Origin of the sequence: Sphingobacterium sp. B29, from assembly GCF_001952815.1 — a bacterium.
Taxonomy (GTDB): Bacteria; Bacteroidota; Bacteroidia; order Sphingobacteriales; family Sphingobacteriaceae; genus Sphingobacterium; species Sphingobacterium siyangense.
The window spans coordinates 5,478,788-5,536,458 of sequence record NZ_CP019158.1; the positions used below are offsets into that span (position 1 = coordinate 5,478,788).

Sequence of the window (57,671 nt, forward strand, 5' to 3'; positions counted from 1 at the left end):
TGAAAAAGAAATATACGGCAATTTAACAGGCTGGCAGAACGTTCAAATGTCACGCCATCCGGATCGCCCTCAGACTTATGATTATATAGAAGCTATCTGCGACGAATTTATCGAGTTGCATGGTGACAGAACCGTTAAGGATGATAAAGCGATTGTCGGTGGTATGGCTTCTATTGATGGTAATGCCGTTATGATCATCGGTCATCAAAAAGGTAAAAACACCAAAGAGCGTCAATACCACAACTTCGGAATGGCCAATCCTGAAGGCTACCGAAAGGCACTACGTTTAATGAAAATGGCTGAAAAGTTCAACAAACCTGTGATCACTTTAATTGATACGATGGGTGCTTATCCAGGACTTGAAGCTGAAGAACGCGGACAGGGTGAAGCGATTGCACGTAACCTCATGGAGATGGCTGTATTGAAAGTTCCAATCATTTGCGTTGTTATTGGTGAAGGAGCTTCAGGTGGAGCTTTGGGTATTGGCGTTGGAAACAGAGTCTACATGATGGAACATACCTGGTATTCGGTCATATCGCCTGAATCTTGTTCTTCTATCCTATGGAGAAGCTGGGATCATAAAGAAAAAGCCGCTGAGGCATTAAAATTGACTTCAGAAGACATGTTGGGCAACGGCTTGATTGATGGTATTATCCCTGAACCGCTAGGTGGTGCTCACCAAGATCCCGCGGCAGCAGCGGCTAATCTAAAAAGCCAGCTGTTGAAAGATCTTGCTGAATTGACGGCTAAAGATAGCGATACATTAGTTACTGAAAGAATTGATAAGTTTAGCAAAATGGGTGTGGTAACTGAATAATGTTAGCAATACAACCCTAAAAAATAAAAAAGTCAGCAATTAGCTGACTTTTTTTATGGCTATCCTGCATTAAAAATACACCTCCTCGTTCCAACGAACAGCCTCCATACAAATCAATCCTATCCACAAGTTTCTAAAAGGCTTTTTTAATAAAAAATAATTCGGTAATTTTTAAATAGTTACAACTTTAATCAATAAAAAAGACAAAAACATTTTGCGCAAATAACTTATTTTTCTACCTTTGCATCACTTTCAAAAACAGAAAGGATTCCGTAGCTCAGCTGGTAGAGCAATACACTTTTAATGTATGGGTCCTGGGTTCGAATCCCAGCGGGATCACAAAAGAAAAGCTAATCTTACGATTAGCTTTTTTTGCTTTATCGGTATTTGAACCCGAAAGAAGTGTAGACAGGGTTTGATCGGAACATGTTAATCTACATCCCAAAATGTTCTATTACCCCACAATAACGATCGTTTTGTTATCTAAGCGTAGTCCTTTTCTTTTTTAATTTTTAGCTGCACAAATTAGGATCAAGTAGGGACAAAATTCGCTTTTATTACAGTGCTTGTTCAGTGCTCGTTCAGTGTTTGTTCAGTGATTACTCAGTGATGGTTCAGTATAGACTGAATAATCACTGAGCAATCACTGTCTAAAAATTGATTGAAAATTGTTATTAGGTATAAGTTGGTATGCGAGACCTCCAAGAAGATACCGTTGGTAAAAGAATAGAAAAGCCAGAATTTCCTTGAAATAATAATCATTACCTTAAGTGAATGTTTCATCATTAGGCTCGGTATATGATTAAACTTGGTTATTTGATCGCTATGGAGCTGATCACCTTAACTACAATGGCTTCACAATCGTTACCAAAGTGCTGCCCTCCGGGCAAGATTCCTACAAGTTCCTGTATTTCTAAACTTCGCGAATGGATTATGAAAGATATTTCTACGGTATTTTACCTTAAAAGCTATCTGAGCACATAGCACCAACCTGGATCATGTAGGCGATCAGATTATAAAGCGGGGATTACAATAGACTAGATTAGAGCTGCTGCAAGGCTTGTTTCACCATGTTTCTGTTGGGCTTAGAAATAGGTATTTTTTCACCAGACATTAAGAGTAAAATACCACCGTCTTCTTTTAACCAGCTTTTCACGTATTTTGGATTTACCAGATGGCTTTGATGAGTTCTTACAAATCCGTTGGGATGCAGTAGATCCGCATATTCTTTAAGCGATTTAGAAACCAAAATTTTTTCACCATTCGCAAGGATAAAGTGCGTGTAAGTATTATCTGCTTCACAACGTATGATTTCGGATAAAGTAACATACCTGATTTCGCTTTGCATCTGTAGAGCAATCTTGCCCACGTTCTTTTTGGGTTTCTTTAGTTGCTGTAGTAAAAATTCGAGCTGTGAATTTTGTTTCTGCGTAGCCAATTTATATTCAGCTTTATTTACCGCATCCATTAATTCTTCAATATCTATAGGTTTTAAAAGATAATCTAATGCCGCAAATTTTACAGCTTGTATTCCATATTGGTCGTAAGCGGTAACAAAAACAACTTCAAAATCACGCCATGGCAGCAGTTTTAACAGATCAAAGCCTGTCTTATCGCCCATTTGAATATCAAGAAACACTAGATTAGGCAAATATTTTCCAATAACATCAACAGCATCTCTCACGCTTTGCGCCATCGCAACTACACTTACCTGCGGACAGTGTTTTTCTAGCAAAGCCTGTAGGTTTTCTAAATTGGAGATTTCGTCGTCTACTAAAACTGCTCTCATCATATTATAGCCAATCCGTTAATGTTAAACATATTTTAGTGCCATTAATGCTTGATTGTATAACTAAGATAAAACGATTTTCTTTATAAACTCTATTTAAAAGTGCTACTCTACTGTCACTTAATTGAAGGCCCAAACCAGTGTACTTTCTTTCCGTGTCAAATCCAGTTCCATTATCGGTAACCGTTAGGACCAAGTTATCTGCTTGCTTCATAAATTCAATCATAATTTTGCCAGAAGTAGTTTTTTGCTCCATCCCATGTTTCACTGCATTTTCTACAAAAGGCTGAAGTAACATGCTTGGTATTTCTATGTTTGCCAAATCTAAGTCTCCAGAATGATTGATGGTGTACTGAAAGCCAAATCGCAATTGCTCCATTTGTAGGTAATCATCCAATAGAGATTTTTCTTGTAATAAACTAATCCGCTCATTATCCTTAAGCACGTTACGCGTTAAGCGAGCGAATTTAGAAAGGTATTTATTCGCACTGTCTATTTCATTCTTGTTTATCAGATTTTGGATACCAGAAAGTGCATTAAACAAAAAATGAGGATTTAATTGGGAACGAATGGAGTTAAGCTGTAGCTTTATCATGCTTCCTTCCTGTTCTTTTTCTGCCAGCTTTTTTTTGTTACTTTTTTTTGAGAGATAGAGGATAACAAGAAACACGAATCCAATGGAAGATGTTCCAATTGCCGCATAAGTAAAAAGCTCTAATTTGGTATAACTTTCTTCATCTATCGTTATAGAAAGCGTATGCCGGGTCACATATTTTTCTATTTCTTCTGATGAAATATCAAAATCCGAGTATCTATCCCATTTGATCAATGGCTGAATGATAATTTCATAATCTCCCGATTTTTTGAAAATGCTTTTATCAATCTTTATATAAGGTGAAAGTTTATAGGCTTCATCAAGGTAGCCCCCATATTGCCAAGCTGTTGATTCGAAGATGATCTTATTTGATTTTTTATCTTTTATGGAGGTATAGTAGAGATAATCAATATCCAACCTGTCTTTTACGATCGTTAATTCATCGTCCTTGCGGGTAAAAATAATGCTTGTCTTTTCTTTCGGATCTGTGATATAGCTGTAATCAATACCTTCTTTAGTAGCGAAGCGTTTTGCAAAAGTTTTAATTTTCGCTTTCGGAATTGGTCTACCGTAAAACACATTTTTGTAAACATCTTGCGGTCTTTGGATGTCATAGGTGAGTATTGTAATGATTTTATCTTTTATAGAGAAGGTACCTAACGTAGCAGAGCGTCGTATTTCCCCCTCCCCTCTATCAATATTTTTCAGCCGTGCAGTGTCGATCAACTTATTTATCGCTAAAGGTTTGTTATCCACCAAGATTGTATACCGATAATCCTGTACACGTTCTGTCTTTCTAAAATAGATTTGGACACTTATATCGTTAATTCCTTGTAAATAATTAAAAGAGGTCTGCGGTTGATTTGGAAATATATTTCCATAATAAACGTTTTTGGCTGCACTATCAACAAACATAGCTAATCTTCCGCCAGCAGCGTACGAGCGATAAAAGTTAATGCCATTTTGTGCATTTGCAGCAGATAGCATAATAACGACGTTTAGCAATGCAAGGATTATCTTTTTCATTTTGTCTGGTTTAATTTTCATCAAACTTGCCACAATGATAGCAAAACTAAAACCATAAAATAGTAAAGGTAATGTTTGAATTAGTAAATGTATAGTTCTGCACAGTATTTGAATGTTCTCAAAAAAGTTACTTTTAATCATTAAATCAGACACAGCATTAGTCCATAACAAGTGAAAAATTTATATCGTTTTTTTTGATTCGAATTTCGTACCAGTCAACACAAGAACAGCTAATCTTTCGACTAGCTGTTCTTGGTATTAAACCTAGATAGATTTAAACAAAGGATCGACAGATGCTCACTAAGCTCAATACAAATTATTCGGGCAGCAATATGACTTCCAAAAACTTCACCATTTCTGCCCCCGCTATAGTATGGGCATGTAATTCAATAACTTGCTTGCCCTTTGGTAATAGCACCGTACCCAATTCCAGTTGATTGTCATGCAAACTGACAGAAGACGACGGATCTATTGTAAAATCCATATTCTTCCCCCCTAAATTTAAGCCGAGCTTCCCTCCCGTACCTGCAACATCTTTCACATACCGTATAGCCACCTTGAAGCGTCCACCATTTAACACATTCGTTTCCCATCTCAAACCTTGACTTAAACTAGTCCACCCCGTCACATAGTAGCGATTCCTTTTACCATCCCCAAACTTCATCGGACTACCTATCTGTTTTGCATAAAAGGTCAGTAGCCGATTTTTATTGATATTATGATCCACATACATTAAATCAGGATTTATTGGATTAGCTATCGTATCCTTCAATTGCACCACCACAACCAGGTCATCCTTCTGAGACGTAATTTGATCTATAGGAAAATGCAGTCCATCTTTTTCGGATCTATATTTTCTGATCGTTTCTCCCGACAATAACGAAACAGAATTAACCTTAGCAATCAGTCCGCCGACAATAAGATCATTCCGTAGAGGGCGTTCGAAAATATGTAAATACAGGGTATTTTTGCGCTGTGTAATGACTCCCCAGGGCTGACGAGGTAAACGAGATGGTCCAACAGCAATGACACTTTCACTATTCCCCCGCATCCACTGTCCTAAGCCCTTTAAAATTTCCACGTCAGCACTGTCGATGCTTCCGTCACCTTTTGGGCCAACATTCATTAGAATATTCCCACCCATGGCCCTAGCCTTCGCTAAGAGTTTGATAAAATGAGCGGTCGGTTTATGGCTCTTATCGGTCGACGAATAGCCATAAGATTCATTTGTAGTTGGTATGGCCTCCCAATAAGCGCCAGAAGCAACTGGATAATACTCCTCAGGTCGATCTGCCGTATTCAGATAATCGCCATAATTCTTTTCCTCTGTACGGGCCAATCGACCATTGACTATGATATTCGGATCTGCTGTTCGAATAGCCTTTAAAATTCTCAGGTTTTCAGATAGCGGCAACTTATGAGGTGTATCAAACCACAACAAATCCGGATGATAGCGCTGAATAAGCTCCTCAATCTGTGGAATCGCCTTTTGATCTACATAATGCCTGGCCTTTGTCAACCATTCTGGATGTTTGTCAAACCAATTTGTACCACCCAACAATTTATCCCCACCTGGATTACTGTAATCCCAGTCATTGCCCGGAGCATCCGGATGCTCCCAATCAAAAGCATGTGAGTAATAGAATCCAAACAAAAGCCCATGTTTATGGCAGGCTACTGCTAATTCCGCCAATGGGTCCCTTTTAAATGCGGTGCTTGACAATGAATAATCACTTGAAAATGCGGAAGGGTACATCGCAAAGCCATCATGATGCTTAGCCGTGATGATAAAATATCTCATCCCTGCATTTTTTGCCAACAATACCCATTCCTCTGCATCAAACTTTAAAGGATTAAATCTACGTGCAGAATCAAGGTATTCAGTACGTGGGATTTTCATCACACGCATCAGATGCTCCGCATAGCCCCCTCCCGGCCTCCCCTCCCAAATATTTCCATATTGAGAATAAACACCCCAATGAACAAACATCCCAAATGAGGCTACCTTCCATTTTTCTAGGCGTTGTTCACGAGTTAATGCAGCTTGTTTCCACCAACCAGTTTCTGCTTCAACAATCGCATTTTTATCACGTGCTGTCGCATCATTAAACATATTTGAAGCCTCATTGCCCTCATTTACATTTTTAATCTGTGCGCTCGAAAACAATATTCCCGAAGAAAGTATAAGAAGAAAAAAACACTTGATTTTAAACATAACTTGGTTTTATGAAGATGGCAAATCCAACCTGAAGGATTTCAGGCAGACACCCTTTCTAAATTTATTGAATTATCGTTCCTGGTGACCTAATGGAAGGAATACAGGATCGATTTTAACTATAATCAAAAATAATCTAAAACTACATTTTATTAGTGTACAATTCGTTCGTTTTAGGGGAAATATTGATCCGAGTCCCAAAAAAGAAAACCTATTCTTTAATAGGATGTTTATATCGTATATACATCTTAAAATAAATAAACAGTGATCTAAGCAATAGATTGCCCCCATGGTCACCAAAAGATCTTTAAATATTTTTAACATAATCAGATACAAGCTATCTGTATTTATTGAATATTTGTCTAAAACTTTAAATTAATATGGAAAAACTAACCGCCAAAGCCAGCATCCAAATTCAGAAACCAATCAACGAAGTTTTTGAGGCCATTGTAGATCCTAATAAAATGAATCACTATTTTATAAAATCTTCAACTGGACGTCTAGAGACAGATAAAACGGTAGAATGGACATTTCCAGAATTTCCCGACAGTTTTCCCGTGACAGGAAAAACCATCAGCCCCAATTCTTATATCTCTTTTGACTGGAGTGGAGGACTTCCCAATCAACTGGTAGAAATCACACTATCCACATTCGGAGAAAACGCGACGGTCATAAAGATTACAGAACACGAAATGAACAACGATGCAGATGGAATTCTGATTATGATGCGACAAACAGAAGGTTGGGCCAACTTTTTAGCGTGTATGAAAGCCTATCTAGAATATGATATCAATCTGAGAACTGGAGCTTTCGATTTTATGTTCCAAAAATAGTGCTATCTAAAAATAGCTGCTCATCGAATTACTTCAAACACAATATATTCCAATTAAAGTTATCCGAATATCCGGCAAAGACTTCAACTATACATGGCAAAAAATAAAACGGCATATACCGAAGCATCTGTCCAAGACTTTATAAAAACAGTTGACGACCCACAAAAACAAATCGATAGTGCAACACTGATACAACTTATGGAAGCCACAACGGGTGAGCCGGCTAAAATGTACGGACCAACTATCATCGGATTTGGAAACTATCATTATACCTATGAAAGTGGGCATGAAGGCTATGCTCCTTTGATCGGATTTAGTCCCCGAAAATCAGCAATCTCCCTTTATGTATTTACCGGTGCCGATGAGCACCGACATTTGGTCGATCAGCTCGGGAAATTCAAAATAGGCAAAGCCTGCATATACATCAAGAAATTAAGTGACATCAATATAGAGATACTCCATCAGCTTATGTCCGAAACGATACAGTTTATTGAAAATAAGTATACGAGAATCAAAGAATAACACAAATTATGGCAACGAGCATCGCAACAATAGACGAATATATCAATCAATTTGAAGAGGAGAAAAAAGAATATCTGATCAAGGTGAGACAGCTTATTGCTGGCTTAGTCCCTCCTTCTGCAGATGAAACGATCTCTTATCAAATGCCGACCTTCAGATACAAGGGTAATATCATCCATTTTGCGATGAACAAAAACCATTTGGGCCTCTATCCAGGACCAGCTGCTATTGCGTACTTCGCTACAGAACTCAAAAATTTTAAGACCACAAAAGGTGCGATACAAATCCCCTTGGATCAACCGATTCCAACACAAATAATTACCGATATTGTCAATTTTAATATTGATAAGCTTAAAGACAAACAAGGCCCTAATTGGTACCAAAGCCGAGGGAACTGGCAGGAGGCCGAAGAACTCATGCAGCAAATCATCCGGCAAACTTCCTTAAAAAAGGAATTCAAATGGGGGAGTTACATCTATACTCATAAAGGAAAAAATGTCATCGGTTGGGGCGGCTTTAAAAATTTCTTTTCCCTCTGGTTTTATAATGGTGTATTCTTAGCCGATCCGGATAAACATCTCATCAGTGCCTCCGAAGGAAAAACGAAAGCATTACGACAATGGCGCTTTGAAGACGTTATGGATATGGATGTCGAAAAAATAGCCGCCTATATCCAAGAATCCATCCAAACCATTGACGAGGGAAAAGAGCTCAAACCAACGAAATCTCCAACGAAGGCCCCCACTGGCCTATTATTAGAAGCACTACAGGCAGATCCGACCTTCGGGGAAAGTTTCCGGGCTTTAACACCAGGAAAACAGAAAGAATACATCGCGTACATCGATGAGGCCAAGCAAGAAAAAACGAAACAATCCCGTCTTGAAAAAATTAAGCCGTTGGTCCTCGCTAAAAAGGGATTGAACGACAAATACAAATAGGTGAACGCTAAAACAAAAAGAAAATGATGAATAATTCAATTATCCCATCCATTTGGTTTGATCAAAACGCGCAGGAAGCCTTTGATCTTTACTGTCGCATCTTCCCCGAAAGCCATATTGGCAATAGCTCTCCCATCGTTGTTGAAGCTGTCCTAAACGGTGTAAAATTTATTGGAATAAATGGAGGCCCCATATTCAAACCCAACCCCTCCATATCATTTATGGCCATTTGCGAAAGCAAAGAGGAAATTGATCGTATCTGGAATTCACTTTCTGAGGGCGGCAATACCTTAATGCCACTAAACTCCTACCCTTGGAGCCCTTACTACGGCTGGCTGGCCGACAAGTTTGGTGTCAATTGGCAATTATACCTCGGTAAACTAAGCGACACCAACCAACAGGCAATTGTACCAACCTTAATGTATTGCGGAGAGCAACAGGGAAATTGTGAACAGGCTTTAGCATTTTATGCAGAATTATTTCATGATTTTCGAAGCAATGGGATCATGAAATACACAGCAGGTGAATATATCGGATCAATCCAACATACCCAATTTTTAGTCCGGGATTTTACGCTCATGGCAATGGATAGCGGAGTTCCTCAAACTTTCACGTTTAACGAAGGTATTTCACTCACAATCCTCTGTAAAGATCAGCAGGAAATTGATTATTTCTGGAATAATATCACGAAGAAAGGTAAAGAGAGCATGTGTGGCTGGTGTAAAGACGAATTCGGCGTAAGCTGGCAGATCGTACCCGAACAAATTGCAACATTACTACAGCGACCGGGGGCGAATGAAGCGCTCATGAAAATGAAAAAAATCATTATCCAGGAGCTCATAGGATAATTTCAAGAGAGACCTCAAGCTCAGGATAAGAGCTATGTAAAATAGTATTAAAAAAAGGGGATGAATAATCCCCTTTTAAGCTTTCACTTGCAATGCCAATGCGTACAATTTCATCTGTTTAATCATGGATAGCAAGCCATTTGCCCTTGTCGGTGACAAATGTTCTTTTAACCCTATTTTATCTACAAAATATAAATCGGCATCAACGATCTCCTTGGCGCTGTGTCCAGATAGCACTTTGACCATTAAACTCACCAAGCCTTTTGTGATAATCGCATCGCTATCTGCCGTAAAATACACTTTCCCATCTTTTATTTCCGGGAAAAGCCATACTTTGGACTGACATCCTTTGATGATATATTCATCTGTTTTGTATTGTTCATCAATTAGAGGCACTTCTTTTCCCAGCTGGATGATGTACTCATATTTTTCCATCCAATCCGTAAAGAAAGCAAAATCCTCAATTAATTCATCCTGTATTTCATTAATGGTCATACCTATTTTTTATTAAACCAACATATTGACCGCGCGTTGGATACCAGCGACCAAAATATCTATTTCCTCTTTTGTATTATATACGGCTAAAGAAGCACGAATAGTTCCCGGGATGCCGAACCTATCCATGACAGGTTGGGCACAATGGTGGCCTGTACGCACAGCGATTCCTAATTTATCCAAGATCACACCAACGTCATAAGGATGCGTGCCGTCGATTACAAATGAAATAACGGAACATTTCTTCTCGGCCGTTCCAATAAACCGCATACCTGGAATTTCAGCCAATTTCTCCGTAGCGTACTGCAACAAATCGTGTTCGTAGGCCTCGATATTTTCCAGACCTATAGAATTGATATAATCGATAGCCTCGTTCAGACAGATACCGGCTTCAATATTGGGCGTACCCGCCTCAAATTTAAAGGGCAGTTCGTTATAGGTCGTTTTTTCAAAAGTAACCTCTTTAATCATATCTCCACCACCTTGATAAGGCGGCATCGCGTTCAATAAGTCCTCTTTACCGTATAACACCCCAACTCCAGTAGGGCCGTACATTTTATGCCCGGAGAATACCAGAAAATCTACATCAAGCTTTTGAACATCAATCTGTATATGTTGAACCGCTTGTGCAGCATCAACTAACACAACAGCACCATGTCGGTGAGCAATTGAAATCATCTCACGCACAGGATTGATTGTCCCGAGGGAGTTTGAAACATAGGTTACTGCAACTAATTTGGTTTTCTCATTAAACAAATTGCGGTAGGCATCCATATCAAGCTCACCTTTATCATTCATCGGAATAACCCGAATTTTACAGCCCTTTTCATCACAAAGCATCTGCCAAGCACAATATTAGAATGGTGTTCCATCGCTGAGATAATAATCTCATCACCTTCGTGGATAAAAGCTCTGCCATAACAAGTTGCGATCAGATTAATTCCATCTGTTGTTCCTTTAGTGATAATGATTTCCTTATCTTCAGTAGCATTGATGAAAGCCTGAACTTTTTTCCGAGTCACCTCAAAAGCGTCCGTCGATATCTGACTAAGATAATGTACGCCCCGATGCACATTACTATTCATATCTGTATAATAATGTACAATCGAATTGATAACAGAACTCGGCTTCTGTGTTGTCGCGCCGTTATCCAAATAAACCAATGGTTTACCATTGACCTCTCTCTTCAGAATCGGAAAATCGGCACGTATTTTATCTATATTAAATTTTTCCAACGTCGTCTAAATAATTTATACAAAGTTAATAGTATTTTATCGAATACAGGCTGGCCAATCTGTTTTTTATGTCATTATCAATGTCGGTTTTCCAAGGTATCCTCAGCCAAAAAAGGATTTTCTGGCATTTTAAACAATTATAGTTCGCTTTTATAATTTATTGATGCTATTTAGTTACCTTTGTAATGATATGCAAGAATTACCTCTAAATTTACCAGAAGGCTCACGTAAAGAAGTGATGGCCTATTTGGAACCGTTCATGCTCAATGAGATGAGCGAATACCTGAAGCCTGTTGAAGACATGTGGCAACCTGCCGATTTTCTTCCAGATTCTTCTAGGGACACTTTTTTTGAGGAAGTAAAAGAGTTGCAGGAAAGTGCAAAAGAACTCTCTTATGATTTGGTCGCAGTATTAGTTGGAGACACCATCACCGAAGAGGCCCTTCCAACGTACGAATCATGGTTAACCATGGTAGAAGATGTTGACAAAAACGAGCAGGGTGGATGGATGAAATGGGTACGCGCTTGGACGGCTGAAGAAAACCGCCACGGTGACCTGTTGAACAAATACCTTTATTTGTCAGGCAGAATAGACATGCGCCAATTTGAAATGTCTACACAATATCTTATTCAAGACGGTTTTGATATCGGCACTGGTGCAGACCCTTACCGGAATTTTATTTATACTTCATTTCAGGAATTGGCAACCAACGTTTCCCACCGTCGTGTATCTGGGCTTTCTAAAAAAAGCGGTGATAAACTTTTGGCAAAAATGTGTGGTGTCATCGCATCTGATGAAGCACGCCATGCCAAAGCCTATATGTCTTTTATTTCAAAAGCAATCACAGTAGACCCGAGTGAAGTCATGATTGCATTTGAGGATATGATGCGTAAAAAAATCGTTATGCCAGCCCAGTTCTTAAGAGAAGCAGGCGAGCCCCAAGGAGAAGCATTTGCACATTTCTCGGACGCGGCCCAACGATTGGGAGTATATACTGCTTTGGACTACGTGGATATCTTGAAAGAGCTGAATAGTGAGTGGAAAATAGATCAAGTTACTGGCCTGAATGATAAAGGTGAGAAAGCGAGAGATTATCTACTGAAACTACCCGATCGTTTGGCTAGACTGGCTGATCGGATGAAGGTTCCAGAAAAAGATTATAAATTCAAATGGATTTATTGATATAAAAAAAAGCTTGATTTAATAATCAAGCTTTTTTTATGTTGAACGAATAACTTTACTGTGTCAAAATTATTAACGCTTATTTCACGTTACCCATCAATTTACGCACAACAGGCGACAAGGCTATAAGCACCACACCAGCAATCAGAGAATATAAGCCTAATTGTTTATAACTCTCCGTATAAGTCACCAGTTTATCCGCCAAGGAACTGCCTTCCTTAGCTTCGGCCATACTAGCACCGATCAAACCTGCTACATACTGACCGTAAGCACTCGCCAAGAACCACATTCCCATCATGATACCTTGCAATCTCGCCGGAGACAATTTCGTCATAATGGAAAGACCAATTGGTGATAGACAAAGCTCCCCAACGGTAATAACAAGCAGCGCAAGCGTAAAGACATCCAATGAGGTCATACCGTCGTGAGCGAATAAACGCGTAGCAAATAGAACATAATAACCTAATCCCAAGAAAACAAAACCAAGACCAAACTTAATAATGGTATTTGGCTCAAGTTTACGTTTGCCCAGCCAAATCCAAAAAAGGCCAAAAAGAGGTGCTAATGCAATAATAAATAACGCTCCACCTGAATTGTTAACACCATTTGGATCGAGCGTCATAACGCCCAATAAAGAATCATTCAAATGCTTAGCAGCAAAGATGCTTAAGGAACCGCCACTTTGCTCATATATTCCCCAAAAGATAATCGAGAAAAGAATAAACACCAGGGCAGCAATTAATTTCTTCCGCTCTTCAGCAGTCACTTTAGACATTTCATAGAAAAGATACAAAAGCGTCAATGGGCCAATTGTGTACATAAAATAGTCTGTATACTGCGTTTTTGACACCATGATCTGAATGATAGGGATAAAAATCAACGTGGCAATATATACAGCATATTCTACCCATTTTGGAAGTGCCTTTGTTTTTACAATCGCATCAGGGTTACCCGGCTGAAGTCCAATTGGCCCCAAATGTCTTTTAGTGAAATGAAAATTCACTAAACTAACCAACATTCCTACCGCCGCCAAGCCAAAAGCAACATTCCAACGATGTCCCTCAGAAATAATTGACGTCAGCATATATCCTTTACCGATCGCAACACAGATATATCCGCCTAAGAATGCACCTAAATTTATTCCCGCATAAAACAATGAAAAACCACCATCACGACGAACATCACCTTTTTTGTACAGCTCGCCTACCATCGTCGATATGTTGGGTTTAAAAAAACCGGTACCTATAATGATAAATGATAAACCAAAAAAGAAATACTTATGCGGATCTGCTGCAAGAAATAAGCTCCCTACGATCATCAATAAGCCACCCCAGAATAAAGACTTTCTAAAACCAAGAATTTTGTCTGCAAACAGCCCACCTATAAATGTAAACGCATAAACAAATGCCTGTGTCGCTCCATATTGTAAATTGGCATCCTTTTCAGCAAAGTTTAATTGTGTGATCATAAAGAACACCAACATACCGCGCATACCATAGAAACAGAACCTTTCCCACATCTCGGAAAAAAACAAACTCCAGATTTGCTTTGGGTACTTTCCGTCAAAATTTTGAATCTCTTCTAGCGATTCCCTTGTACTAACCTCCATACTAATTTATATTAATCAAAAAAGCTTCTTTCGTAAAAGAAGCTTATATATTTGTTATTTAATTCCGTGCATCAATCGTTTAATCAATGGATTAAACAGCATTACTAACAGGCCTGCTAAGGCAGGAATTGCTGTAAATAAAAAGAAGAAGTAACTCAAGGAGTGTTCCTCTTGAATGGTCTCGACTTGTCCCCCCAATGCTGCAGCAAGTTTCTGCGCAATAGCGATTGCCAAGTACCAGATGCCAAACATAAATGCAAGCATGCGCGCAGGCACCAATTTCGACACATAAGATAAACCTACAGGCGAAATAAATAATTCACCCAATGTATGGAACAAATAGGTCAGCACCAAAAATACCATCGAAATTTTTGTCCCCTGACTTATTCCTATTGATCCTAATCCAATAATCAAAAATCCTATCGCAACCAAGATCAGTCCAAAACCATATTTAAAGGCCGCCGATGGATTATACTTCGACTCCCAAATTTTGGATACCGAAGAGGCAAGTGCAATGATAAAAAATGAGTTTAGAATAGAGAACCAAGAAACTTTGATTTCTGATGCTTCTTTATTGAACTCATTGTACAACATCCAGATTACTGCTCCCCAAATCAACCCAAAACAGATAAACAATACGATATTTGAAATGGCAATTTTGTTCCAGGTTACTTTTGCCAATTTAATCAGAACCCAAGAGATAATTGAAAGCGGTACAATCGTCAATAAACCATTTACCACATTAAAGGTCGTCAATGCAGCACCAGTAAGTGATCTATCAATATTATCTCTAGCCACAAGAACTAATGAAGTTGCTCCCTGCTCAAAGCTCATAAAAAAGAAGACCAAGAAAAAAGCCAACAGCACAACTGCGAACATCCGATCCCGCACCACTTTGTCGTAACGCAATATCCGAGTAACAACAAGATAAATAAAGAGAATCAACGCCACAATGACCATTATATACTGCCCTCTTAGAAACGGCGTATCCAACGCAGCAAACACATCACGAATCCCATTTTTAGACAAGGGGTCATTAAAAGCGTATACAAAACCAATAATAGAAACGATCGCGATCAATACATAATCCCGTATGGTAAATGGATTTCTTGTATCCGTATCCTCAGCGATAACTTTATGCTCCCCAAAGGTGGATTTATTTAAAACACCAAGATTTCCCATGAGTGGTTTTGCGAAAACAAACTGCAGTGTTCCCAAAAGCATAAAGATACCAGCCAAACCGAATCCCCAATGCCAGCCATAAGTTTCGGCAATATATCCACATAGCATCATACCAAAGAAAGCACCGGCATTGACCCCCATATAAAATATGGTATAAGCGCCGTCTTTTTTTTTCTGGCAGATCTTTATACATCTCACCTAAGATAGATGGCATGTTAGGCTTGAAGAAACCCGTTCCGATAACTAGACACACTAAACCAAGGAAAAACATAATCGAAGTATCAAAGGCCATGGCAGCATGGCCAAGCGTCATAATCGCCGAACCGATGATCACAGCTTTACGTGATCCAATATATTTATCCGCTATAATCCCTCCTATAATAGGAGTTAAATAGAGCATCATGGCATAGGTCCCATAAAGTGCTCCAGCTTGTTGTGCAGTCCAGGACCATCCAGAGAAAGGACTACCTTGAATAACTGCAGCAGTTAAAAACTGCATTAAGAGTACACGCATCCCGTAGAACGAAAAACGTTCCCACATTTCAGTAAAGAAAAGGACAAAAAGCCCTGAACGCTGTCCCAATACATTTGACTTAAAAAAATCAGTCGACGGGCTAGTCGTAATATCCCCGTTTAATCTCCCCATAAATAATCAACCTTTATTTTTTTGATAAAATACTTACAAAGAAACAAAAACAAAATCACTTTTGACCAAAATAAAGTTGCATAAACAAAAAAAGGCAACCCTTTGGATTGCCTTTTCGGTAACAATTTTAATATGCCTTATCTTTTGTGCAATTGCTCATAAAGATCAATAACCTTTTTCTGCAATTCAATTACTTCGCTATCGCGTTGTTGTAATTTTTGCGTCAAAGCATTCACCTCATTTACATACTCTTTGTCTTCTTCAGAATCAGAGGTAGATAAAAGTTGAACAACTGTCAAATTGAATAATTTTGAGATTTGATTCAGGCGAGACAAATTCACATCTGTAATCCCTGTTTCAATTTTAGAAAATGCTGGGATTGAGATATCCAATCGTTTTGCAACATCCTCTTGACTCCACCCCTTTTGGTGTCTAAGTAATCTGATTTTTTTTCCTAATGCATTCATCTGGTAGATATTTTAAACAAAAATAATAAATTACAATTTAATTTACATTAAATTATAATTTTTTCTCTAAAAATCTCTAAAAAACCGATCAGCCAGCACGGACAAATTAACCCCATTATAATTATTTAAACTCATAAGAAGTAAATTGTAGCCCTTTGATTTGACACCATCTAAAAATGAATAGAGTCCGTCTAAACTTACAACAACCTCTAAATCAGGATTATTAAAATTATCTTTAATATTATTTGGGACACTTTCGATATCTTTATTAAGTTCTTTACAAGAATTTATATTCACGTAGACCACAGATACATCCGACTCTTTCATCGAGTTTGCATATTGTAACAAAAAGGAAGAATCTAAACTATCATACGAGTTTAATTCGATAATTGTGACCAATTTCTGATTAGGAAATTGCTCTTTCACGGCGTGAATACTTGACTTCACTTTATCCGCATTACAGGCATAATCCTGATAAACCACCGATCCTTCCGAGCTTGCAACAAATTCCAAATAACGAATCGAAGTATTAAAACTTTTTATAGCCTCAAAGAACTCCTTTTTTTTGATCCCCAACCATTCGCAGATCGTATAGGCCCCAGCAATATTAGATAGGTTGTGCTTGCCAAACACTTGCAAAGGAACATCTCCATCCGGTGTATTGATATAGGTTACCCCCTTATTAATTGTATAATCTGGAATCTTATAGCCATGTCTATTGATCTTACAATCTTTCGTATCTTGAAGAACCTTCTGTAAAACAACATCTTCCTTATTATAAATTAAGGTACCTTTAGGCGGAATTGAGTCAATAAAATCTTCAAATTGTTTAATATATTCCTCTTGTGATATCTTCGAGTTAAACTCATTCCATACAATACCCGAAATTAAGGCTATATTCGGTTTATAATACAAAAACTTTGACTTCGGATCAATCTTGGATGAAACATATTCATCTCCTTCGATAATAATAATCTTATTATGCTTAGTAATATCGACCAACTTATCAAAGCCTCTTAATTGAGCCCCTACCAAATAGTCAAATTCTTTTCCTAGAAATCGCATAACGTGCATCACCATGCTCGTTATGGTTGTCTTGCCGTAACTTCCAGCAATAACCACCCGGATTTTATCCTGTGAAAGCTCTTGTATAAATTCTGGAAAAGAATAAATTTTAAGACCTAATTCCTGTGCTCGCTTTAATTCAGGATTATCTGCCTGGGCATGAGCCCCCAGGATCACAGCATCAATATCCTCCATCACTTTTTCCTCAAACCAGCCCAATTGATTGGGAAGCAAGCCTGCTTCAATCAAATGGGAACGGGAAGGCTCTACGATCTGATCGTCAGAACCTGTCACTTGATGCCCTTGTTTTGCCAATGAAATAGCAAGGTTATGCATCACACTACCACCTATTGCTATAAAATGAATCCGCATAGCTAAATTATCGCTTCACAAACTTGGCTGCACACCAATTATTTAAAACTTTTTTGGAGATAAACTCAAAACCTAATGACGTCGCCGCATCGCTTAAGATTGCTAAATCTTCCTGCTCATAGAAACCGCTTAGGTACAGCTCACCCCCTGTTCGAATGCTCAATGCATACTGAGGTAATTGTTCTAAAAGAATGTTACGATTAATATTTGCCAAAATCACATCAAAGACCCGACCTGTTAATACTTCGTAAGATCCACAGAGCGCCTCAATATGCTCAACATGATTGAGTGCCCTATTTTCGATCACACTTTCGACACATATTTCATCATAATCCACCGCCAACACAGAATTAGCACCTTTTTTTGATGCCAAAATGGCCAGAATCCCTGTACCGCAGCCCATGTCCAAGACCTGCTTGCCATTAAAATCATTCTCCAAAATATACTGAAGCATCATCGAAGTTGTTTGATGATGGCCCGTGCCAAAAGACATCTTCGGATCTATAATGATTTCATAGGGAAACTCAGGTTTTACCTCATGAAAAGTTGCACGCACATAGCATTGCCCCCCCACCTCAATTGGGTTGAAATTACTTTCCCACAATTTATTCCAATTCTGGTTTTCTATTTCCTGTATCTTATAATCGACCTCTAGGCCTTCATAAGGTTGAAGCATCAAAGTTTCTAATGCTTGCAAGTCAAGATTTGCAGCTGAAATATAAGCTGCAAATCCAGATTCGGTATCCTCAAAAGTATCAAAGCCAATATCAGCCAAATCAGATATCAACAAATCCTTCTGCCATTCTTCACCTGATCGCATTTGAAAGATAACCTCTACGTATTTCATTTCTAAAAATTAGCCGTTAAATACTTTAGCGATATCAATAAAATCTCTCGATTTTAAAGAAGCCCCTCCTATCAAACCACCATCGATGTCGGCTTGAGCAAACAAATCTTTTGCATTACCTGGATTACAAGACCCTCCATACAGAATACTTGTATTATCAGCAATCTCCTGACCATATTGATCAGCTAGCACCTCGCGGATAAATTTATGAACCTCCTGTGCTTGCTCAGGACTAGCTGTCAAGCCAGTACCAATTGCCCAAACTGGCTCATATGCCAATACCACAGATGCAAAAGCTTCTTTAGACAAGTGGAACAATCCATCTGTCAATTGTGTTTTGATCACATCAAAGAAAGCTCCAGATTCGCGTTCTTCTTTTGTTTCTCCAATACAGAATATTGGTGTTAAATCATGTTTTAATGCAATATCCACTTTAGATGCCAACAATGCATCAGTCTCACCAAAATAAGCACGTCTTTCAGAGTGCCCCAAAATAACATGTGAAGCGCCTACTGATTTTACCTGTGAAGCCGAAATCTCACCTGTATAGGCTCCGGACTCAGCTTGGTGAATATTCTGTGCACCGATATTTACATTTGCAACATTTTTCGACAATTGCCCAAGGCTTGACAAATGAATAAATGGGCTACAAACAACCAATTCTTGGTTTCCAATCACTTCATCTTTGGCCATATTGATAATTTCAGAAAACAAGCTCAATCCTGATTGATAGTCTAAATTCATTTTCCAATTACCAGCTACGATTTTTTTACGCATGATTTTACGATTTAATTATATTTTTTGTTAAGTTGATTCAATTTATCTTTAATCTGCTCCGTGAGCTCTTCCCCTTTTGATGCATACAGCGTCTCCAAATATGCCATAAACTTATCAAATTCATAAGTTTGCACACCTCCGTCGAACACCCAAGCAAATGACGGTACAAATTTAGCATAAAAACTTGTATCTGCTAGCATGCTTGCAATTCCAATTACCGTACCTGTATTTAAAGCCGAATTGATACCAAGGCGCGTATAGTCTCCAATAAAGGCTCCGCATTTTAACAGACCTGTATCCCGAACACCGTCCAATGCATAATCATAAATTGAAACGGTCTTTAAGTTATTCTTCAAATTGGAATTAGAGGTACCAGCCCCTAAGTTACACCAATCCCCTATCACCGAGCAACCTAGATAGCCATGATGCCCCTTGGCCGAAAAATCACCTATGACCGAATTCCCGATCTCTCCCCCAATGACACTCTGCTTCCCTATCGAAACATTGCCATAAATCGTGGCGCCCATTTTCACAACAGCTCCTTTACCAAGGTACAATGGACCACGCAAATGCGCTCCCTCCATAATTGTAACATCTTCATCGATATATATGGGGCCTTGGAGGGTATTGATCGTAGCACACTCCACGCTAACACGATCTGCTACATAAAGGTCATTTCCTAACAATTGATTCGTCACAGCTATACTGGACGACTGAACATCTTGTACCAGCAGATTGAAATCACGTGTTATTTCAGTTCCTGCAAGCAAAAACAGATCTTCTACCCCCTTTAGTAGATCCACTGACGTATCAATCTCTTGTACACGATAAGAACCCATATGTGCATAACAACAAGCGATAACGTATCCGCCCTGTACAAGGACCTCTCCTACACCCAAGCGCTGTATAGCCTGCAATAATACTATTGACGGGATAACGTTCTCAGACAGCCAAATAATCCCCTCTTCGTTCGAATGAGCGGCAATATAGTGTACATCAAATGCTAAAGCTAATTTTTGCCATTTCTCCCGTAAAGTCAGTATACCAACCCGAAGGTCCAAGCAAGATTTTACGAAAGTAAATGGATAAAGACTCTTTCTATCAAAAGTAGTTAATGGGGGGCTAAGCTTATCCAACAATTGGATCGAATCAAAGCAATCTGTAAAGAAGATTTTCACAAATTAAAAATAACAAAAAAAACTCGACAAATTATATTTATCGAGTTCTTAATATTGTAATATACAGATCTGCTACAATTATTTTTTGTTGTAACGGTTACGGAATTTGTCGATACGACCAGCAGTATCAACCAATTTCATTTTACCTGTATAGAAAGGGTGTGATGTATGAGAGATCTCTAGTTTTACAACTGGATACTCATTACCATCTTCCCATGTGATAGTTTCTTTAGTATCAACACAAGATTTTGTAATAAAAGCATAGTCATTTGACATATCTTTAAATACAACTAATCTGTAATTTGAAGGATGCAAATCTTTTTTCATTATTATTATGATTACGTATATTCAATTATTGAGGTGCAAAGATAACTTATAAAAATGTAACTTACAACAATTACCAAGAATAATTAGCTGAATTTTTCCACATTTTAATTAACGGCACTTATCAAGACTGCAAATGTAACATTCTTTCCCTGAACAAAAGAATAATTTTGTTTATCGACTTTTTTACCTAACTTAACTATCTACAATTAAATCACTTACATAATTATGAGCAAATTAGATGAAAAAATTGCTGCATATGTTGCAGAATCAAAAAAGCTAGGCTTATCATTAGATGAAGCATTTATTGCAAAAGTAACAAAAGGAATAGGACCTTCCATTTACAATGCAGACTCCGAAACCATCGCTGCATCAGATCCCGAAGAACTGAACCGTGTCAAACAAAATTTTTTGATCAAAAAATTAGGCCTAAAAGATGGCCCTGAGCTAGACAAAGCATTAGAGGAGGTTATTACCGCTATTGGCAAATCCAATAAAAATAAATACCGTGTATTAGTATATGCTTTATTGGCAAAGAAATTCAAAAAAGAATCTGTTTACCAATAAGCATCAACTTTTTTACTCAACTCCTAACCAAAGACCATTTCTCCAAAAAACTCGGGGAGATGGAAGTTAGGAGTTGGGTTTTCTATTTTATTCCAAGATATAAAATGTGGTTGTTTGAGATGATCACCACATTTGTAAAAATTCCCATGTATCCGTTTACCTTTCAGGTCTACAAGATCGTCAAACTGAAATACAGCAAATGGAATTACCTCAATCATACTCCATCGCTTATCGGAACCATTACGCTCAATTAAAGAGTAAGTACGCACCTGTTCTATTGTTGTACTATCCAATCGATTTCTACTCGCCTTTTCGGCCGGACCATAACCGATCAAACCCGTTCCAATTAGATTAAATTCAAGGTTATAATAATGTTTGCGTCCATCAAATGAAATAAAGAACTCCACACAACTATCTTCCCATACATTTTGATTTGTATCGGAATAATTACCCCGAAGTTGTTCTTCGACGACATCGTACTGCAACACTAGATATTCCCGGGTGTAGCCAATCTTAAATTGTACCTCAGGTTTATACGGGAAAGATTCGCTCCAATTATTAAACTCCAAAGAATGCGATTCAAGATTGCTTAAGAGCTTCGACAAAGTATGATAATCTAGTGTATTGGTCAGCTCCGCTGCGATAGGCAAAATGGTTAGTTTTTTCATTCGAATATTTTTTTTACAGAAAAAAGAAGCTTCATCTACGCGATGGAAGCTTCTCAATATGATTAAAGGTATAAAATTGTTAAATGCAATCAAAAACTACCTTACGCATAAATGCTTCATTCTTTTCCATCTCTTCAACCAATTTCAGTTGCGTATTTGTACGAACCAGATTATGGTCCTCATATTTAGTCTTGTAGTAATGATCTCCTTCCAAATAGTCCGTTAAGAAACGTACTCCTTGCATATAGGGCAATAAGAAGGCTCCATCTACTAATGTTTCTTTCTCCAAAGTTGTCAAGAAGTCATTAGCTTCCTCCAAATATCCTTCGGCATATGCCTTATATAAAGCAAGATTTAGCAGAATTTTCGATACATCCTTCTCATCCTCGGCAACGGGGTTAATAATCGTCCGAATAGCATCCCCAAAATCATATGCCACATAGCCCGGCATGACGGTATCTAAATCGATGACACATTGCATCTTATCGTGGCGATCTAAGAGCACATTATTAAACTTTGTATCATTATGTGTAATACGCAGCGGAAGCTCACCCTTACTACCAAGTTCAAGAATGGTTTTCATTCGATCTTCACGACTAAAGATAAAATCCAATTTGTCTTTCACCGACGCTACGCGTTGACAGACATCTTTAGCGATCGCTTTTCTAAGATTTTCGAGTCTAAACTCTATATTATGAAAGTTAGGAAGTACCTCAACGATCGATGAAGCATCTAAATCCGAGAGCTGCTTTTGAAACAAACCAAAAGCACGCCCCCCCTCAGCTGCCTGTACCTCAGTCTCTACAATATCATAGCTTTTGGTGTCCTCTATGAGGATAAACATGCGCCAATAATTACCCTGACTATCTTTTATATATAATTTCCCATCTTTTGTAGGAACAATTGTCAATACATGATCGCTGATTCTTTTTCCTTCAGCGACTTTAACTTTCTTACTAAGATGCTTGGTGACAATCTCAATATTATGCATTAATCCATCCACGTTCGGAAAAACATGGTGGTTAATACGTTGTAATAAATGCGATATACCGCTATCTACAGTAGTAACTACACGATAAGTATCATTGATATGACCAGAACCAAACGGTTGCACTGAAATGATATCTCCTTCTAATGTGAATTGTTTTGCTGCGCTCTCTACTACTAATTGGTTAAAATCAGACATTAAACTATGTTTTTTAAATCATCAATGTGCTTGCAATATCACAAATTGAATTAATAAATGATAATTTTTATTTCAATCAAACGTTTGCATGAAATTTAATAAAATTAAGCAAACGTTTGCACTTTCATTTATCCCAAATGAAATAATATATTTGTTAATAGTAGCCAGTCTTAAGGACTGTTTTCAAACAAGTAAATAACTAATATACAAACTCCTTATATCTCAAAACAATGGATAGAAGAAATTTCATAAAATCGACTGCCATCACTACAGCTGGAATCGGTGTCCTTTCAAGTACAGAATTATTTGCTCAAACAAATGGGAAAATAAAAATCGGTTTTATTGGCGTAGGCCTTAGAGGACGTAATCACGTTCAAATTGCCCTAAACAGAGATGATCTAGAAATTGTGGCTGTCTGTGACACCCAAGAAGAATCTCTAGCACAATGCCGTAAACAATTCAACGCAAAAGGCACCAAACTTCCAAAAGAGTATACTGGTGGGGTTGATGCTTACAAAAAGATGTTAAGCAATGAAAAATTAGATGCTGTCATTATTGCAACGCCTTGGCAATTCCACAAAAACCAAGCTATTGATGCAATGAAAGCTGGTCTATACGTGGGTTGCGAGGTTATTGCAGGTTTAACGCTACAAGATCACTGGGATATTGTGAAAGCATCCGAAGAAACTGGAAAACCTTACATGACCCTAGAAAATGTTGCATTCCGTCGTGATGTACTTGCTGTATTGAATATGCACAGACAAGGACTATTTGGTGAATTGTTGCACCTGGAAGGCGGTTATCAACACGATTTACGCGAGGTATTATTCAATGACGGAAAAGCCTATTATGGCCATGGCGTTGAATATGGCCCGAAAGCGATTTCTGAGGCACAATGGCGTACACAGTTCAATATCGACCAAGATGGTGATCTATACCCGACACACGGTTTAGGTCCAATTATGCAATTTGCAGATATCAACAAGGGGAACAGATTCACTCATATCACTTCGTACTCAAGTAAAGCCCGTGGATTGGCAGCCTATGTCAATAAAGTTTCCCCGGGACATCCTAACGGTAAGATCAATTACAAAAATGGTGATATTACACAAACGATGTTACAATGTGCGAATGGAGAAACCATGTTATTAACGCATGATACACACTTGCCAAGACCTTACTCTATCGGTTTCCGCGTACAGGGAACAGACGGTATTTGGATGGATGTTGCCAAAGGTATTCACATCGAGGGTAAATCCAAACCACACACTTGGGATTCAGCAGACGAGTGGGTAAAGAAATACGATCACCCAATCTGGCAAAAATATGAAGAGGTAGCAAACGGTTCTGGTCATGGTGGCATGGACTGGTTTGTATTCAATGCGTTCATTCAGGCTGTAAAACAAAAAGTACAGACTCCAATTGACGTGTATGATTCAGTAACCATGAGTGCTGTATTCCCACTATCTACCGAGTCAATTGCAAAAGGAAATAAAACGTTGGAATTCCCTGATTTCACAAAAGGAAAATGGAAAACCAAGAAAAATACCTTTATGTTAGATGATAGTGGAATGTAATTGAAAAAACATGCTTATTATCATAAAAGCCGTATTGAAAGATATACGGCTTTTTTTATGAATGCTTGACATAATCATAATAATCCTACTATTTGGCCGGTCTTTTCCGTAAATTAGCCTAGCAAACAACTTTTTCAACTCATTATGCTTACCGAAGCAATTATTATTTTAGTCCTGATTATTCTAAACGGAATACTATCGGCATCAGAAATATCCATCGTGTCCAGCAGAAAGGCAAGGCTACAGGCTGAAAGCGATAAAAACAATGCCGCTGCAAAAATAGCGCTAAACCTAAAAGAATCGCCCAACAGCTTTTTATCCACTGTACAAATAGGCATTACCCTTATTGGCATCCTAACCGGATTCTTTTCTGGCGGCAGTATTTCATCTTACCTCGTAGAGATCTTTAATAAATCCAGTATCATAGCCCCCTATAGCGAACAGCTCGCTGTAATCATTGTCGTCTTTATCATCACCTACTTTTCGTTGGTGCTTGGTGAATTAGTCCCCAAACGTATCGGTATGGCTATTCCGGAGAAGTATGCCATGCTAATCGCTTACCCGATGAACCTGCTCAGCAAAATCGTTCGGCCATTTGTATGGCTACTCAGTATGTCGACGGAGTTTATTGTCAAAATACTCAATATCAAGAGCAGCGGCAATAGTGTCACGGAAGAAGAAATTAAGGCATTAGTAGACGAAGGTGTCGACAGTGGTGTCATCGAAGGTATTGAGCACGATATCGTCGACCGTCTATTGAGTTTAGGGGACAAAAAGGCGGTCAACCTAATGACTCACCGCAAAAACATTGTTTTTTTGGATCTGGAAGATTCTTTTGAAGAAAATAGAAAGATCATACTGGACAACGATCATTCCATCTACCCGGTCTGTGAAGGTGGACTCGACAATATTAAAGGTGTTGTTCATGTAAAGTCCTTACTACGACAATGCCTCCAGAACGAAGCATTTGATCTCAGAACACTTATGTTACCGATCAAGTTTGTTAACGAATTCAGTTCATCGTATAGCATTATGAATACCTTGCGTACCTCCAGTATCCATCAAGCGGTTGTCATTGATGAGTATGGGTCACCACAGGGAATTATTACCTTACGGGATATCGTTGGCGATTTGGTTGGCAACATCACAGAAAGCGACCTAAGTGCCCGTCCGACAATACGTCAATTGGAAAACGGCGATTATGTTGTCGACGGACAATATCAGATTGAGGATCTTTTGGATGAATTTGAAATCGGTCTTTCCGAAGAAGACGAAGATGAGATCAATAACGTAACCACCGTAGGAGGCCTCGTGTTTCTAAGATTAGATCACGTACCCGAAGAAGGCGAACGTGTCCGATTTAAAAATCTAATTTTCGAAGTGCTTGATATGGATGGACACCGCATCGATAAACTGCTTTTAAAAGTGGAAGAATAAACATAAATAAGCATCAACAGAAAAGTAAAAAGAGATAAAAAAAAGGGCCAATCAGTGTATTGATTAGCCCTTTTTTTTGTGATGCTATCGATCCTGATTAATTGATCCCATGCATCATTTTTTTCAATATTGGATTGAAGACAATTAATAGCAATGCCGTAACCCCAGGAACTATTGCAAATATCATAAAGAAATAGGACATCGAATGTTCTTCTGTAATGCGATCAATGTATGAGCCTAAAAATCCACCGATAAAATTGGCAATTGCCGAAGCACAGAACCAGCAACCGAAAAGAAGCCCTAAAAATTTCTTTGGGGAAAGCTTACTAACATAAGACAAGCCAACAGGTGAAAGACAAAGCTCCCCTGCTGAATGAAAGAAATAGGCGATCACCAACCAAATCATACTCACAGACGCTGTCTTTGCTCCTTGAGGAATCTCGCTCGCTCCATAAGCTAATGCTGCAAATCCAATTCCCACCAATATTAAACCTAGCGCAAACTTAACTGGTCCCGAAGGATTCCAGACCTTCTCCCAGAATTTGCTAAATGACGATGCAAGTGAAATAATAAAAAATGCATTCAATATTTGAAACCATGAAGCTCCAACTTCCGATCCGGTTATTCCAATTTCTCGAAATACTTTCCATAAGCCCAAGCACCAAATGATACCAAATGAGACAGCGGTAAATAAAATAGTCAATGGATACTGTTTATATATTTTTCTAGCCAATGCTGTTAAAACGATCGTCACAATAACGATAGGCACAATAGTCAAAATAGTATCAATCCATTTAAATGTCACTGCTGAACTTCCAGACAGGACCCTCTGTGTATAATCCTTTGCAAAGATAGACATGGATCCGCCCGCCTGTTCAAAAGACAGAAAGAAAACTACACTAGCCAACATAAATATGGTGACAACTATTAACCTATCACGGACAACATGTGCAGGAATGACCTCTTCCTCCTCTTCGTGATTTTTGATCTTTTTCTCATGGTAAGCCTGAAGTGCTTTGGGTGAATCTCCGATAATTCCAAATATCTTTTGTCCAAAATAGAATTGCAACATACCAAAGAACATAAATACTCCAGCAAGCCCGAAACCATAATGCCAACCAATTTTTTCGCCGATATACCCACATAGAAGCATTCCCAAAAATGACCCGGCATTGATGCCCATGTAGAATATGGTATACCCTGCATCTTTTTTAGGACTTTGATCTGGATAAAGATTTCCCACCATAGAAGAAATATTAGGCTTAAACATCCCGTTACCCAAAATCATTAACACAAGACCCAGATAAAAGAAATTGGAATTCACGCCCTCAAATGCCATAGACAGGTGCCCCAATGTCATTACCAAAGCGCCTATCAAAATCGCCTTCTTAAAACCGGTTAGCTTATCCGCAATCATTCCACCGATCAATGGTGTTAAATAGACAAAACCAGTATACAAACCGTAAAGTTTCATGGCACGTTCGTTACTCCATTCCCATCCCCCATCAGCAAGGGAACTTATTAAAAATAAGGTCAACAATGCCCGCATACCGTAGTAACTAAACCGCTCCCACATCTCTGTAAAGAATAGCACAAATAATCCGGCAGGATGCCCATTTACCATCTTGTCATCGATCCCCTGCTTAGCAAGATGTGCTACAAGAACTTGATCTTTTTCTTGATTCATATAATTTCAATAATTGTTTTATAACTCAGGTTTTGTTTTTATTTTGATAAAAATCGCTTGAAGATACACTATTTTTCTATGAATTAATCAATTCCATGCATCATCTTTTTTATTTTTTTGTTACCCAGAATAAGAAATACAGCAGCCACCATAGGAATTACTGTAAATACAGCAAAGAAATATGACATGGAATGAGATTCTGTAATCTTATCAATATATGACCCAATAAAGCCCCCTATAAAATTAGCTATGGCATTGGCACAAAACCAAAAACCAAACAATAAGCCCAGGAATTTTTTTGGCGATAGTTTACTGACATAAGAAAGTCCGACCGGACCAATACATAATTCGCCCACTGTATGAAAAAAGTACGCCAACACCAACCAGATCATACTAACAGAGGCCGTCTTTGCACCGGTAGGAATCTCAGAGCTTCCAATAGATAAAGCTGCAAAACCAACTCCAACCAATGTCAGTCCCATTGCAAACTTAATTGGACCAGAAGGATTCCATACTTTCTCCCATATCTTACTAAACGATGTGGCCAACGTAATGATAAAGAAAGAATTTAACATCGGAAACCAGGATACAGTAACTTCGGAATTCATACCATAATATTCCCGATAAACTTTCCAAAGACACAAAGACCAAATGATCACAAAAGAAATACTCGAAAAAAGTATGATCATAGGGTATTTACGTACGATTTTCTTTGCTAAAACAAACAGTACTCCGGTAATTACCACAATCGGCAAAACCGTCAATGCAGCATCCAACCATTTAAATAAAACCGCCACTTCACCACTCAATACCCGTTGTGTATAATTTTTCGCAAAGATCGTCATCGAACCACCTGCTTGCTCAAAAGCTAAATGGAAAACAATACTTGACAACATAAAAATGGCTATTACCAGCAAACGATCACGAACAATATGCTTTGGATTTTCTTCTTGACCACCCGCAATATCGGTTAACTCGTCTTGTTTCTCGGGTGTATTTCCAATTTTTCCGAAAATGGGTTGTGCAAAATAGAACTGCAACATTCCCAAAAACATAAATACTCCGGCTAGCCCAAAGCCATAATGCCAGCCGATCTTCTCACCAATATAACCGCATAGCATCATTCCTAAAAACGCTCCCCCGTTGATGCCCATATAAAAGATGGTATAACCCGCATCTTTTTTACCTCCTTTATCCGGATATAATTTCCCTACCATCGAAGAAATATTGGGTTTGAACAATCCATTTCCCAAAACAATCAGCACCAAACCCGCCAAAAAGAAGCTTTTATTAAATCCCTCTAAAGCCATAGCGATATGTCCCAGCGTCATAATTATAGCTCCGACCATAATGGATTTTTTATATCCTGTCAGGCGATCGGCTATAATCCCACCGAACAGTGGCGTTAAAAACACCATCCCGGTGTACAAACCATAAAGCTTCATGGCCTCGGAGTTGGTCCAACCCCATCCTTGTTGTGCAATGGTAGAAACCAGAAAATTGACCAACAGCGCCCGCATACCATAATAGCTAAAACGCTCCCACATCTCTGTGAAGAATAATACAAACAAGCCGGCAGGATGCCCTTGTACCAATACATGTTCAGCCCCTACTTTTTGCAAATGGGTCTCAAGAACAGCATTTTTTTCAAAATTCATGTTTTTTTAGTCGTTATTTTTCAAAATAAGGTAGTGCGATTTCCATTTATAAAATATACCATTGGTAAACGGAAAAATCCGATGATCCTCTACACAAAGAAAGAGGTTGTTCACCCGTCTTCATATACTCAAGCAAGATAGTGAAGATTTTAATAGGTTTCTAACGAATGGACGGCAGTTTTTTTCGTTGTTGCATCCAAACAACACTTCAATTAAAACCTATCAACGAGTCGAGTTCTTTCCATTTCCTGAAAAGAACTCGACTCGTTAAATATTAAATCAAAGGGCGCAAACGTTCCAGTAATTTTTTAGTAGCAAAAATACCCTCTTCTTCGCTCAACTTACTTCCCTCATATTCAATCCCCACATAACCTTTGAATTTTGCTTTTTTAACAATCTTCAACATACGCTCATAGTCAATTTGCGTTTCATTTCCATTGGCATCAAAATCATGTGTTTTGGCACTCACACCATGCGCATAAGGCATTAGATCAGTCACGCCTTGATAACGATCATACTCATAGAAATTACCAAGATCAGGTAAACTTCCACAATATTTACTACCCACTGCTTTTAATGTATTGGCCAACCAGTCACCATGTGAAGAGATACCACCATGGTTTTCTACAATAATGCTAATCCCCGCTTTTTTACCAATATCAGATAGCGTTGTTAAACTTTCAACAACACGTTTACTCACTTCCTCAGGAGTTCCTTTTCCAGCCGCATTGACACGGATTGCATGACAACCTAAGAAATTAGCAGCAGAAATCCACTTATAATGGTTTTGCACGGCTTGTTTTCTCTTTGTTTCATCTTCATCACCGAGATTTCCCTCACCATCAATCATAATGAGTACATTACGTACACCATTATCTTTTGCACGCATATTCAGCTCAGTAAGGTAGTTATTATCATTAGCCTTATCCTTAAAAAACTGATTCACATATTCCACCCCGTAGATACCGTATTTTTTGGCAGCTAATACCGGAAAATCCAAATTGTTCAAATCTCCCTTGAACAAGGATTTATGCAATGACCATTCAGCCAAGGAAATGTCAAACCAATCTTTCTTTGCTGCCGCAAAACTCTCCAAAGAGGGAGCTAATGCTATACCAGCAGACGCTAGCGCAAGGTTTTTAAGAAAATCTCTTCTTGAATTCATGTGTTTAGATTTAATGTGTTATTTAAATATTTCCCCAGCCAGTAGTCAACACATCAACGAGGTGCATCGTCTGAATGGGTAATTTATGTTTATCGATATAAGATTGAAGCTGTAGCAAACAAGATGAATCAGTGGAAATAATATAATCCGCATTCAGATCAAGTGCGTTGCGCACTTTTTGCTCAGCCATTGCTGCGGATATTCCTTCGAATTTAACGGCAAAACTCCCCCCAAACCCACAACATGTCTCGCTATCTTTCACCTCCACCATCTCCAAACCTAAGACCTTACTCAATAATTTCCGTGGTTCCTCTTTAATCTTGCACTCTCGCAAAGCCGAACAAGAATCGTGGTACACCGCAACACCCTCAAGCTCAGCTCCAAAATACTCTTTTTTTAGCACGTTTACTAAAAAATCAGAGATTTCCATAACCTGTTGCTGTATTTTATGGCATTGATGGGAATCTGCCGAATTTGCGAATAAATCATTATAAGCATGTCGTACCATACCGGTACAAGACGCAGAAGGAGAAATAATCACATGATCTCCTGAGAAATCACCTAAAAACTTCCGTCCGACCTGTTTTGCATCATCCCAAAATCCAGCATTATAGGCAGGCTGGCCACAGCATGTCTGCTCAGGATTATAGACAACCTCGCAGCCGACCTTTTCTAATAAACGAACCGTATTAAAAGCGGTCTCAGGGTAAAGCTGATCTATAAAACAAGGAACAAAAAGTTCTACTTTCATATGCAATTCAATCAATAAAATTAAGATTTATTGGATACTAATATCCGGATCAAAAGTAACAATCCAATTACAAAAAATAAAGAAAGAACCAATGCCGAATATCGAATATTATGTGTAACCTGTTCTATAAACCCGAATGAGAATAATCCTATGACAATGGCAACTTTTTCTGTGACGTCATAGAAAGAGAAGAAAGCAGTCGTATCTTTGATATCCGTCGGAATTAATTTAGAATAGGTTGAACGCGATAAGGACTGAATCCCGCCCATAACTAAACCGACCAATGCAGCAATGATATAAAACTGAAGTGGGGTAGATAAATAAAAGGCCGAAATACAGATTCCGATCCAGATCATTACCACAACGATCAACACCTTGATATTCCCAAAAAGCGTAGATAAATAAGACATTAAAAATGCACCTAAGATAGCTACAAGTTGAATGAGAAGAATGGTAGCAATCAACCTTTCCGCGCCTAAATGCAAAATTTTCTCCCCAAAAGAAGAGGCGACAATCATCAAAGTCTGAACACCAATTGCATAAAAGAAAAAAGCCGGCAAAAACTGTTTTATTTCAGGAATACCTTTGATCTTTTGGATAACATGGCCGAATTCATTCCGTACATTCTGAACAAAACTCTTACCTGTGTTATTCTCGGTTGCATCGATTTTAGGCAGGTATTTAAAAGGAATCATTGAAAACCCAAGCCACCACAATCCGACCATTAAAAATGATATACGAGCCGGTAGTGAAGCATCTGTAATACCAAACCATTCAGGTTTAAGCACCACTATAAAACAAAGAATCTGTAAAGTGACACAGCCAATATAACCATAAGCAAAACCTTGCGCACTCACCTTATCTTGCTGATCGACTGTCGCCAAAAGCGGCAAATAGGAATTATTAAACAAAACACCGCCAATATACCCCATCGCTGCAAGCACAAAACAGATGATACCAATTTCCAAAGTTTCAAGCTTGAAGAAAAATAAGCACATACATGCAACTGCTCCAACATAAGTGAAGAATTTCATAATCTGTTTCTTTTTTCCTTTTGCATCAGCGTACGAAGAAATAAAGGGCAAAGAAAACGACATCAACAGATAGGCAAAAGCCAAAGAAAAATTAGAAAGTGCGGTATTGACGACTTCAATCCCAAAGAAACTAACAACATCACCATGCTCTTTTGTTGTAGTAATTGCGGTATAGTAAACAGGGAATATCGTGGAAGTAATAACAAGGTTGTAAGCAGAATTGGCCCAATCGAACATGGCCCAAGAACGAATCAATTTTTTATTGTTTTTTACAATTGCTTCCATTTAAATTGGCTTAATAAGTTTGACGAATATAAGTAATTATTTTAGCCATTTCTTTACGAATTGCACTTGCTCGATCATCTATATAATTATTGTTCATAAAAGAAAATGCCAAGCGCCTTCCTGTCCGTGTGATCAAATAACCACTTTGATTATAGACAGATGTAATCGTTCCCGTTTTAGCAAAAACAAACGGTTCTCCGAGATCTTTGCTATAGGTACGTTTCAGGGTACCATCTACACCTCCGGCCGGAAAAAGACGAAAACGTTCCTTCTCATCCGGCAACTTATTTTTCAAGACGACCAATAGATCGACATTATTTTGCGGTGTCACCTTGTTATAGGACGACAAGCCCGATCCATCAAAAATGGCAACCTCAGCTGAAAAGTATTTATAAACGTTATTCTTCATCCAGTCCCGCACCAAGTAAGTATCAAATTGGCCGAATTGTTTCCACGAACACATCATTAAAAACTGTTCAGCAATAAAATTATCACTTGGCAACATCATTTCACGTATTAAATTTTTGGTACTGCCGGAATAGAGTATCTTGGTATTGCTTGGTTTTTGATAAGACAATAAGGTCACGGATTTACCTAGACTATCCGACAATAATTTAATAAATAAGCTATCAGAATAGATAAATGGGACTTCATTGACATAACCGCTCGGAACGGGACGTTTGGACATCCAAAAGGAATTTGCACGAAATGAACGGGAAAGTTCAAAATCACCTACCTTAGGTTCCGGCAAAAAATCCAGTGAATTTTGAAAACTCGTTGGAGAGGTTGATAAATAATTATAACCTTTTTGTCGAAAAGTGACCACATTGCCATAAATAGGAAATGTACTGATTTCAGGCTGATAGTAAGCTTCAAAATCTTCCATAGCCCAACCATGTGCAAAGAACTTATTCTTCATTGTCCCTGGTACAACAAAAATGCGTTTATTCGTATTTTTCAAAAAGTTATACACTACCCGGGTATCTAACCGATTATGCAAAAACGTCGGATCGCCTGTCCCCCAGATAAGCAGCGAGTCTCCTCGTTCCACATACTCCAAACCGGGTATTGAATCGCCCAGCAGGGCCAAAGCGGCATAGGTTGTATACATTTTTGTATTGGAAGCCGGTGTAAAATGCTTATTGCCGTTTATGTCCATCACATATTTATTGGCATTTAGGTCATACAAAGAAAAACCAACAAAATGATCATTTAATATTTTAGATTCTTGAAATAGCTGATAAACATCCTCAAAGCTCTGAGCCTTCGCTACAAAAGTAGCCGCCAGCACAAACCAAAGCAGCAACAATGCACTTAAATTTTTTTTCATCAGTTCAAACATACAAAAAACTGCAAGAACTCTCTTTCGCCTATTGCCAAAATTCAGATACAAATCCTTTAAAAAGGAAAGGGGAAGACATTGCCTCCCCCTTTCCTTTTTAAAATATCAAAAATTAATATCCTTGATTTTGTGTCAGAGCTCCACCACTTCTGTCAATCTGCGATTGTGGAATTGGGAAGTAATCATTTTGAGGTTTATAGTTTAAGCCTTTATAGCGAGCCATAAAACCGCCTTCAAACGTTGCGTAGCTTTCCAATACAGTTTTCGCCTCCCCCCAACGCACAAGGTCATAGAAACGATGTCCTTCCATCGCTAATTCTAAACGACGTTCAAAACGAACAGCTTTGCGCGCATAATTTTGGTCTGGGAAAGAAGTATAAGGTTTAACAACATATACCGCCGCTGCTACATTATCGCCAGTCGTTTTAGGAGGTAATTTTGCCGCACGCTCACGAACTGCATTTACCAGATTCATTGCTGCACCTAAATCGCCTAATTCAACCTGACATTCAGCTGCCATTAAAACAACATCAGCTAAACGAATAATATTAACATCCAAGTCAGTAATATATGCCGCTCCTGACGCAGTATGTGTTGCATGCAAACTCTTCGGAATCATTGTTTTTATACCAACAAATGGTCCACCTGAGCTCACCTCACGAATCCATGCATCACCTGGCATGACACCATAATCATAGAAATTCACACCTCTACGGCCAACCGTATAATCTAAACGTGGGTCAAAACGAAGCGTAACATCAAGTTTATATGTTTTCTTTGCGTCATCGGACAAACCGAAATCTGATTTATATGGATTATTTCGATAAGAACCATCTAACAATGGTAATCCATTTGCATCGACTTTATAGGCATTAACCAAATCAATGGTCGGCTGATAGAAACCACAACAACCTACAGGATTACTTCCATTTAATCCAGACAACATATCACCAACATTGGCATTATCACCAGATCCATCTGGATTAATCACATGCTTCGATACCAATAATGCCTCTGGGCCGTCTTTTGTAAGTACATCAAAGTTATTTTGGTACGGCATCGTACGTAGATCCTTTGCACCTATAACTTCCTTAAACAAAACTAACGCATCCGCATATTTTTTCTGATAGAGGTAAACTTTACCCAGATAAGCTTTCGCGATATTCTGATCCATACGTCCGGCCTGGCTATTGATTTTTGTCGCTGGCAAATTCGCTATTCCTGCTTTTAAATCGTCAATAATCTTCGGAAGTACATCATCCTTATTCGGTTTCGTTTTAGCCTCATCATCTGTTGTGTTCTCATCAACATACGCTAGATTTTTGAAAACACGCCATAAATAAAAATAATAATGCGCTCGCAATACTCGGGCCTCACCTTCTATTTCCTTCGCACGTGCAGCCGTTACCGTTTTTTCACCTGCTTGGTCAGCCTTCAGAATACGCAACGTATTATTTGCCCTTAATACGCCCTCATAATAAACTTCCCACATTTGACTCAGGTTGTCGTTCGAACTATTTGGCGTATGAAATTCGATCATATTCATGTTCGGTTGATCGGTTGCCTCAGATCCTTTATGTGCATTATCTCCAGCAACTTCACCAAACAACCATTGGCTAGGCGCCGAAGAGTAATTCCCCCAGGTACCGTTGACATTGCCGTTTAATATTCCATACGCCCCGATAAGAGAGGCCTCTATACCTTTTGAATTTACAATCTGAGACTCGGGCAATTCTGCTTGCGGATCACGCTCCAAAAAAGATTTCCCACAAGAGGCTAATAAAGTCAATGATATACCTAAAACTGTAATTATATTTCTTTTTTTCATTTCAATCAAATTTTAACTTAAATCACTAAACCCTTAAAATCCTAGACTAACACCCAACATATATTGACGAGCCTGTGGATACACACCAAAGTCTACACCCAAGGCTGGGTAAGTCGACGGAGTAGCCGTAACTTCTGGATCAAGTCCCTCATATTTAGTAATCGTAAACAGATTTGTTACCCCCACATAAGCACGGAGTTTCTTGATACCGGTATTATTACCAAAAACACGATTGGTATCGAAGTTATAGCCAACTTGAAGATTTTTCAATTTCAAGAAACTTGCATCCTGTACATAATAGCTCGAAGAAGCATATTCATAGGGTGAAGCATTTCTCACTTGGGAAGGGATCATGCTACCGCTATTCGTTGGACTCCATTCATCCAATACGCGCGTACTTTTTTGACCTCTAAACACACCAAAATCTGTAAAGTATCTCGTAGCTTCATAGTTTTGATTACCCTTTGAGCCATAGAAGTAAGCCATAAAATCAAAGTTTTTATAAGCCGCATTGATATTGAATGAATACACAAAATCAGGATGTGGGCTACCTATAATGGTACGGTCACTTGCATCAATTTTGCCATCACCATTGACATCCTCAAATTTAAGTCCACCAGCTCTCGACTTTCCATCCTCATATTTAGCGACACTCGCATTGTTCATATCCGCTTCCGAATAAATACCAATTACTTTATAGCCATAGAAAGCACCAAGAGGTTCTCCAGGTTTTAAGATGGAGGTTTCCATACTTCTAAAACTACCGTACACTTGTTGGGTTACTGATGGTGCCAAAGAAACGATCTTGTTCACGTTACGTGAAATAGTAGCGGACAGATCCAATTTAAATGCACTTTCTTGACGTCTACCGTAATGATAATTCAATGAAAACTCGATACCTTTATTTTGCATATCACCAATATTTACATAAGGCGATCCGGCCCGACCTGCGGCAACAGCAGGTAAAGGTAACAGGTACAACATGTCTTTCGTCTTTTTATTGTACCAATCGAAAGATCCATCAAAATCACCTTGTGCCAGGGTAAAATCCACCCCAACGTTTAATGCAGATACTTGTTCCCATTTCACGTCCGGATTACTATAGGCATTGTGCCACATACCGGAAGTCAAGCTTCCGTCAATAGGATATGAAGATGAATTAATAGCGACCTGATAGCGATTCAGATATTGATTGGCTGGAATACGTTGGTTCCCCGTCACACCATAACCCGCTCTGATTTTTAGGTCCGAGATCCATGAAACACCTTTCATGAATTCTTCCTCCGACAAACGCCAGGCAGCACTCGCTCCAGGGAATGTTCCATATTTATTGTTCGGCCCAAAATTAGAAGAACCGTCACGACGCACTGTTGCACTTAAGATATACCGATCTTTGTAGGAATAATCAACCTTTCCAAACACCGAAAACAAGGAACCTACAGAACCGCTACCTTCACTGACGCGACCAGTTGAAGCGGCATCCAAGTAAAGGTAATCAAGCGATGACATTGTAAAAAAGCCATTTCCTTTTCCCCTTATCTGCCTATTTCTATTCTGAATAGCTTCCGTACCAGCGAGAATGCTCAACGTATGCGCCTCATTAAATGTTTTTTTATAATTTAAAGTATTTGTCCAAGTCCATTCTTTATTCAGTCCAAAAAATTCATTAATTCCGTTGTTAAAACTTCCTTCTGTAAACTCAGGGTTTGGATAGGTATAAGATACACCATTGTAGTTTTCATACTTCATACCAAAACTGCTACGGAAGGTTAATCCTGAGACAATATCAAATTCTCCAAAGACATTCCCGAAAAACATATTGCTCTTATTTTTATTATCCTTGGCACGATAGGCGATAGCAACAGGGTTTTCGCCATTACCATACTGTCCGCCAACAGATCCCGCAAAATTTCCACCCTCATCATATACAGGAATGATATTATGAATACGATACGCAAAACCTAAAGCACTACCTTCACCGATATAGTCCCCGGCAGTATTGGTATTTACCCCCATACCAAATCCTTCTGTAAAACTGTATTGCATATTTTCGCCGAAACGTAGTTTATTATTAAAGGCAGAGAAGCGTGTGTTTGAACGAAGATTATATTTTTCAAAACCGGTATGAATAATCGTTCCTTTTTGTTTCAGATAACCGCCCGAAATCGCATAGGACGCATCTTCACCACCTCCTAAAACGCTAAGTTGGTGCGACTGGGTAGGCGCATTTTGGGATAAAGCATCAAACCAGTTGGTTCCGGCCTTATTTGCTTTGGTAATTTGATAAAAATCGCTTCGGCTACTCGCATCGTACTTATATTTTGACATATCCACGTCTGCGGCTGTAATCACATCTTTCCCGCCCACTTTAGGTCCAGCAATAAGGTAATCAGGCATCACATTGTTTGTGCCGTCCAATCTGTTTTCAATATCCAATGTTTGTTGCGGAGACAACATTTTTGGAAAACGCCCACTGTTTGGAACCTGCACACCATAATAAGAGTCAAGGCTAAATTGAGGTTTTCCACTTTTACCGATTTTTGTGGTAATGATGACAACACCATTATTTGCACGTGAACCGTAAATTGAAGCTGCTGATGCATCTTTTAAGACCTGCATCGTCTCAATATCATTTTGATTCAACCAGCTTAACTTTCCTTCATAAGGCACTCCATCAATAATGTAAAGCGGCTCGTTGTTGTTGATCGTACTGTAACCACGAATTTTGATCTGTGGTGTAGAACCAGGGGCACCATCAACTACGATCTGAACCCCTGTTGCCCGCCCTTGCAATGCCTCAACTGCACTCGCCGCCGGGGTAGTCTTCAACTCCTTCACATTGACAACGGCAACAGCACCGGTTAAATCTTTCTTCCGCTGTGCCGAATAACCTGTGACAACAACCTCTTCCAAGGCATCTTCTGAACCACTTAAGGAAATTGCAAGATCAGCCTTCGAAGAAACAGTAACTTCAGTACTTTTGTACCCAATATAACTGATAATCAACACATCGCCTACTTTTGCTTGAATGGTAAATGCACCATTCTCGCCGGTCGACGTCCCGTTACTGCTCCCTTTGACTTTCACAGATACACCAGTAATACCTTGACCTGTAGCAGCATCCTTCACGACCCCCTTGATAGGTGTCTGTTGTACGCTCCTTGTTTTGATTAATGAAACGACTTCAACTTTGCCATGGCTAGTTAATCCACTGGCAAATCCATGAGTGGTCATTCCTCCCCCAATGAGAAGAGAACTCATAATCAGAAACCTCTTATTGAACTTTTGGCCCAATATGAGATCAAAACAGCAATTTTTGTCCGTTTTTTTCATCATAATTTTACTAAATAGGTGGTTTAAAAAAAATTTATGTTTATGCTTTAGTTGTTTTAGTTGCTATTGGTTATTATTTAAGTTTTTGGTCATTTTTTAGGTCTGACGACAACAATGCTATATTATTGGCAGATTCAGGACCCTTGGTTATTCATTTTTTACTAATTTGGTTATTTTCCAGAAATGTTAAAATCTGTTAAATAAATGTAAAGAATAATAAATGTAAAAAAAAAGGAAAAATCTTAATTAATTCACAAAGCGCTATAAATCAAGTTATTGTATTTTATACACTAAGTTGCAATGCAATACTATTGTTACACAAGCATATCCTTTTGTTTTTTATATCCGGAATGTTTCCCAAAATTCAATTTGCATTGTCAAATATTCCGCAAACAGGTCCAAATAAGCTAAAAGCTCCTTATATTTGTTGTTGATGAATGTAAGTAATTTATTAGAACGGGCGCTCCGATTTGAGTTCCTATCCAAGGAAGAAGGTGTTTTTTTATATCAAAATGCACCTACAGCTGATTTGACTTTCGTAGCCAATGAATTGCGTAAGATACAAGTGCCACATGGTAAGGTAACCTGGCAGATCGACAGAAATGTCAATACCACAAATGTGTGTATTGCAAATTGCAAATTTTGCAATTTTTTCCGTCGCCCTGGTCATGAAGATAGCTACATTACCGATATTGAAAGCTACAAACAAAAGATAGAGGAAACTTTTAAATACGGTGGCGATCAACTGCTGCTGCAAGGTGGCCATCACCCGGATTTAGGTATTGAGTTTTACAAAAACCTTTACAAGCAATTAAAGGAACTTTATCCTACGCTAAAACTACATTCTCTCGGCCCACCTGAAATTGCGCATATTTCCAAATTGGAGAACATGAGCCATATTGAAGTTTTGACGCAATTGAAAGAAGCAGGACTAGACTCGCTACCTGGAGCGGGAGCTGAAATTCTCAATGATCGTGTGAGACGTCTTATATCAAAAGGAAAATGCGGTGGTAAAGAATGGCTAGATGTTATGCGGGCAGCCCATAAAATTAATTTACCAACTTCTGCCACCATGATGTTTGGTCATATCGAAACGATAGAAGAACGTTTTGAACATTTGGTATGGATTCGCGAAGTACAGGATGAAAAACCTCAGGAATCCCATGGATTTATTGCGTTTATCCCTTGGCCTTTCCAAGATGATGGCACCTTATTGAAAAGACTGCGCGGTATTACCAATAATGTAACGAGCGAAGAATATATTCGCATGATTGCCTTAAGCCGCATCATGCTTCCTAATATTAAAAATATACAAGCTTCCTGGCTCACCGTCGGAAAGCGCACAGCGCAATTATGTCTGCACGCTGGAGCGAACGACTTCGGCTCAATTATGATTGAAGAAAATGTCGTTTCGGCAGCAGGTGCACCACATCGGTTTACATCAAAATCTATACAGGAAGCTATTTTGGAAGCTGGATTCAGCCCACAACTGCGAACACAAAAGTATGAGTTCCGTGAGCTACCAGCCCATATGGTCGAACAGGTCATTAACTATTAATACGATACATTGAAAGACGTCATAAGAAATATTGAAGCAATTATATTTGCTTCTGCGGAAGGAATAGATCTTGCCGATATCAAACAGATTTTGCAGGAATCCTTAGCCATCGAAGTATCCAGGGAAGAGCTACGTGAGTTGATTAAAAAAATTGAAACGAAGTACCAGGATGAAGACTATGTACTCGAATTACGCTATATCAACAACGCCTATCAGTTTTTGACAAAAGCTGTTTATCATGAATCGATACAACAGCTCCAAAATCACAATAACAAGCGAAAACTAAGTCAATCAGCACTAGAAACACTCGCAATCATTGCCTACAGACAACCGATAACAAAATTAGAAGTGGAGCAGATTAGAGGTGTAAGCTGTGATTACTCTATTCAACGGTTACTGGAAAAGAAGTTGATCAAAATTGCGGGAAAAGCAGATAGTATCGGAAAACCTTTACTTTATGCAACAAGCCAGCAGTTCATGGATCACTTCGGAATCAATGGTGTGAGAGATCTCCCTCAATTGAAAGACATCGTTACCGAGGACAATGCGATTGGCGAAACAAATGAATAAATAAAATAAAATAAATTTTTATTTTCAAAACACAATTCAACATACTGATTAACAGAAAAATAAAGCTTAATATTTTTTTAAAAAAAAAGTTTTAAAAAATAGTTTTCTTCTCTAATTTTACAACATTGAATAAGAAACAATAAAGTATTATTTTATGAACACGGCAACTTTAGCTAACGAAGATCTTGAAGAAGTAAAATTCGCATCTTTCAACGGTCCTGATGACGATGATGATGATTTCGATGATGATTTCGATTTACCTGAAATCGACTCGATTGGAGGATTGGATGACTTCGATGATGACGATGAATTTTAATATTTTAGTGCGATATAACACTACCTATTAAAACACCAGAGTATCATTAAAAAATAAGGCGTTCAATTTGATTGAACGCCTTATTTTTTACTTTACTTGATTTTTTACTTTACTTGATCGATCAATTTATGTAATTCCATCTTGGGAATCATGCCGCTTTGTCGCCATACCTGTTGGCCATTTTTGAACAACACGAAAGTAGGCACGCCACTTACCTTATAAATCGAAGCAATTTTTGGATTCTTATCCACGTCGATCTTAATGATAGACAAATCATCTTGATAAAATTCCTTTACATCCTGTAAAATCGGCGCCATAGTCTGGCAGGGACCGCACCACGTCGCAAAAAAATCCACCAAAACCAGCGAATTTGATTGAATAATCTGGTCAAAAGTAGCCATTATTGATTCTCCTTTACTTCTTCTTGCAATGCCTTATACCCACCTTGGATATTGCATATATGTTTAAATCCTTTAGCACTCAAAATAGATACAGCCACTGCACTCCTATAACCTGATTGACAGTGTACATACAGCTGTTGATAGTCTTTTTTAAGCGTAGAACCAAAATTAACGAAATCTGTTAATGGAATATTCATTGCATTGTCAATATGTCCATTACCAAATTCTTTATCTGTTCTTACATCCATAATATGACCTTGATCTGATCTTTTCCTGAATTCTCCTGCACTGATATTACGCAACGAGACTACATCTTCACTAGCTTTCCAAGTTTCAATGCCGCCTTCCAAAACCCCAATAACATGGGTATAACCCAGCTTTAATAAATGATGATAAACCGTATCTTGACTATTTCCGTCTGTAATCAATAAAAGCTTTTGAGCTTTATTGGGAAACACTTGCGCCAAAAAGTGGTCAAAAGGACCTTTAAAGCCTATATTTATAGATTTAGGTACAAATCCTTGTAGGAATATATCGCCAGGTCGCGTATCAAGAACTTGGATAGCTGTTTCACGACGCAATTTTTTAAATTCTTTCAATGTTAATCGTGATAAATCTGAAGCGGGTTGCGACATCTCGACCCGATGACTCTTCGATTCTGCATGCAATTGCATTTGAACATTAAACAGTGCTAAACAAACCCCACATAATGTGATAAAAACTCTATGCATATATTTTACTATTTAAAAGGAATAAGCAGCTTTTCCAATTCCTCAATTTTACCATTGTATATATTTAAGTCCACATTGCCTTGAATCCCTCTGACAGTACCTTTTTCAGAAAATTGCCAGAAAGCCCAATGCGCTTTGGGGTTCTCAACCCAGAAGTTATAATTTGCAATCCACAACGTATAAGCTGCAAATTCCTTTTCCAAAAAGTCACTATAAAACTTATCTCCGGAGTAAAGAATGGGTTTTACTTTGTAGTGGGCTTCAACTTCTTCAAGCCAACGTTTTAGCCCAACTTTCAAGCTATCCATCGATTGTTGTTTTGGATGCTCCTCAATATCCAAGACCGGTGGAAGATCGCCAGACTGTAGTTTAACCTTCTGAATAAAATTCTTCGCTTGCTTGACCGAGTTCTCATTGGGTCTAAAATAATGGTAGGCGCCTCTCAAAACTGCCCTATTTTCCGTTTTACTCCAATTTCGACTAAACTTATCATCAATTCCTTTTTCACCCATTGTCGCCCTGATAAACACAAAATCTATCGGAAAATGATCATTGATTGTGCTTACCTTTTGCCAATCTATTTCTTCCTGATAGGTAGACACGTCTATGCCAAACACCTTATCATCGTGCTTGCTCATAATCTCAATATTACGAATATCATATTTAGCTTCCTTCGTCAGAGACTTGTCTTTGGAGGTAGCCACGCGAAAATAGTATATAATTCCAGCCCGATAATGCCACACAACAAGACAGAGGAAAAGCACCAGCATTCCTGCTATCATCCAAATCCACTTTGTTCCACTAACCTGACTTCCTTTTGTACTTGTTTTCTTTCTTTTTGATCGCTGTTGTGCCATAGCACGATGAAGTTACGGCAATAGCAATTAACTCGCAAAATTTTCGCAACAATTTATATTTTTGTGTATGATCGTATACAACCCCAAAGACTGGCTTTCGGCAACTTTCAAGTTGCATAAATCAGATACCTTCAAAAAGTTACTGCCATTTCTTGTTTTGATAGCGTTTTATTCCTGGATGATTGCCTTTCTTGAATTGGAATACCTCAAACTAAATGAAAAGAGCTGGGTCAAAAACATTACCATTGTCCACAACCTACTCGGTTTTGTTATATCGCTTTTACTGGTATTCCGAACAAACACGGCCTATGACCGCTGGTGGGAAGCCCGAAAACAATGGGGTACATTGACCAATGTTAGTAGAGCCTTTTCGTACAAACTAAATGCCATGCTGGATGTAGATGACAAAGTGAATCGTAGTTTTTTCAGAAAGGCAATCCCCCTATTCGCAGAAACACTATACGATTTTCTAAGATCGGATTACACCAAGTTTATGCTCGACGAAAACGAACACCCTGAGTTAAAGGCTTTAGACAATAAAAAACATGGTCCGAACCAAGTTTCCACCATGATCTTCCACAAAATCAATGATCTATATAAAGAAGGAACTATAAGTGGCGATCAGCTTATTATCCTTAATGAGGAAATTATTACCATGACACATGTTTGTGGAGCTTGTGAGCGTATTAAAAACACCCCAATACCATTAGCATATAGTGCATTTATCAAGAAGTTCATTATATTCTATACCATGACCCTTCCAGTAGGTTACGTTTTTTCCATCGGTTACTTTGTTGTGATTGCTGTACCATTTATCTTATATGTTTTAGCATCTCTTGAATTAATTGGTGAGTCCATTGAAGAGCCATTTGGTATCGACCAGGACGATTTACCGATCGACAAAATTGCGGCCAACATCAGGAAACACTGCCATGAGATTATCCCTGCATAGACTTTTTTAAAAAACAATCTAGCTCATTTTCAAACGCTAAGACTAACTATAGAAAATAAGTTTTGTAAATCTATTCGAAATTTCTACTTTTGTCGCGGAGAGTTGGCAGAGTGGTCGAATGCGGCGGTCTTGAAAACCGTTAACTGTCACAGGTTCGGGGGTTCGAATCCCTCACTCTCCGCAGAAAAAGCCTTTCAGAAATGAAAGGCTTTTTGCTTTTGCTCCTTTATTCTCCCCCATCAAAAGAACAATTTTCTTATAGTACCATTCCATTCGAATTATCAGAGCGTTACCTACAAGAAAACAACATTTCCCTCAACTCTTCCTGGCCACATGCACTCTTTTTCACTTTTTTCATTCTTTTATGTAATAATCTGTAATTCATAACATCTAATAGGCAGAATATTTTAGAAAACCATAATTACTAATTTTAAATTCAATTCTTATGAAAACGATTGTTCTTCGTATCAATAAAGATCTACCGAACTATTTAAGCCATTTCACCAAAGTCGGTATTTCAATACTTTTACTTATGATTTACGGATCGGCATTTGCACAGAAAAAATATGATTTTCAGGTCAGTATCTATGGAAAAGGAACACCGATCATTCTTATTCCAGGATATAGTTGTAGTGGAACCGTATGGACAGAAACTGTAAATCACTTAAAAGATAAATACGAATGTCACGTGCTTACACTTCCTGGTTTCGCAGGACAAGCAGCGATTAAAGAAGCATTGCTTGAGACTATGCGCAATGAAATCATAGCATATACAGAGGCAAAAAAATTGCAAAATCCGATTCTTATAGGCCATAGTTTAGGAGGCTTTTTGAGTCTCTGGATCGCAAGCACCGCACCTTCGCTATTTCAAAAAGTTATCGTTGTGGACGGAGTACCGTTCTACCCGGGCATGCAGAACCCAAATACAAGTGTAGAGGAAGTGAAAAAGTTTGTCGATAAAGATGCACTTATCGCACAATTTACTTCGATGGGAGACCAACAACTTAGTGTGTATGCTGAAAATATAGCACGACAGCTGGTAACTGATTCTATAAAAGCCAAAACAATAGCCGAATGGCAAGTACAGAGCGATAGAGTTACATTAGCATCTGCTTTTTATGAAATGATGACGACGGATATCCGCCAGGATCTTGCTAAAATTACCATACCCGTTTTGGTGCTAGGTAGTAAGTACGAAACGCTGGAAAAATCACAGCAGATTCTTTCCGAGCAATATAAGTATGTAAAAAAGCTAACTTTACACAATACCAACAGTAAGCATTTTATTATGTATGATCAGCCAATTTGGTTTTTTAAAGAACTAAACACATTTTTAAAATAACCCGATGACCAACAAAGAAAAGTTTGAGATTATTTACAAAGAATATGCGCCGGCCATCCGCAAATTATGCCTCAGTTATACCGGAGACCGAGATAATGCAGAAGATTTAATCCAAGAGACCTTCATTACTGTATGGAAAAAACTCGATAGTTTTCGCAACGATGCCAAATTAAGCACCTGGATCTACAGAATAGCGATCAATAATTGCTTGACGAGTATGCGAAAAAAACATCTGCATTTAAAAAAAAATGACCGACACAAGCTGCATCGATATACCAGAGGATTCATCGAATGAAAAAATACAGCAGATTGATCTGCTGTACAAATGTATCAGCAAACTAAAAGAAGCTGATAGGGTACTGATCACATTGGTATTAGATGAAAAACCTTATGAGCAAATAGCAGAAATTACGGGAATTACAGAGAATAATCTCCGTGTAAAAATCCATAGAATTAAAAAAGAATTAACCGAAATTTTCCATAAATATGCAAGACTTTAACGATTTACAACATCTTTGGAAACAGGATAGCAAACAAAATATCTTGCCCCCAAAACACCTGAATAAGGTCAAAAACTTTCGTCAAGAATTAATAAGGAAAGAAATAGCCGGTGCTGTTTTATTGCTTGCAACGGGATTAATTATTCTTGCTCTGGCATATTTCCTTGATTTTAGGCATAAAACGCTCGCATTGTACACAGCAATGTTTATCGTATCCTTCCTTTGTTTTATACAGGCATATTTAATGTTGACTACTGCACGAAAAGTCAAACAAATCAACGAAGTAGCTTTACCTACCGAGCATTTACAACAGTGGCAAGAGTTTGACTCCTTTCGAAAGAAAAGAATTCATTGGAATATGCCGATTTATCATCTACTTCTCGGTATAGCGATCTCGATCTATCTTCGGGAAATCCTAGCGGGTGCTAGTTTCCATTATTATTTACTGACTTACCTTCCAACCTATAGCTGGATTCTATTTTCCTACTTTTATCTGGGCAAAAGACAACTCGCTAAAATTGATCGATCAATCAACGAAGTTATTTTTGAATTACAGGAGTTAGAACGACAGTTCGGAAATTGAAAATCGGATGATATTTGCTCCTAAAAAATACATTCATGGTTACATTTTTAATTGCAATAAATAAGCTAAAACAAGATTATGATCACATCCAAAGCGAACATATCGTCCAGGGCAGAGCCCGCTATCTCCAATATGACATCGAAAAGTGGGGCACCCGTTAAAAATAACCGACTGGTATTCAACTACATTTCTATTTAAGAGTGCTAAAGCTATTTTTAAACAAAGAAAAATGTAAAATAAGTTTTGTAATTCTACCCAAAATTTCTACTTTTGTCGCGGAGAGTTGGCAGAGTGGTCGAATGCGGCGGTCTTGAAAACCGTTAACTGTCACAGGTTCGGGGGTTCGAATCCCTCACTCTCCGCAGAAAAAGCCTTTCAGAAATGAAAGGCTTTTTGCATTTTAGCCCAATTTATCCCCTTACTCTGTTTTAAGAACTTACCTCAAGTTTATATCCTTTACCACGTATAACCGTAATTTTGATATTCGGATCAAACTCCAGTTTTTTTCTAAGTTTTGATATAAACATATCTAAACTGCGCCCAACAATAATCCCCTCATCTTCCCAAATCTCTTTTTGCAGCCGGGTTCGCGCTATCGTCTGGTTAGGAGACAAGGCGAAAATATGCAACAGACGAGCTTCCGTTCCAGTGAGATCTATGGTGTTTTCATTAATGACCATTTCTCGCTCCTGCGGATTAAACAAAACGGCCCCAAAGGTTAAAATACTGTTATTTTGATCGTCTAACACAGTGCTTCGCTTCCGATCCGATTTCCAAAAAATGAATCCAGCAAATGCTAAGAACAACAGGATACCAAGAAAATAGCTATTCGCTGCTGTATTTATCCCGCTCGGTTTAAATTTAATATTGATCATGTAACATCCTTTAGGTTGCACTCTACCTCTACAAGCAATAATATCATCTTTTTTATTATGGGAAATAGCATATCCATAAGCTACACTCGAATTGCCATAGTTGAGGACGTTAACGACATAATCACGGGCAAGAGGATCATTGACCAACAGGCGCTGAATAGCACTCACCAGTGAGTCTGGTTTAAAAGTGATTTCATTCTCAAACCTGATCTGATATTCATTTTCTTGAATCTTTTCTATCGGAAGTACCCTTGATCTACTGTCTCCAGACTGCGTAAGCAGTTCATCTCCTATCCTCCTAAGCAAAACTTCCCTCCTAGCGCTATCAAAATCGTCTGTGCCAGTCATATCAAAAGCAACAAAGGCCATCGCAATAAACAAGAGTATTATACCACCATACAAGTACTTGCGGTTCCCTGAGAAAATATTTCGGCTTTCAGACATACGATTTACAATTTATTTACAAAGATTACATCACTATTTACAATATAAATCCCTCTATATAAGTATCATCAAAGTAATTTTGTTACATCACTCTAAAACAGATGCGAGAAAAAAAGTTTGAACGGATCTAATTTACTGGGATAAATCTAATGTTCATTAAACTTTTAAAAATATGAAAAAAATTATCTACGTATTGGTTTTACCGCTCGCTATAGGAAGCGGCTTGGCCTTTGCCAATCGCGAAATCAAAAATGAAACCTTAAAAAAAACAGCGCCGAATTCACGCACTTCTACTGGAACGACCACCGAAAGGAATAAATGGGAAGCGAGCCCCAATGGTATAAAGTTCAAAAAATGGAAAGAATCTCCCGAAGGTATAAAAGTACTTGACAATGCTGCGAAAATAAAGGATCAAGTAAAGAATTCTGCCAACATAGAGGCGGTTGTAACTTCTCTCTATCTTCCTCTTGGTGCACAGTTAGGTTTTGGAGTGATGGTTAGGATTAATCGTGAAGACTATATTCTAAGTTTTGGTCTCGAAAATTCTAATGAATTTCAACAATTGAAAAGTCTGAAAGTAAACGACAAAATAACGATAAGGGGGCGTAGTGTCATGTACGCGCCTAAGTATTCGTATCCAATAGTAGCGGGCGACTATGTACAAAGAGATAACAAAATAATTTATAAACGCATCCCTAACCAAGGCGGTTGCTAAGTAACTTACCCACCAATCCGCAAGAAAAGCCTTTCAGCATAGAAGGGCTTTTTTGCAAACCACTAGAAAAATTTCGACAGCCTAGCAAGCGCCCTAAATTGATTGAAAGGACAAAATGACAAGTGAATTGGTCAAATCGGATCAACAACGAACAAACTAAAACATAGCAAAAAAATACTGATTATCAACAATTAAGAAAAAAAACACTGAAAGTACTTGAGAAAAACCCTAGTTTTTAAAAAAATACTGTGGAATCCGTTCTTCTCTGACATCATAATAGTGAGTAACAACAACGTGTTAACCTAAAGATGACGATCATGGCAGAATTAAACCAAAAAACGCAAGAAACGGGAAAGAAAAAAATAAGAAGCAGAAAAATGGCTCCTAAAGTAGATTTAACAGCCATGGTAGACCTCGCATTTCTTCTCATTACATTCTTTATGTTGACCACAACATTAAATAAACCATCTGCAATGGATATCGCCATGCCAGACAAAATTAAATCAGATGTAGAAAGTTCGGTTCTTATTGATGAAAACCGCACAGCGACCCTCATTCTTGGCGAAGGAAAATTCATGTGGTATCATGGGGATTTCAAAAAACCGATCAGCTCTTCAAAAGTACCGGTAGATATCGAGAAGGGGCTCTCAGCTGTTATAGCACAGTTAAAAGCTAAGATAAGCACCATACCCAATACAAAGGAAATGATTGTATTGATCAAGCCTAGCAAAGAAGCGCGCACAAAAGATGTTATTCAGACGATAGATCAATTGAAGGGCAAACATATCGCACGCTATGTGATCAGTAAAACACAAATTGAAGAAGAAAAGCAATTGCTCGCTGCACTCCAGTAACATTGATTTGATCGATATCCTATCCATGCATTGAGTCAACCTATTGAATAAGCCTTTCATAGGTAAAATCAATTAACATCATCAAAAAACGTGGAAATGCTTTCTATCTGATGAAATAGACAATAACAAACTTACCGAAAGATCGTATGGTCGATCTTTCGGTAGATTCCAGACCCGTACCGAAAATTATCTTTTATCCAGATTGTTCCAATAACGTTCCACATTTTCTTTTACCTCAACCGGTAGGGACGCATAATTGTCTGAAAACGTTGTTTGACTATAACCATCTGCTTCCTCCGCACGGAGACGGTAAAACTTATTCTTATAAAGAACTAGTCCAATACAACTAAGCTGCTTTTGTAAATCATCCTTTGGATGCCTTGAATAGATAAATAATGCATCCAATTTACCGTCCCTATCGGCATCAAAAAATGCCTTCCGAGATTCCCAAACCGACGTAACGATCCCTTCTTCGGATATCAATTCATCAGCCACAAGCTGCCACATTCCATCGATCTGCTGAAATTGTTGTACATAGAGTTTGTCGGGGTCGGCACCCCGTTCCTCTTTTGAAAAAACAATATAATTATCTTCTTTTGGAGTTTGAATGCGTTCCACTTGCAACACACGCTTCCCTTTAAATGGAAAACCAGAAGATTGAAAATTTTCCTTATTGATCGAAATTGTTGTAACCTGCGCCTCAGCAGCATAAAATCCCATCGATAATAGGATTAAAAGAACGTATTTTCCCATATGTTTTTCCCTTAGTATTGAGTCAATTTACTGACAATAAAAGAGAATTACAATATTTCAACGAGACATCTTTACATCCAAGTGATGCGATTCTCCATAAATGTCACTACATTTAATCTAGATAAACATCATGAAGAAGCTTTTGATCCAGCTATAGGTCTTTATTCATGAGCTTAGATCATACGCCGATGAAACAAGATATTCAAACACTCGATGACATTAAAGTATTAGTAGATCAATTTTATACGACGATACGTAACGATACTTTGCTCGGACCTATTTTTAAAGAAAGAATCCAAGACAATTGGGCGATCCATCTTGAAAAGATGTATAGTTTCTGGCAGACTATCCTACTGGATGAACATCGTTATTTCGGCAGCCCCTTTCCACCTCATATTAACTTGCCCATTGATGCGCAACATTTTGGTCAATGGCTCAAATTATTCGAAGCAACAGTAGATGGCCTATACAGTGGACAAAAGGCTGAAGAAGCCAAATGGCGTGCGCAGAAAATGGCCCAAATGTTTCAGTTCAAACTGGAATACCTGCACGCCAACCCCAACAAGAAACCATTGATCTAAAGTTAGCCTACAAAGCCTACTTGATGGCATTGTTAAATAAAAAGAAAAATTATTCCATAAAAAAAGCCCTTGAAAACTTCCAGGGCTTTTTTAGTTGATGTGATTCAATTTATGCTTTTTCTTCTTTTAAGGAAGTAGAATCTTTTTTGGGTTCCTTTTCTTCGAAACCTGAGCGTAAAATTTCATCCCATAAGGAAGAACTCACTCCAAAACCCTTTTCTGGATCAGAATAATGGTGCAACATATGGTGCTGCTTGATCCGTTTGAAAATACCGCTTTTAAAATTAGCATGGTGCATCGCGTAATGACATTCGTCATAGATCAAATACCCCACCATAAAACCTGAGAAAAAACAGGCTAAGATAAACTCATTCGAAAAAAACAATGTAAAACCAAGATAGACCAAAAGAGCTAGTGGAATACTCGCTGACAACGGCATCACCAAACGCATACGGTCTCTTGGGTAATCATGATGCACACCATGGAAAATAAAAGCGATTCGCTTTCCCCATTCCGATGTCGGATGAAAATGAAACACCCAACGATGTAATGCATATTCAAAAGCAGTCCAAAAAGCTAAACCAAAAATAAAATACCCAATGTAGGTTAAAAAGGAAATCTCTCCCCAAACTAGCGCTTTATACGAAAAGAAAACAACCACGGGTACATAGAAAATCAAAGGTACACTCCAATGCACTTTCGTCAAAGACTCTAAAAAGTCATTCTTGAACATGCGCGTAGATTCCGTAGAATTTGAAACATAATTACGCTTTGCCATAATACTATTTTTATTATTCCCTCACAAAAATAAGTATTTTAAGCACAAATGAAGAAGGTTTCTGATGAGAAAAACAAAATAACTGACCTTTTTAATAAAAAGGTTAAACAATAATCATTACCCCAATCAAGCTAAACCCTTTTTATTTCATCTATTACCTCAAATTTCCACTCTTTTCTATAAAATCAACTAAAATGAACTCGCACTAAAATTGACAAATCCAAGACAGTTTACTTATTTAAAGTTGACTGTTCCTCCGGCCATTTTCTTTTCTACACGTTGTTCTGGTTTTCCATAGACATCAATGACACCGCCACCACGTGTTTTGGTTTCGATGGAATCAGTAACATAAACATCTGCTTTACCGCCACCATTCACAGTGACCGTCGTGATACTCGTCTTAAAATCTTTACCTTCATATTTGCCGCCAAAATTCGAAATGATCTCCTGTTTATCTGCCTTTCCATACAAAGCGATTGTAGCCCCCGAGGTCACTTTTATTTCAGCTGTTTTTACAGCCGTATAGAGATCGACCAAACCACCTTCTGAAGCATATACTTTTAAGTGGTCAGCAGCAACTGGATTATTTGTAGTTGCAAATACCTTGGCTCCTTTTTTTGCTTCCACATTGTTCAAACTCTTGTAATATACCTTCACAGAGATATTCCCCCCTTGCAGCATATTCAACGTATTCATTTTCAAAACCAAGGATCCATTTGTGTTGACAACCTTAACATTTTCATGGTTCTGTCCTTCAAACGTCACCAAGGACTCGTCGGATTTAATCAACTCCACCTGAATCTTGTCCGTCGCTACAACCGAAGAAAAATCGCCAACATTTTGCTTCACCTGCCCAAACCCCATTTGGGCAATTAATAAAAGAATTACACTGACTCCTAAAAATTTCATATTTACTTGACTTTTTATTGTTGTTCGTCAAAAAATAAGCCAATTCCTATTAAGAACAATATTTTTAACCTATTTTGACATAAAAAAGGCGCCCTATCTAAGGGCGCCTTTATGATCTATTTTTTCAACCTAAGCTTATAGTTTGCTATTAACGTCTACTGCATTCAAATCAGCGAATGCTTCTTTCAGACGAGCAACAAAAGTTTCTTCACCTTTACGTAACCAAACGCGTGGATCGTAATATTTTTTATTTGGAGAATCAGCTCCTTCTGGATTACCGATCTGACCTTGCAAATAATCATGGTTTTTCGCTTCATAAGCTCTTACACCATCCCAGAAAGCCCATTGCATATCCGTATCAATGTTCATTTTGATCGCACCGTATGAAATCGCTTCTGCAATTTCTTCCGGAGAAGAACCAGAACCACCGTGGAATACGAAGTTTACGGGCTTCTCAGCAGTAAGATTATATTTCTCACGAATATATTCTTGAGAATTATGTAATATAACTGGTTGCAATTTCACATTACCTGGTTTGTAAACACCATGAACATTACCAAATGCAGCTGCCACTGTAAATTTGTCAGATACTTTAGACAATTCTTCAAAAGCATAGGCAACCTCTTCCGGTTGGGTATACAGTTTTGAACTATCCACATCCGAGTTGTCAACACCGTCTTCTTCACCACCTGTAACCCCCAGCTCGATCTCCACAGTCATACCAAGTGGTTTCATACGTGCTAAGTATTTAGCTGAAATCTCAATATTTTCTTCAATTGGTTCTTCCGATAAATCCAACATGTGAGAAGAGAACAATGGTTTTCCATGTTGCGCAAAGAATTTCTCGCCAGCGTCCAACAAACCGTCGATCCAAGGTAAAAGTTTCTTAGCTGCGTGATCTGTATGCAGAATAACTGCTACACCATAATGCTCAGCTAATAAATGAACATGTTGTGCTGCAGATACCGCTCCCAATACGCAAGCTTGTAAATTATCGTTGTTCAAGGTTTTACCAGCGTAGAATTGCGCTCCACCATTTGACAATTGAATAATTACAGGAGAATTTACTGCTTTCGCAGTTTCCATAACCGCATTGATAGAGTTTGTTCCGATAATGTTTACCGCAGGCAAAGCAAACTTATGTTTCTTCGCAACCTCAAACAACTCTTGTACTTGATCTCCTGTCAATACACCTTTAAAATCTTTTAGGCTCATATTTCTGTTATTGATTTATTTTAATCTTTCATTAAACTTGAAGCTACTAAATTATTAAAAATTATTATTACTTCCTAATTTTTATAGTGTACTAAATACACTATCATTTCACATGGGATATAGAATCTTAACAAATCATAAAACCCTGATTGTTCAATTGAAAAGGAACTTTCCGGTTGCTCTTTTTTCAATGGCATTGATTTTTCAATGGCATTGACAACAACATATCCACAATTATCCTTAAATCACAGATAAGACACCATAGAAATATGAATTATTTTAAAAATTGTATCGGGATTGATTAAATTTGGATTCACCAAATTGTCACTATTATGCTACAGGTATACGGTATCAAAAATTGTAACACAGTAAAAAAAAGCACTTACATGGTTGGAAGACAATAATGTTCCCTTTCAATTTCATGACTTCAAAAAAGAAGGCGTCAGTGTGGATAAATTAAAAGAATGGGAAACACAGGTAGACTGGCAGGCTCTAGTGAATAAAAAGGGAACTACATGGAAAAAGTTATCTCCGGAAACTCAAGAGCAAGTCATTGACAGTGATAGTGCCAATAAAGTACTTCAGGAAAATACAAGTATGATTAAACGTCCTGTTATTGAATACAACAAAGGTATATTACTCGGTTTTAATGAAGCAGAGTACGTAACAAATTTAAAATAGTTCCACAATGCTTCCCGGAATGGAGGTTCTAAAAAGCCTCCAATTATCCAAAATAAACCTTTAAGGTCACTTTCTATCCCTTTTATTATAAGACGTCGTTTGCGTTTTTTTTGGCTCAATGTACTTTTCATTGTATATTGGAGCAAATAAACATAATTTAAGTAGACGTATGATGAAAAGAATTGCACTGGCTTCTTTAAGCCTTGTTGCGTTGAGCTATGCTTATCCGGCCTTTGCACAGGAGAAAACATCCAATTACAGCTATACAGAGGCCTTTGCACCCTTGTTTTTTAAAAATAATGGCAATGAATATCGTTCCGCAGCCGGAAAACCGGGCCCTGCCTACTGGCAAAATGCAGCCGACTATAAGATTCAGGCTTCCCTGAACGATCAAAATGATCAAATTACAGGATCTGTCGAGATTACCTATAGCAACAATAGTCCAGACAATATGAACTATCTGTGGTTACAATTAGATCAAAATATGTTTTCACAACATGGCCGCGGTCAATTGATCTCCCCCTTGACCAACAGCCGTTACGGTGATGGCAACTCAACTTTTGATGGTGGATATCAGATACAATCTGTTACGGATGTAAACGGAAATACGATCGAACATATTATTAACGATACCCGCATGCAGCTTCGACTTCCTGCTGCGTTAAAGAGCAAGGGCGGAAAAATAACGTTTAAGATTAAATACCAATACACAGTTCCTAAATACGGTGCGGACCGTACAGGTATACTTGACACAAAAAACGGAAAAATCTATGCCATTGCACAATGGTTCCCAAGACTGTGTGTCTATGACGACATTAGAGGTTGGAATACCCTTCCTTATACAGGACCGGGAGAATTCTATCGTGAATTCGGAAATTACCAGGTTGAGATCACTACCCCGGCAAACCACATGGTTGTATTGGGTGGTGAATTGTTAAACCCACAGGAAGTATTTACAGCTGAGCAACTCAAGCGATATCAACAGGCACAACGCAGCGACGAAACCGTGATCATCCGCTCCGCCGAAGAAGTTAACGCAAAAAACTCCAGGCCCGACAAGAAAACCTTAACCTGGAAATATCAACTTAATAATGCCCAAGACATTGCCTGGGCGTCCTCTACGGCATTTATATTAGATGGCGCGAAGATCAATCTACCGAGTGGAAAAAAATCCCTCGCTTTGTCTGCCTATCCAATTGAAAGTAACAGTAACAATGCCTGGGAACGCTCGACAGAATACACCAAAGCCGCAATTGAAATCTATTCAAAAAGCTGGTTTGAGTATCCTTACCCTGTAGCGGTCAATGTAGCCTCCAATGTCGGTGGAATGGAATATCCAGCCTTGTCGTTCTGTGGCAATCAGGCCAAAGCAGGATCTCTTTGGGGTGTTACCAACCACGAGTTTGGTCACAATTGGTTCCCAATGATTGTCGCATCCAACGAACGTGAACATGGATGGATGGATGAAGGGTTCAATACATTTATTAACGAACTCGCAACAAAAGAATTCAACAATGGCGAATATTACCGTAATCAGGCGAGCAGATCGTACATCTTTACTGCCCGTAATCTTGAACCGATCATGAGTACCCCGCAAAACATGAAAGAACGTAATATTGGTGCTTTGGTCTACTATAAGCCAGCTTATGGACTGAAATTATTGCGAAACGAAATCATCGGTCCTGAGCGCTTCGATTACGCTTTTAAAAAATATATCCAAGAATGGGCTTACAAACACCCTACTCCGGAGGATTTCTTCAAAGCTATTGAAAATGGTGCTGGTGAAAACCTAAACTGGTTCTGGCGCGGGTGGTTTGTCAACAACTGGCAAATGGACCAAGGTATAAAATCAGTATCCTATGTCAACAACGAGCCAAAATTTGGCGCACTTGTCACCGTGGAAAATCTCGAAAAATTACCGATGCCAGTTATTGTTGAAGCTACAACCGTATCGGGCAAGAAGATTCGAAAAAAACTACCCGTGGAAATCTGGGAAAGAAACGACGTATGGCAATTTAAAATTCCGACCACAGAGCCACTGCAATCTGTACAGTTAGATCCTGACATGGTCATGCCGGACAAGAACCCAGACAATAATTCGTGGAAAGCAAATTAGCAGATTTTCAAAATCTATTCGTTATTTTTGGCTAGAGAACGCTCATGAACGTACGGCGTAAACAAAACGGCAAATACCCGGTTCATTCATAGATTGAAAATACATAACTATATTTATTCACATGAAAATCTTACAAACGATTCTAAGCTGCTTACTTATTACACTAATGAGTGGACATCTTGTTGCACAGGAAAAAACCAAGGGGATTATTATGGAACTTGTCAGCGGTGAGAAAATTGAGGCTGCACAAATTCAAAATTTAAGAACCAAGGCTGAAGTACAGACCAATAGAGATGGCTCCTTTGCAATTGACGCCAATGTTAACGACCTCTTGTTAATCAAAGCTGTGGGATATGAACAAGATACTGTTTTCATTTATGATACGAGCTTACGCAGAATCTATTTGAACAGAATGAATAATGTTATCGAACTCAGTGAAGTTGTCGTAGAAAGGATGAC

54 protein-coding genes, 3 tRNA genes and 2 pseudogenes (2 of these 59 running past the window's edge) are annotated in these 57,671 nt (G+C 38.4%); 27 read left to right on the forward strand and 32 right to left on the reverse strand.

Features of this window, described 5'->3' with window-relative positions:
* The 3 genes from BV902_RS23510 to BV902_RS27490 form a co-directional block, all read left to right on the forward strand.
* On the forward strand, positions 1-817 hold the 3' portion of the coding sequence (locus BV902_RS23510; protein ID WP_046671762.1) for an acetyl-CoA carboxylase carboxyltransferase subunit alpha. It extends 137 nt beyond the left edge of the window; only the last 817 of its 954 coding nucleotides appear in the window; the start codon falls outside the window, past its left edge; the stop codon is at positions 815-817.
* A gap of 266 nt (positions 818-1,083) precedes the next feature.
* Positions 1,084-1,156, forward strand: a tRNA-Lys gene (locus BV902_RS23515).
* Positions 1,157-1,615: 459 nt separating this feature from the next.
* The gene (locus BV902_RS27490; RefSeq protein ID WP_157626207.1) at positions 1,616-1,801 is read left to right on the forward strand and encodes a hypothetical protein; all 186 of its coding nucleotides are present in this window, start codon (positions 1,616-1,618) and stop codon (positions 1,799-1,801) included.
* 58 nt (positions 1,802-1,859) lie between these two features.
* Here the strand turns inward: BV902_RS27490 and BV902_RS23520 are convergent, their stop codons facing one another.
* The 3 genes from BV902_RS23520 to BV902_RS23530 form a co-directional block, all read right to left on the reverse strand.
* The gene (locus BV902_RS23520; protein WP_335682249.1) at positions 1,860-2,609 is read right to left on the reverse strand and encodes a LytR/AlgR family response regulator transcription factor; all 750 of its coding nucleotides are present in this window, start codon (positions 2,607-2,609) and stop codon (positions 1,860-1,862) included.
* A gap of 1 nt (position 2,610) precedes the next feature.
* Positions 2,611-4,227, reverse strand: coding sequence for a sensor histidine kinase (locus BV902_RS23525; protein ID WP_075994953.1), 1,617 nt, complete (start codon positions 4,225-4,227; stop codon positions 2,611-2,613).
* Positions 4,228-4,543: 316 nt separating this feature from the next.
* Positions 4,544-6,442, reverse strand: a complete 1,899-nt coding sequence (locus tag BV902_RS23530) for an alpha-L-fucosidase (protein ID WP_075994017.1) — start codon at positions 6,440-6,442, stop codon at positions 4,544-4,546.
* A gap of 380 nt (positions 6,443-6,822) precedes the next feature.
* Here BV902_RS23530 and BV902_RS23535 point away from each other — a divergent pair, with 380 nt between their 5' ends.
* The 4 genes from BV902_RS23535 to BV902_RS23555 all read left to right on the forward strand — a co-directional run bounded on the left by BV902_RS23535 (position 6,823) and on the right by BV902_RS23555 (position 9,583).
* Positions 6,823-7,275 carry an SRPBCC domain-containing protein gene (locus BV902_RS23535; RefSeq protein WP_075994018.1) on the forward strand — a complete coding sequence of 151 codons (453 nt, stop codon included), beginning with the start codon at positions 6,823-6,825 and terminating at the stop codon, positions 7,273-7,275.
* Between the two features lie 93 nt (positions 7,276-7,368).
* The gene (locus BV902_RS23540; RefSeq protein WP_075994019.1) at positions 7,369-7,797 is read left to right on the forward strand and encodes a DUF1801 domain-containing protein; all 429 of its coding nucleotides are present in this window, start codon (positions 7,369-7,371) and stop codon (positions 7,795-7,797) included.
* Between the two features lie 8 nt (positions 7,798-7,805).
* Entirely contained in the window at positions 7,806-8,735 is a 930-nt protein-coding gene (locus BV902_RS27875) for a DUF1801 domain-containing protein (RefSeq protein WP_216640406.1), read from the forward strand.
* Between the two features lie 23 nt (positions 8,736-8,758).
* Positions 8,759-9,583: a VOC family protein gene (locus BV902_RS23555; protein WP_083663747.1), complete on the forward strand. Its 825-nt coding sequence runs from the start codon at positions 8,759-8,761 to the stop codon at positions 9,581-9,583.
* Between the two features lie 75 nt (positions 9,584-9,658).
* Here the strand turns inward: BV902_RS23555 and BV902_RS23560 are convergent, their stop codons facing one another.
* Together BV902_RS23560 and BV902_RS23565 are read right to left on the reverse strand one after the other, a co-directional pair.
* Positions 9,659-10,078: a SufE family protein gene (locus BV902_RS23560; RefSeq protein ID WP_075994020.1), complete on the reverse strand. Its 420-nt coding sequence runs from the start codon at positions 10,076-10,078 to the stop codon at positions 9,659-9,661.
* A gap of 12 nt (positions 10,079-10,090) precedes the next feature.
* A pseudogene (locus tag BV902_RS23565) lies at positions 10,091-11,313 on the reverse strand (SufS family cysteine desulfurase).
* Positions 11,314-11,503: 190 nt separating this feature from the next.
* On the opposite strand from BV902_RS23565, the gene BV902_RS23570 reads away from it, so the two are divergent.
* Positions 11,504-12,496, forward strand: coding sequence for an acyl-ACP desaturase (locus BV902_RS23570; protein ID WP_075994021.1), 993 nt, complete (start codon positions 11,504-11,506; stop codon positions 12,494-12,496).
* Positions 12,497-12,575: 79 nt separating this feature from the next.
* Here BV902_RS23570 and BV902_RS23575 read toward each other — a convergent pair whose 3' ends face one another.
* The 9 genes and pseudogenes from BV902_RS23575 to BV902_RS23610 form a co-directional block, all read right to left on the reverse strand.
* Positions 12,576-14,105, reverse strand: a complete 1,530-nt coding sequence (locus BV902_RS23575; protein ID WP_075994022.1) for a peptide MFS transporter — start codon at positions 14,103-14,105, stop codon at positions 12,576-12,578.
* Positions 14,106-14,159: 54 nt separating this feature from the next.
* Positions 14,160-15,428, reverse strand: coding sequence for a POT-type proton-dependent oligopeptide transporter (locus tag BV902_RS23580; RefSeq protein ID WP_237241807.1), 1,269 nt, complete (start codon positions 15,426-15,428; stop codon positions 14,160-14,162).
* A 58-nt stretch (positions 15,429-15,486) separates the two neighbouring features.
* A pseudogene (locus BV902_RS28615) lies at positions 15,487-15,933 on the reverse strand (peptide MFS transporter); the annotation flags it as partial.
* Positions 15,934-16,070: 137 nt separating this feature from the next.
* On the reverse strand, positions 16,071-16,400 hold the full coding sequence (locus tag BV902_RS23585) for a helix-turn-helix domain-containing protein (protein ID WP_046671770.1): 330 nt from the start codon (positions 16,398-16,400) through the stop codon (positions 16,071-16,073).
* A 66-nt stretch (positions 16,401-16,466) separates the two neighbouring features.
* Entirely contained in the window at positions 16,467-17,837 is a 1,371-nt protein-coding gene (locus BV902_RS23590; protein ID WP_075994023.1) for a Mur ligase domain-containing protein, read from the reverse strand.
* 7 nt (positions 17,838-17,844) lie between these two features.
* Positions 17,845-18,684, reverse strand: a complete 840-nt coding sequence (gene prmA, locus BV902_RS23595) for a 50S ribosomal protein L11 methyltransferase (protein WP_075994024.1) — start codon at positions 18,682-18,684, stop codon at positions 17,845-17,847.
* A 9-nt stretch (positions 18,685-18,693) separates the two neighbouring features.
* Entirely contained in the window at positions 18,694-19,461 is a 768-nt protein-coding gene (gene tpiA / locus BV902_RS23600) for a triose-phosphate isomerase (protein ID WP_075994025.1), read from the reverse strand.
* Between the two features lie 11 nt (positions 19,462-19,472).
* Positions 19,473-20,639, reverse strand: a complete 1,167-nt coding sequence (locus BV902_RS23605; protein ID WP_083663748.1) for a putative sugar nucleotidyl transferase — start codon at positions 20,637-20,639, stop codon at positions 19,473-19,475.
* 78 nt (positions 20,640-20,717) lie between these two features.
* A complete protein-coding gene (locus tag BV902_RS23610) occupies positions 20,718-20,966 on the reverse strand; it encodes a type B 50S ribosomal protein L31 (RefSeq protein WP_046671774.1) in 249 nt (82 codons plus the stop codon).
* 225 nt (positions 20,967-21,191) lie between these two features.
* Between BV902_RS23610 and BV902_RS23615 the strand changes: the two genes are divergently transcribed.
* Positions 21,192-21,530, forward strand: coding sequence for a DUF2853 family protein (locus BV902_RS23615; protein ID WP_075994026.1), 339 nt, complete (start codon positions 21,192-21,194; stop codon positions 21,528-21,530).
* A 23-nt stretch (positions 21,531-21,553) separates the two neighbouring features.
* On the opposite strand, the gene BV902_RS23620 is transcribed toward BV902_RS23615, so the two are convergent.
* Together BV902_RS23620 and BV902_RS23625 are read right to left on the reverse strand one after the other, a co-directional pair.
* Entirely contained in the window at positions 21,554-22,198 is a 645-nt protein-coding gene (locus tag BV902_RS23620; RefSeq protein WP_075994957.1) for a carbohydrate-binding family 9-like protein, read from the reverse strand.
* 79 nt (positions 22,199-22,277) lie between these two features.
* Positions 22,278-23,384: a phosphotransferase enzyme family protein gene (locus BV902_RS23625; RefSeq protein WP_075994027.1), complete on the reverse strand. Its 1,107-nt coding sequence runs from the start codon at positions 23,382-23,384 to the stop codon at positions 22,278-22,280.
* 230 nt (positions 23,385-23,614) lie between these two features.
* Here BV902_RS23625 and BV902_RS23630 point away from each other — a divergent pair, with 230 nt between their 5' ends.
* Together BV902_RS23630 and BV902_RS23635 are read left to right on the forward strand one after the other, a co-directional pair.
* Positions 23,615-24,961, forward strand: a complete 1,347-nt coding sequence (locus BV902_RS23630; protein ID WP_075994028.1) for a Gfo/Idh/MocA family protein — start codon at positions 23,615-23,617, stop codon at positions 24,959-24,961.
* Between the two features lie 144 nt (positions 24,962-25,105).
* Entirely contained in the window at positions 25,106-26,398 is a 1,293-nt protein-coding gene (locus BV902_RS23635) for a hemolysin family protein (RefSeq protein WP_075994029.1), read from the forward strand.
* Between the two features lie 97 nt (positions 26,399-26,495).
* Here BV902_RS23635 and BV902_RS23640 read toward each other — a convergent pair whose 3' ends face one another.
* The 8 genes from BV902_RS23640 to BV902_RS23675 all read right to left on the reverse strand — a co-directional run bounded on the left by BV902_RS23640 (position 26,496) and on the right by BV902_RS23675 (position 39,484).
* Positions 26,496-28,085, reverse strand: coding sequence for a peptide MFS transporter (locus BV902_RS23640; RefSeq protein WP_075994030.1), 1,590 nt, complete (start codon positions 28,083-28,085; stop codon positions 26,496-26,498).
* 83 nt (positions 28,086-28,168) lie between these two features.
* Positions 28,169-29,743: a peptide MFS transporter gene (locus BV902_RS23645; protein WP_083663750.1), complete on the reverse strand. Its 1,575-nt coding sequence runs from the start codon at positions 29,741-29,743 to the stop codon at positions 28,169-28,171.
* A gap of 274 nt (positions 29,744-30,017) precedes the next feature.
* Complete coding sequence (locus BV902_RS23650; RefSeq protein ID WP_046672364.1) at positions 30,018-30,908, reverse strand: TIM barrel protein; 891 nt, start codon at positions 30,906-30,908, stop codon at positions 30,018-30,020.
* Positions 30,909-30,930: 22 nt separating this feature from the next.
* Complete coding sequence (locus tag BV902_RS23655) at positions 30,931-31,659, reverse strand: (Fe-S)-binding protein (protein WP_070566110.1); 729 nt, start codon at positions 31,657-31,659, stop codon at positions 30,931-30,933.
* Between the two features lie 20 nt (positions 31,660-31,679).
* Positions 31,680-32,978, reverse strand: a complete 1,299-nt coding sequence (locus BV902_RS23660; protein ID WP_075994031.1) for an MFS transporter — start codon at positions 32,976-32,978, stop codon at positions 31,680-31,682.
* A 10-nt stretch (positions 32,979-32,988) separates the two neighbouring features.
* A complete protein-coding gene (locus BV902_RS23665; protein ID WP_172840738.1) occupies positions 32,989-34,308 on the reverse strand; it encodes a D-alanyl-D-alanine carboxypeptidase in 1,320 nt (439 codons plus the stop codon).
* A gap of 124 nt (positions 34,309-34,432) precedes the next feature.
* On the reverse strand, positions 34,433-36,148 hold the full coding sequence (locus BV902_RS23670) for a RagB/SusD family nutrient uptake outer membrane protein (protein ID WP_075994033.1): 1,716 nt from the start codon (positions 36,146-36,148) through the stop codon (positions 34,433-34,435).
* Positions 36,149-36,181: 33 nt separating this feature from the next.
* On the reverse strand, positions 36,182-39,484 hold the full coding sequence (locus BV902_RS23675) for a SusC/RagA family TonB-linked outer membrane protein (protein WP_083663751.1): 3,303 nt from the start codon (positions 39,482-39,484) through the stop codon (positions 36,182-36,184).
* Positions 39,485-39,914: 430 nt separating this feature from the next.
* On the opposite strand from BV902_RS23675, the gene mqnC reads away from it, so the two are divergent.
* From mqnC to BV902_RS27615, 3 genes are all read left to right on the forward strand, one after another.
* A complete protein-coding gene (mqnC, locus tag BV902_RS23680; protein ID WP_075994034.1) occupies positions 39,915-41,039 on the forward strand; it encodes a cyclic dehypoxanthinyl futalosine synthase in 1,125 nt (374 codons plus the stop codon).
* Between the two features lie 9 nt (positions 41,040-41,048).
* Positions 41,049-41,609 carry an SMC-Scp complex subunit ScpB gene (scpB, locus tag BV902_RS23685; protein WP_075994035.1) on the forward strand — a complete coding sequence of 187 codons (561 nt, stop codon included), beginning with the start codon at positions 41,049-41,051 and terminating at the stop codon, positions 41,607-41,609.
* Positions 41,610-41,763: 154 nt separating this feature from the next.
* Entirely contained in the window at positions 41,764-41,925 is a 162-nt protein-coding gene (locus BV902_RS27615) for a hypothetical protein (RefSeq protein ID WP_167450446.1), read from the forward strand.
* Positions 41,926-42,029: 104 nt separating this feature from the next.
* Here BV902_RS27615 and trxA read toward each other — a convergent pair whose 3' ends face one another.
* From trxA to BV902_RS23700, 3 genes are read right to left on the reverse strand one after another with little or no spacing between them, the layout of a single operon-like run.
* Positions 42,030-42,326, reverse strand: coding sequence for a thioredoxin (trxA, locus tag BV902_RS23690; protein WP_075994036.1), 297 nt, complete (start codon positions 42,324-42,326; stop codon positions 42,030-42,032).
* Positions 42,326-43,057, reverse strand: coding sequence for a rhodanese-like domain-containing protein (locus tag BV902_RS23695; RefSeq protein WP_083663752.1), 732 nt, complete (start codon positions 43,055-43,057; stop codon positions 42,326-42,328). Before BV902_RS23695 ends, trxA begins: the two co-directional genes overlap by 1 nt.
* A gap of 8 nt (positions 43,058-43,065) precedes the next feature.
* A complete protein-coding gene (locus BV902_RS23700) occupies positions 43,066-43,914 on the reverse strand; it encodes a glycoside hydrolase family 25 protein (protein ID WP_075994038.1) in 849 nt (282 codons plus the stop codon).
* A gap of 67 nt (positions 43,915-43,981) precedes the next feature.
* On the opposite strand from BV902_RS23700, the gene BV902_RS23705 reads away from it, so the two are divergent.
* From BV902_RS23705 to BV902_RS23730, 7 genes are all read left to right on the forward strand, one after another.
* Positions 43,982-44,866, forward strand: coding sequence for a bestrophin family protein (locus BV902_RS23705; RefSeq protein ID WP_075994039.1), 885 nt, complete (start codon positions 43,982-43,984; stop codon positions 44,864-44,866).
* Between the two features lie 96 nt (positions 44,867-44,962).
* Positions 44,963-45,047 (forward strand) — tRNA-Ser (locus tag BV902_RS23710).
* Between the two features lie 264 nt (positions 45,048-45,311).
* Positions 45,312-46,208, forward strand: coding sequence for an alpha/beta fold hydrolase (locus BV902_RS23715; RefSeq protein WP_075994040.1), 897 nt, complete (start codon positions 45,312-45,314; stop codon positions 46,206-46,208).
* A gap of 4 nt (positions 46,209-46,212) precedes the next feature.
* Positions 46,213-46,503 (forward strand): RNA polymerase sigma factor, encoded by a 291-nt coding sequence (locus BV902_RS28620; protein WP_335682250.1) that lies wholly within the window; start codon positions 46,213-46,215, stop codon positions 46,501-46,503.
* Complete coding sequence (locus BV902_RS28625; protein WP_313187417.1) at positions 46,457-46,708, forward strand: RNA polymerase sigma factor; 252 nt, start codon at positions 46,457-46,459, stop codon at positions 46,706-46,708. Before BV902_RS28620 ends, BV902_RS28625 begins: the two co-directional genes overlap by 47 nt.
* Entirely contained in the window at positions 46,695-47,291 is a 597-nt protein-coding gene (locus BV902_RS23725) for a hypothetical protein (RefSeq protein WP_075994041.1), read from the forward strand. Before BV902_RS28625 ends, BV902_RS23725 begins: the two co-directional genes overlap by 14 nt.
* Before the next feature lie 277 nt (positions 47,292-47,568).
* Positions 47,569-47,653, forward strand: a tRNA-Ser gene (locus BV902_RS23730).
* Positions 47,654-47,719: 66 nt separating this feature from the next.
* Here BV902_RS23730 and BV902_RS23735 read toward each other — a convergent pair.
* Positions 47,720-48,610 carry a winged helix-turn-helix domain-containing protein gene (locus BV902_RS23735; RefSeq protein WP_075994042.1) on the reverse strand — a complete coding sequence of 297 codons (891 nt, stop codon included), beginning with the start codon at positions 48,608-48,610 and terminating at the stop codon, positions 47,720-47,722.
* Between the two features lie 172 nt (positions 48,611-48,782).
* Here BV902_RS23735 and BV902_RS23740 point away from each other — a divergent pair, with 172 nt between their 5' ends.
* Positions 48,783-49,325 carry a hypothetical protein gene (locus BV902_RS23740; RefSeq protein ID WP_075994043.1) on the forward strand — a complete coding sequence of 181 codons (543 nt, stop codon included), beginning with the start codon at positions 48,783-48,785 and terminating at the stop codon, positions 49,323-49,325.
* Between the two features lie 317 nt (positions 49,326-49,642).
* The gene (locus tag BV902_RS23745; protein WP_075994960.1) at positions 49,643-50,179 is read left to right on the forward strand and encodes an ExbD/TolR family protein; all 537 of its coding nucleotides are present in this window, start codon (positions 49,643-49,645) and stop codon (positions 50,177-50,179) included.
* A gap of 186 nt (positions 50,180-50,365) precedes the next feature.
* On the opposite strand, the gene BV902_RS23750 is transcribed toward BV902_RS23745, so the two are convergent.
* Positions 50,366-50,932, reverse strand: a complete 567-nt coding sequence (locus BV902_RS23750; RefSeq protein WP_075994044.1) for a hypothetical protein — start codon at positions 50,930-50,932, stop codon at positions 50,366-50,368.
* Between the two features lie 188 nt (positions 50,933-51,120).
* Here BV902_RS23750 and BV902_RS23755 point away from each other — a divergent pair, with 188 nt between their 5' ends.
* Positions 51,121-51,513, forward strand: a complete 393-nt coding sequence (locus BV902_RS23755; protein ID WP_075994961.1) for a group III truncated hemoglobin — start codon at positions 51,121-51,123, stop codon at positions 51,511-51,513.
* Positions 51,514-51,622: 109 nt separating this feature from the next.
* Here BV902_RS23755 and BV902_RS23760 read toward each other — a convergent pair whose 3' ends face one another.
* The 3 genes from BV902_RS23760 to fbaA form a co-directional block, all read right to left on the reverse strand.
* Positions 51,623-52,291, reverse strand: coding sequence for a sterol desaturase family protein (locus BV902_RS23760; RefSeq protein ID WP_236582760.1), 669 nt, complete (start codon positions 52,289-52,291; stop codon positions 51,623-51,625).
* 234 nt (positions 52,292-52,525) lie between these two features.
* A complete protein-coding gene (locus tag BV902_RS23765) occupies positions 52,526-53,200 on the reverse strand; it encodes a head GIN domain-containing protein (protein ID WP_075994045.1) in 675 nt (224 codons plus the stop codon).
* 135 nt (positions 53,201-53,335) lie between these two features.
* On the reverse strand, positions 53,336-54,415 hold the full coding sequence (gene fbaA, locus BV902_RS23770) for a class II fructose-bisphosphate aldolase (protein ID WP_046672381.1): 1,080 nt from the start codon (positions 54,413-54,415) through the stop codon (positions 53,336-53,338).
* 390 nt (positions 54,416-54,805) lie between these two features.
* Between fbaA and BV902_RS23775 the strand changes: the two genes are divergently transcribed.
* From BV902_RS23775 to BV902_RS23785, 3 genes are all read left to right on the forward strand, one after another.
* On the forward strand, positions 54,806-55,096 hold the full coding sequence (locus tag BV902_RS23775) for an ArsC/Spx/MgsR family protein (RefSeq protein ID WP_335682251.1): 291 nt from the start codon (positions 54,806-54,808) through the stop codon (positions 55,094-55,096).
* Between the two features lie 169 nt (positions 55,097-55,265).
* Positions 55,266-57,212 carry a M1 family metallopeptidase gene (locus BV902_RS23780; RefSeq protein WP_237241809.1) on the forward strand — a complete coding sequence of 649 codons (1,947 nt, stop codon included), beginning with the start codon at positions 55,266-55,268 and terminating at the stop codon, positions 57,210-57,212.
* Between the two features lie 121 nt (positions 57,213-57,333).
* Positions 57,334-57,671, forward strand: the 5' portion of a protein-coding gene (locus tag BV902_RS23785) for a carboxypeptidase-like regulatory domain-containing protein (protein WP_075994047.1). The gene runs 349 nt beyond the window's last position; only the first 338 of its 687 coding nucleotides appear in the window; it begins with the start codon at positions 57,334-57,336; its stop codon lies beyond the right edge, outside the window.

What these genes read in the sequence shown, in the direction of transcription:
- BV902_RS27490 (WP_157626207.1), top strand. Translation starts at nt 1,616, where the DNA reads ATGATTAAACTTGGTTATTTGATCGCTATGGAGCTGATCACCTTAACT.
- BV902_RS23520 (WP_335682249.1), bottom strand. Translation starts at nt 2,609, where the DNA reads ATGATGAGAGCAGTTTTAGTAGACGACGAAATCTCCAATTTAGAAAAC.
- BV902_RS23525 (WP_075994953.1), bottom strand. Translation starts at nt 4,227, where the DNA reads ATGAAAAAGATAATCCTTGCATTGCTAAACGTCGTTATTATGCTATCT.
- BV902_RS23530 (WP_075994017.1), bottom strand. Translation starts at nt 6,442, where the DNA reads ATGTTTAAAATCAAGTGTTTTTTTCTTCTTATACTTTCTTCGGGAATA.
- BV902_RS23535 (WP_075994018.1), top strand. Translation starts at nt 6,823, where the DNA reads ATGGAAAAACTAACCGCCAAAGCCAGCATCCAAATTCAGAAACCAATC.
- BV902_RS23540 (WP_075994019.1), top strand. Translation starts at nt 7,369, where the DNA reads ATGGCAAAAAATAAAACGGCATATACCGAAGCATCTGTCCAAGACTTT.
- BV902_RS27875 (WP_216640406.1), top strand. Translation starts at nt 7,806, where the DNA reads ATGGCAACGAGCATCGCAACAATAGACGAATATATCAATCAATTTGAA.
- BV902_RS23555 (WP_083663747.1), top strand. Translation starts at nt 8,759, where the DNA reads ATGATGAATAATTCAATTATCCCATCCATTTGGTTTGATCAAAACGCG.
- BV902_RS23560 (WP_075994020.1), bottom strand. Translation starts at nt 10,078, where the DNA reads ATGACCATTAATGAAATACAGGATGAATTAATTGAGGATTTTGCTTTC.
- BV902_RS23570 (WP_075994021.1), top strand. Translation starts at nt 11,504, where the DNA reads ATGCAAGAATTACCTCTAAATTTACCAGAAGGCTCACGTAAAGAAGTG.
- BV902_RS23575 (WP_075994022.1), bottom strand. Translation starts at nt 14,105, where the DNA reads ATGGAGGTTAGTACAAGGGAATCGCTAGAAGAGATTCAAAATTTTGAC.
- BV902_RS23580 (WP_237241807.1), bottom strand. Translation starts at nt 15,428, where the DNA reads ATGGGGGTCAATGCCGGTGCTTTCTTTGGTATGATGCTATGTGGATAT.
- BV902_RS23585 (WP_046671770.1), bottom strand. Translation starts at nt 16,400, where the DNA reads ATGAATGCATTAGGAAAAAAAATCAGATTACTTAGACACCAAAAGGGG.
- BV902_RS23590 (WP_075994023.1), bottom strand. Translation starts at nt 17,837, where the DNA reads ATGCGGATTCATTTTATAGCAATAGGTGGTAGTGTGATGCATAACCTT.
- prmA (WP_075994024.1), bottom strand. Translation starts at nt 18,684, where the DNA reads ATGAAATACGTAGAGGTTATCTTTCAAATGCGATCAGGTGAAGAATGG.
- tpiA (WP_075994025.1), bottom strand. Translation starts at nt 19,461, where the DNA reads ATGCGTAAAAAAATCGTAGCTGGTAATTGGAAAATGAATTTAGACTAT.
- BV902_RS23610 (WP_046671774.1), bottom strand. Translation starts at nt 20,966, where the DNA reads ATGAAAAAAGATTTGCATCCTTCAAATTACAGATTAGTTGTATTTAAA.
- BV902_RS23615 (WP_075994026.1), top strand. Translation starts at nt 21,192, where the DNA reads ATGAGCAAATTAGATGAAAAAATTGCTGCATATGTTGCAGAATCAAAA.
- BV902_RS23620 (WP_075994957.1), bottom strand. Translation starts at nt 22,198, where the DNA reads ATGAAAAAACTAACCATTTTGCCTATCGCAGCGGAGCTGACCAATACA.
- BV902_RS23625 (WP_075994027.1), bottom strand. Translation starts at nt 23,384, where the DNA reads ATGTCTGATTTTAACCAATTAGTAGTAGAGAGCGCAGCAAAACAATTC.
- BV902_RS23630 (WP_075994028.1), top strand. Translation starts at nt 23,615, where the DNA reads ATGGATAGAAGAAATTTCATAAAATCGACTGCCATCACTACAGCTGGA.
- BV902_RS23635 (WP_075994029.1), top strand. Translation starts at nt 25,106, where the DNA reads ATGCTTACCGAAGCAATTATTATTTTAGTCCTGATTATTCTAAACGGA.
- BV902_RS23640 (WP_075994030.1), bottom strand. Translation starts at nt 28,085, where the DNA reads ATGAATCAAGAAAAAGATCAAGTTCTTGTAGCACATCTTGCTAAGCAG.
- BV902_RS23645 (WP_083663750.1), bottom strand. Translation starts at nt 29,743, where the DNA reads ATGAATTTTGAAAAAAATGCTGTTCTTGAGACCCATTTGCAAAAAGTA.
- BV902_RS23650 (WP_046672364.1), bottom strand. Translation starts at nt 30,908, where the DNA reads ATGAATTCAAGAAGAGATTTTCTTAAAAACCTTGCGCTAGCGTCTGCT.
- BV902_RS23655 (WP_070566110.1), bottom strand. Translation starts at nt 31,659, where the DNA reads ATGAAAGTAGAACTTTTTGTTCCTTGTTTTATAGATCAGCTTTACCCT.
- BV902_RS23660 (WP_075994031.1), bottom strand. Translation starts at nt 32,978, where the DNA reads ATGGAAGCAATTGTAAAAAACAATAAAAAATTGATTCGTTCTTGGGCC.
- BV902_RS23665 (WP_172840738.1), bottom strand. Translation starts at nt 34,308, where the DNA reads ATGAAAAAAAATTTAAGTGCATTGTTGCTGCTTTGGTTTGTGCTGGCG.
- BV902_RS23670 (WP_075994033.1), bottom strand. Translation starts at nt 36,148, where the DNA reads ATGAAAAAAAGAAATATAATTACAGTTTTAGGTATATCATTGACTTTA.
- BV902_RS23675 (WP_083663751.1), bottom strand. Translation starts at nt 39,484, where the DNA reads ATGATGAAAAAAACGGACAAAAATTGCTGTTTTGATCTCATATTGGGC.
- mqnC (WP_075994034.1), top strand. Translation starts at nt 39,915, where the DNA reads ATGAATGTAAGTAATTTATTAGAACGGGCGCTCCGATTTGAGTTCCTA.
- BV902_RS27615 (WP_167450446.1), top strand. Translation starts at nt 41,764, where the DNA reads ATGAACACGGCAACTTTAGCTAACGAAGATCTTGAAGAAGTAAAATTC.
- trxA (WP_075994036.1), bottom strand. Translation starts at nt 42,326, where the DNA reads ATGGCTACTTTTGACCAGATTATTCAATCAAATTCGCTGGTTTTGGTG.
- BV902_RS23695 (WP_083663752.1), bottom strand. Translation starts at nt 43,057, where the DNA reads ATGCATAGAGTTTTTATCACATTATGTGGGGTTTGTTTAGCACTGTTT.
- BV902_RS23700 (WP_075994038.1), bottom strand. Translation starts at nt 43,914, where the DNA reads ATGGCACAACAGCGATCAAAAAGAAAGAAAACAAGTACAAAAGGAAGT.
- BV902_RS23705 (WP_075994039.1), top strand. Translation starts at nt 43,982, where the DNA reads ATGATCGTATACAACCCCAAAGACTGGCTTTCGGCAACTTTCAAGTTG.
- BV902_RS23715 (WP_075994040.1), top strand. Translation starts at nt 45,312, where the DNA reads ATGAAAACGATTGTTCTTCGTATCAATAAAGATCTACCGAACTATTTA.
- BV902_RS28620 (WP_335682250.1), top strand. Translation starts at nt 46,213, where the DNA reads ATGACCAACAAAGAAAAGTTTGAGATTATTTACAAAGAATATGCGCCG.
- BV902_RS28625 (WP_313187417.1), top strand. Translation starts at nt 46,457, where the DNA reads ATGACCGACACAAGCTGCATCGATATACCAGAGGATTCATCGAATGAA.
- BV902_RS23725 (WP_075994041.1), top strand. Translation starts at nt 46,695, where the DNA reads ATGCAAGACTTTAACGATTTACAACATCTTTGGAAACAGGATAGCAAA.
- BV902_RS23735 (WP_075994042.1), bottom strand. Translation starts at nt 48,610, where the DNA reads ATGTCTGAAAGCCGAAATATTTTCTCAGGGAACCGCAAGTACTTGTAT.
- BV902_RS23740 (WP_075994043.1), top strand. Translation starts at nt 48,783, where the DNA reads ATGAAAAAAATTATCTACGTATTGGTTTTACCGCTCGCTATAGGAAGC.
- BV902_RS23745 (WP_075994960.1), top strand. Translation starts at nt 49,643, where the DNA reads ATGGCAGAATTAAACCAAAAAACGCAAGAAACGGGAAAGAAAAAAATA.
- BV902_RS23750 (WP_075994044.1), bottom strand. Translation starts at nt 50,932, where the DNA reads ATGGGAAAATACGTTCTTTTAATCCTATTATCGATGGGATTTTATGCT.
- BV902_RS23755 (WP_075994961.1), top strand. Translation starts at nt 51,121, where the DNA reads ATGAAACAAGATATTCAAACACTCGATGACATTAAAGTATTAGTAGAT.
- BV902_RS23760 (WP_236582760.1), bottom strand. Translation starts at nt 52,291, where the DNA reads ATGGCAAAGCGTAATTATGTTTCAAATTCTACGGAATCTACGCGCATG.
- BV902_RS23765 (WP_075994045.1), bottom strand. Translation starts at nt 53,200, where the DNA reads ATGAAATTTTTAGGAGTCAGTGTAATTCTTTTATTAATTGCCCAAATG.
- fbaA (WP_046672381.1), bottom strand. Translation starts at nt 54,415, where the DNA reads ATGAGCCTAAAAGATTTTAAAGGTGTATTGACAGGAGATCAAGTACAA.
- BV902_RS23780 (WP_237241809.1), top strand. Translation starts at nt 55,266, where the DNA reads ATGATGAAAAGAATTGCACTGGCTTCTTTAAGCCTTGTTGCGTTGAGC.